This is a genomic window from Mesorhizobium sp. M0074, from assembly GCF_040322975.1.
Lineage (GTDB): Bacteria > Pseudomonadota > Alphaproteobacteria > Rhizobiales > Rhizobiaceae > Mesorhizobium.
This window is the reverse complement of the sequence record NZ_JAMYUM010000033.1, coordinates 1-51,210: the sequence shown is the minus strand read 5'-3', so window position 1 is coordinate 51,210 and position 51,210 is coordinate 1. Positions and strand designations below refer to the sequence as shown.

Genomic DNA, 51,210 nt, shown 5'->3' with positions numbered 1-51,210 from the left:
CTCATCCCCAGCCTCCGTTCGCTGAAGATCAAACCGGACAACTCGTCTGCTACCTAACCCGGACAACTCATCTGCTTACGACAGCCAGGTGTCGGACCCCTTTCCCATTCGAGGCGCAAGTGGGATCGTTGTGCAGATCTGCGATTTAGTTGATCTCCTTCACGACCACCAGAATGAGAACAGTCACGATTGTTCCATGGTGGCGCAATGGCAACGACCCGACTCTGATCTCTCTGCCCAAGTGAAATACTTTCCAAAGAAGTCTCGCACCGAATTCTGCAAGTCTTTCTATCTCACAGTACGTCCTGCCGCTTTTGACAACTCCTTCCGCTTGCATATCTCGACACTCGGTCTTTCTTCGTTGTTCGGGTCATCAGATCGGAGACACGACAAGTGCCGGCAACCAAGATTTTGTGGGGACAGGTCCTCACCACCCTTGGGTTCGTCCTCGTGACAACATGGGCAGCGACACAATGGACGGCATGGCGGCTCGGCTTTCAGAGCCAACTCGGTCCGTCCTGGTTCGAACTGGCGGGACAGCCCATTTATCCCCCGCCGGCATTTTTCTGGTGGTGGTTTTTCTATGACGCCTACGCGCCGAAGGTCTTTGTTGAGGGCGCGGCGATTGCGGCAAGCGGCAGCCTGATGGCGATCGCCACCGCGATCGGGATGTCGGTATGGCGCGCGCGCGAGGCAAAGGACTCCGCGACCTATGGCTCGGCACGCTGGGCGACGCGAGCCGAAATCAGAGCCGCAGGCATAGTCGGTCCTGATGGCGTGGTGCTCGGCAAGCTCGACCACGACTATCTACGCCATGACGGTCCCGAACACGTGCTGTGTTTTGCGCCGACCCGAAGCGGCAAGGGTGTTGGCTTGGTCGTGCCGTCGCTGCTGACTTGGCCGGGTTCGGCAATTGTCCACGACATCAAAGGCGAAAACTGGGAACTGACGGCCGGATGGCGCGCACATTTCGGCCGGGTGCTTCTGTTCGATCCGACCAATGCCGCATCCGCGGCCTATAACCCTCTGCTGGAAGTGCGACGAGGCGAGCGGGAAGTTCGAGATGTGCAGAACGTGGCGGATGTCCTGGTCGACCCGGAAGGCACATTGGAACGCCGCAACCACTGGGAGAAGACCAGCCATGCGCTGCTGGTCGGCGCCATACTGCATGTGCTCTATGCGGAGAAAGACAAGACCCTTGCCGGTGTGGCGAACTTCCTCTCCGATCCACAGAGGCCAATCGAGACGACGTTGCGCGCCATGATGCTGACCCGGCATTTGGGCGATGCCGTCCCGCACCCGGTCGTCGCGTCGGCTGCCCGAGAACTGCTCAACAAATCCGAAAACGAGCGCTCCGGCGTGCTCTCGACGGCCATGAGTTTTCTGGGCCTCTACCGCGATCCGGTTGTGGCCAAGGTGACGTCATGTTGCCACTGGCGGATCGCCGACCTTGTCGAGGAGAAACGGCCGACGACCCTCTATTTGGTCGTGCCGCCATCGGATATCAGCCGCACAAAGCCGCTAATCCGCCTCGTGCTTAACCAGATCGGCCGCCGACTGACGGAAGATCTCCATGCGAAGGATCATCGACAGCGTCTGTTGATGATGCTCGACGAGTTCCCGGCGCTCGGCCGGCTTGATTTCTTCGAAAGCGCGCTGGCCTTCATGGCCGGCTATGGCATCAAGTCGTTCCTGATCGCACAATCACTCAATCAGATCGAGAAGGCCTACGGACCGAACAATTCCATCCTTGACAATTGTCACGTACGGGTAAGCTTCGCCACCAATGACGAGCGGACAGCCAAGCGCGTCTCAGACTCTTTGGGGACCGCGACCGAGTTGCGCGCCATGAAAAACTATGCCGGCCACAGATTGTCGCCCTGGCTCGGGCATCTGATGGTGTCGCGGCAGGAAACGGCGCGCGCTCTGATGACGCCGGGCGAGATCATGCAGCTGCCGCCCACCGACGCAATCGTCATGATCTCGGGCCAGTTCCCAATCCGAGCGAAGAAGGCACGCTACTTCGCCGATCAGCGGCTTGCCGAGCGTGTCCTGCCGCCACCGAAAGCCGGAGAGAGCTTGAAAGCCGAACGCTCTGACGACTGGACCGGAACGACGGTTCTCATGAAGCAGGAGGGCAATTCTCAAGAAGCGAGGTCCGTCACGGATCAGCAGGACGACGATCCGGCCAATGGCGGCATCCGCCGCCAGCCCGAGCTTCCCGAACACGAGGACATCGCACCGGAGCGAACAACACAGCGCGACGATGAGTTCGATCTTGACCGGGACGAGCCCGACAATGACGCCATGCGCCGTCGTGGTGTCGATCAGGCTATGAGGCGCGCAGCACGTCAGGCCGCTCTTGACCCCAGTGATGGCATTGAGCTTTGAGCCCATGAAGAACGCGAAGAAAAAACGTCTGTCTGCCTATCTTGATCCTGACGTGATGAACGGACTGGCCGATTACGCTGGGCGGCGCGAGGTCTCGCTGTCACTGGTCGCCGAGGCTGCGCTCGCATCGTTTCTGTCGCCGGATGCCGAAGAGCGGAAGCAAGCGGCGATAACTCGCCGCCTCGACCAGATCGATCGACGCGTGCAGCGTGTCGAGCGTGACGTCGGAATTGCTATTGAGACGCTAGCATTGTTCGTCCGGTTTTGGCTCAACTCGACCCCAGCCTTGCCGGAATCCGCTCAGGCCGAAGCCCGCGCGAAGGGTTTGCAGCGTTATGACAATTTCGTCGATGCGCTCGGTCGCCGGCTCAGCAAAGGACCAAGGCTGAGGCAAGAAATAGCCGACGATGTCCCGCCAGCGCCGCCAGCGACTGGATGAGCTGCCGGCAAGACAGGCGCTTCAACAGCCCAACCCCAGTGCCCGATTTCGGAGCTATTTTGCGCAGTTGATGCCCATCAGATCACCGTTCATCGGAGCGGCGGGCCTCGGCAAGGGTTATTGCCACCGAAACCGGACATCGGGCCACGATCGATGCCCAGGGCTTCTTCTTAGGCGCAGTAACTTTGAAACAAATCCTGCCGGCAGGCGTTCCAGCATGGCGGGCGGCGTTGCCGGAGGACCCAATGCCCGACGAATACAATGACATCGTCATCCCCCAAGACCACGATGCATCGCCGCTTCGGGAGGAGGAGTATTTCGTCGTCTGCCCGGCGTGCGGCCAGGCGTTGGACATCAGGTGTATGGCAGAGGCGCTTCATTCACAACGAGCTGGGCCACGAGCCCTACGACCTTCACTCGTAGTCGGCAGTTACCGACGACCCTCGACGAACGTCCAGCCTGGTCGAGACCAACACCGAGGGTAAGTTCTCGCTCATCTGCCCCGGCGTTGCCGTGTGATCGGCTTACAACGATTCTCCGTCGCAAGGGCGGAGCTTCGCCAGCACGCTATGTCGTGACAGACACCTTGCGGCCTTTCAGCGACGACTTGATTGCCGTTGCGGTTGTTGTCGATGCGGTCGCGGCCGTCACCGACCGGGTTGTTAACCCAGGGGAGGGCGCTTACTCCACCGCAACCATGTCGCCCAGTTCCGTCGCGACGCTCCGAAGCAGACCTATTGCCGGCATCGGGGCCCGGGACGAACATGTGATCTCCATAATGGGTACGAGCCGGAGCCCATCGCGATTGAAACTGCTGACCGGCGATCAGGCGCTCGTTGCACAGAAAGGTTACGATCAATCGCGATGCCCGCGCTGCCTTCACCCGAAATGTGCTGGGCATCTCCTTCCACAGCGCACACGTGAGACACGTCCTGGACGGGCGCGCCGCCTGTTGCCGAGAGCGACGATCGCGAATCCGAACGCTGGACGGCAGGTGAGGCGCGGTTGCGACTTGCTTCACCAGTAATCTCGAAGACGCCAGGGACGCACTACGCTGGACGCGTGCCCTAGCCGTCGAGCTCCCATTTATCCGTTCGTCCGCTCCATATCCGGCTGGACCGCGCCGCACCCTTGGGCTGTCCAAAGGCGTTGGCATCTTCCCTACGCCGACACCGGCCGTTGTATCGCCGGAGCGTCAACCCGCTGAAGTCCGGCGGTGCTTTCTCAGCCGAGTGATCGCCGACTTGTCGACCGTGATCACCCCGCCGCAGTCAATCCGCACAGAGAGTTTGTTCGCCCGGCAATCGATGCGGGTGACATCCCCAACAAGAACCACTCGGTCGCCGGCCCGGACTTTGGGTGGCGGATCAATCGTATAAGGATGGTCATACGAAGGAATGCTCACCCTGGCGCGCCCGCTGGGGAGAATCGTGATGACGGTACCTGCCAGCGCAACCTCATCGCCGACCTCAAATTCGCGAGGCATGTTAACGTGCAGCATGGTCTTCCTCCCGATGCTTTCCAAATTGATGCTTTGCTAATGCCCGGCCAACCAGGTTGGTTGCTTGCAATCGGCTTCGTACGGTTCCGCACAATGCCAAGCTGGGGTATGCACTCCCAGTTGGCCTCGGATCGGCATTGTGTGCGTCGAATTCTGCAGAAATGGCTTTACATTCAGCGATGACCTTGGCGCGCCCAGGCCCGTGTTAGCGGAACGGCGAACTTCCTCTCGGTCGGCGATGGCCATAAACGCGGAGCGTGGAGCGAAAATGGATCCTTCGCCTTCGGGTACTTCGTCCGGTAAATTCGAAGAACGCCGACGCTGGCTTCAGCTGCCACGCGGGTTATTGGAGCCAGATCATTGATGCGGGTGTCGCGCGCCTACGGCAGGTCAAGTTCGGTTTCATTCGTCCCGATCTTCAAGGCAGCGACGCCATCATCCGGCAATGTTCAGCCAGCTCATATGTTGTTCGCAATTGCTGCACATGGAAGGTTCCGATCGGTTGACATTTCAACACTAGAGCAACCGGACAGACGTTGGAAGCGGCCCAAGCCTTGCCCTTCTTCGGGCCACGCTTCGAGCTTTTTGGCGAGCTATCCTGAGTTCGGGCAGCGTTGGTTGCCACCAGCCTCGTTGCCGTTCCGCTAACTCGGCAGCACGCCGAGCGGGCCATGTTCTAATCAATTCAGCCAACGTCGCCGGACGCCATCTGCCCCAGACATGGTCGACGTTCGCCTCGATCAAATGCGGATAGAACGCTGCTAACTCCGAGGCGTTGACGAGTTCACCCGAAATCTCGGTGAAGACCACGATGCCGTATTGCTCCGTCGCCACGGCACGGCCAAGCCGGGGTAAATCGTCAGGGGGCAGTGGATAGCGACGTCGCCTGCGTTCGGCATACCGCAATCTAGCGGCTTTATATTCCTCGGAGTCTTTGGATGCTTCCCGTCGCCGTTTCCTCTCCTCCGGTTCTGCGCGGCGTGCGGCCCTTTCGATACTTGGCCAATGGCGCCTCAACTCCTCGTAGGAGCGGAAAGGCACCCTCCAGGCCCGCAGTTCGTCGTCCCAGCTCGCCCATGGAACGGCTCGCAGTTCTTCGAGAACCGTCCGCGAATATGGCGTGCGGATGCGCAGGTCGTCCGCGACTTCCAGATACCGGCTCGACAGGGGATCGAAGGCGAAGGCATCCCGTCCCTTGCTGTCATCATGTGCTACTCGTAGATCCGCCTCTTGCGCCTGCCAGCGCTGGATGCGCCGCGCGGCAGTCTTTCCCGGCACGAACCAGCTTTTGCGCTCGTAACTCCACCTGGCGCGCGGAAATGCCTGTCGAAACCGCTCAACCGCCGCGCGATCGTACGGAAAGCGCGCTTCGGCTCCAGGAGCTGGCTGCGGTGCAGCAGGGGCGTCGGATTTTTCCATCAGATTGCGAAGCACAGCACTGCTCGCAAACAACGTGGTGCAGTTCATTTGGGTCCAAGAGCACCAGAACGTATGGTCAGAGCCGCTAGGGGCAGCCAATGAGGCGATCGGTGAAACTGCTGAATGCTAGCGTGGGAAAGCTTCGCCGCGCCGGACCGTTTATTCTGCTCCAGGAGAGGTCCATTCATGCCCAGACTAGATGCAAAACCCCATTGCCAAACGGCCAACGAGCCCTCGTTCGCGTCCCCTGAAAGCGAGGAGACGGAAGTGAACCACATCGTCGAAACGCAAGTGTATCGCCAGCCCAGGCGCGGGAGCTTGTGCGGCGCCACGGAAACGACTGGCGTAAGATCGATAATGCCGCCAAGTCTTACAAGGACGACAGCTAAGCACTTCCAAGCCGGGGGAAAGGGAGCTTTGTCACGACATCCGCGGAGTTGCAAATCGAGCGGATCGGCTTGAGGTGACGAATGACCACCATCGCCATGTTGGTAGCTTTCTCAGACCGTTCGCACCGGCCCGGTCTGGGGATCGAATAAAACCAGCGAAGGCCGCGTTCGAGCGGCGCTTTTGCTTCGACTGCGCTGCCGTAGAAAAGCCGCTCCGTCGTAATATTGTTAATTAATACAGTTACTTCAACAGTCGCAGTGGAATCACGTGAGAGCTGTTGCAATCGGGCGCTCCGCCGCCTATTCTGTCTTGCAACAGCTCTGAGCTAAACGTATGGTAACTGTTGAATTGATTGATTTTGTTGAATTAAATAACGATCAACGTCGGGAAAAGGTCAATTCCGACCAACGTTTCATTGCGCTCCAAGAGGCCCAAAGGAAGGCGAAGAGCTTTCGGGGATCCCTCGTCTGGCACACCGTGAACGGCATCGACCATTTGATGCGAAGCTACTACGACGCCGCTGGCGTACGACACCAAAAGGCAGAGGGTCGGCGCTCGCCGGCGAGCGAAGCTGTCAAGGCGAATTGGGAAGCAGCTCGCGCGTTCGCCCAAGAAACGCTCTCTGCGCGACAGGAGCAGATGGAGCGCCAATCTGCTGTCAATCGCGCGCTCCGGCTTGGGCGTGTTCCCCTGATCGCCGCAAGAATTATCAGAGCAATCGATAACGCCGGTCTTCTCGGGGAAGGCATTCGTATTGCAGGCACGAATGCGATCTACGCCTATGAGGCGGCGGCCGGAGTGTTCGTGGATCCCGGAATCACATCGACGCAAGATATCGATCTCCTCATGGACTCGCGCCAGTCCCTCAGGATCATGTCTGGCGCCAACGTCGAAGATGGAGCGCTCATCAACCTTTTGCGCAAGGTTGATCGGTCTTTCGAGCGTTCATCCGCCACATTCCGCGCGGTGAACCGCGACGGATATCTCGTCGATCTGATCAAACCGCTCGCAAACCCGGCGTGGAAGCCGAGCCGGGAAACTATCGGGAAGGCTGACGACGAATTGGTGGCCGCCGAGATCGCCGGCCTGGCATGGTTGGAAAATGCCCCTGCTTTCGAAGCAATCGCCATCGATGAAAAAGGCGGACCGTTACGGCTCGTGGCACCCGATCCGCGTATTTTTGCCGCTCACAAATTCTGGGTCTCAAAACGAGCTGATCGCGAGCCAATCAAGCGCCGTCGCGACCTGGCCCAAGCGCAAGTGGTTGCCCGGCTGACGACGCAGTATCTCGAGCATCTCCCCTACGAAGCAAGCGAGCTTCGGGTCCTCCCAAGGGCCGTTTTCGACGAGGCCCATCATTTGTTCGCACAACCAGCGTCGCGGCCGTGAATGTCTGAGCAACATGTTTGCCGGCTGGATTGGCCCTCAACTTCCAACCGATCGAAGACGCGGCCCAGCAGCGCCAGATCGGAGGGACGAAAGACGCCAGCTTGCCCTGCTTTGGGACCAATTGGCACGACACCCCTTGATGCAGGCCCAGCCGACAGGATCGAAACTAATTGGCGCTATTACAGGGTTCAAGCTGGAGACAGCCGGTGATCCTAGAGTCTCGTGCTCATGCCGGTTCGATATTCGTTTGGAAGAAGTCTTTGCCGATGAAAAGCAGCGGTTCGTCTGCACGCTTTGCCAAAGCATAGGACAGGAAATCGGCAAAATTCAGCGCCGCCGGGTGGTGGCCTTTGCCGTAGGTCAGCCAACCCTGGGTCGCCAGATCAACCAATTCGGAGTCGACAGGAATGATGTCGGCCTCGATTTTGCGCAGCCAAAGATCGATCTCGGCCAATCTCGTGTTCGCCGCGCCTGCTGACCAGCACCATGCGTGCCTCGGGCACCCCGGTTGCCGGGACCCGTCGGATTGGGTCGGGAGACCAGCGCTCGTTCCAGCCTTGCTGCCTCAGGCTCGCTCCGAAGGATCGCTACAACAGCTGAGGTATCGATCACCATCAGTTAGGGATTCCATGCTCGTCATACCCGATGATCTCCTCGTCGCTGCGAGTATCCAGTTCAGGCAATCGTGCCACTCTTTCTCGGATGGCGCGCAATTCTGCCAGCAGACGCTCCTGAGCGGTCTCTCCAAAGCCCAAGCGATGCAAGCGCTTGATGGATGGCTGCTGTCTTACTGATACCCTGGCGGCGTGCGAGTTCATCGGCGAGAGCAACGGTGGCCGGATTTTTGATATTCAGGGACACGAGAAACTTCAAAAATCAACCTTTCTGGCAATTTCCACCATAGTTCTCTAGGCTCTTCAACATACCTGCTAGCCTCGCCTACACCCGCGCCGGATTGATCATGACAATCGCCAGGCCGTTGCCTGCCAAGGCGGCGACCGCCAGTCTCTCGAAGCTGCCTGTCGACTCCAATCCGACAACGGCCGGCGAAAGGGCTGCCAATCGCCGAACCAGAGCCTCCACCCCGGCATGGTCATACCCACCGAGAACGCCTCGCCGGACGGCAAAACATGCACGTCGAGCCGATCCTTGGAACGTCGATGCCAATAATGACTTCCCAATCGGGCTTCGCTTGCGGCCCTAGATATAGCCGGCTGTTCTGCTGGAGCGGAGATAGCCAGTCGGGCACCGGTTGCTGAGCTATCGCGGTCGCCGCACCGCATTTCGCAAGTCTCTGCACGTCATGCCACGATCGCCGGTTTTGCTTGTTGCAAGGCCAGCGCTCCTGCCTTTTCTAATGATCCCCGACCGCGCCACGAATCAGTTCGTGGCGAGAAACGGGGACCCCGCATGGCGACCAACCATCATGCCAGCAAGGGAGCGGTGTCGCGCGGCACGCGCATGCTGCGCACCGCCCTCGGCCCGGCCATCGCAGGCTTCCTTGACGATCCAGCCATTGTCGAGGTGATGCTCAATCCCGACGGTCGCCTGTGGGTTGATCGTCTCAGCGAAGGACTCGTTGCAAGCAATGAAATACTGATCGCGGCCGACGGCGAACGGATCGTCAGGCTGGTCGCGCACCATGTCGGTGCGGAGGTGCATTCGGGCTCGCCGCGCGTTTCGGCCGAACTGCCCGGGACCGGCGAACGGTTCGAGGGTCTGTTGCCGCCTGTTGTCACGGCGCCAACCTTCGCCATCCGCAAGCCGGCAGTCGCGGTGTTCACGCTTCAAGACTATGTCGCCGCCGGCATCATGACCGAAGCCCAGGCTGGCGTCCTGCAGCTTGCCGTGAAGACACGGAAGAACGTGCTGGTGGCCGGCGGCACGTCGACGGGCAAGACCACGCTCGTGAACGCGTTGCTGGCGGAGGTCGCTAAAACCGCCGACCGCGTCGTGCTGATCGAGGATACGCGAGAGCTGCAGTGTGCTGCGCCCAATCTTGTGGCGCTGCGCACCAAGGACGGTGTCGCCTCGCTTTCCGATCTGGTGAAGTCGTCGTTACGCCTTCGGCCCGATCGCATTCCGATCGGCGAGGTACGCGGTGCGGAAGCGCTCGATCTGTTGAAGGCCTGGGGCACTGGCCATCCCGGCGGCATCGGCACCATCCACGCCAATTCTGCCATTGGCGCACTGCGGCGACTGGAGCAGCTCGTGCAGGAGGTGGTCATTACGGTTCCGCGCGCACTGATTGGCGAAACCATAGATCTCATCGCAGTTCTCGCTGGCCGCGGCTCAGCGCGCCGGCTCGTCCAGATCGCCCTGGTCGACGGGCTCGATCCGGCCACCGGCGACTACCGCACCCTGGAAGCAAATTTCGAGACCACAACGACCATGAATCGCCACTCTCCCTATGGAGCTTCAGAATGACCCAGATCCGCTTCAATTCATCGGCTATCCGCAAACTTGCCGTGGAGCTGTCGTATGCGGCGACCGCCGCGATCATAACGACTGCGCCCGCCCATGCTGCCGGTTCCTCCATGCCCTGGGAGGAGCCGCTTCAGCAAATCCTTGAGTCAATCGAGGGGCCAGTCGCCAAGATCGTGGCGGTGATCATCATCATCATCACCGGTTTGTCGCTCGCCTTCGGCGACACGTCAGGCGGATTTCGCCGGCTGATCCAGATCGTCTTCGGGCTGTCGATCGCTTTCGCGGCAAGTTCGTTCTTCCTGTCCTTTTTCTCCTTCGGCGGCGGAGCGCTGATCTGATGGAGGAGGAAGTCCGCGGGTTTTTCGCGCCGGTGCATCGTGCGCTCACCGAACCGATCCTGCTCGGCGGCGCGCCGCGTGCGGTCGCCATCGCCAACGGCACGCTGGCCTGCGCGATCGGATTGGGGCTTCGCTTGTGGATCGCGGGGCTCATCATCTGGGCGGTCGGGCATTTCGCGGCCGTCTGGGCGGCAAGGCGCGATGCGCAGTTCGTCGACGTGGTTCGCCGGCACCTTCGCTATCCCTCGCACTTCGGCTGTTGAGGTCCTCATCATGATGAACCTCGCGGAATACCGAAAGAACGGCGCCAGCCTCATCGACTATCTGCCGTGGGCTGCCCTGGCGGCGCCGGGCGTGGTGCTCAACAGGATGGCAGTTTTCAAAGGACGGCGCGTTTTCGCGGGCCGGATCTGGACTCCGCGACGCCGGCGGAGCTGGTTGGCACGACCGCGCGGCTCAACGGCGCGCTGCGCCGGCTCGGCTCCGGCTGGGCAATTTTTGTCGAAGCGCAGCGCAATCCTGCCAGCGGCTACCCAGACAGCCGGTTCCCGGATTGCGCATCCGCACTTCTCGACATCGAGCGTCGCGAACAGTTCGAAGACTCCGGTGTGCTGTTTGAAAGCAGCTACTTCCTCACCTTCGTGTGGCTGCCTCCGGCCGAGGAAGCGTCGCGCATGGAGAGTTGGCTCTACGAAGGCCGGGAAAGGACCGGCGTCGATCCTTGGGAGCTCCTGAAGATTTTTGTCGACCGCACCGACCGCGTGCTCAACCTCGTCGAGGGCTTCGTTCCCGAAGCTGACTGGCTCGATGACGGAGAGACACTGAGTTACTTACACTCAACCATTTCGACCAAGCGGCATCGCGTTCGCGTACCGGAAACGCCGATGCATCTCGATGCTCTGCTTGTCGATCAGCCGTTGGCCGGCGGATTAGAGCCGAGGCTTGGCGATGCGCATCTGCGCACACTCACCATCACCGGGTTTCCGACGATGACCTTCCCGGGGATTCTCGACGATCTTAATCGCCTTGCCTTCCCCTACCGCTGGTCCACGCGGGCGATCATGCTCGACAAGACCGACGCGACCAAGTTGGTGACGAAGATACGCCGTCAGTGGTTCGCGAAGCGGAAATCCGTCGCCGCGATCCTCAAAGAGGTGATGACCAACGAGGCATCCGTTCTCGTCGACACGGACGCCGCCAACAAGGCGGCCGATGCGGACGCGGCGCTCCAGGACCTGGGCTCTGACCAGATCGGCGAAGCCTATGTCACTGCCACCGTGACGGTCTGGGATGCCGATCCGTCGATTGCCGACGAAAAGCTGCGTCTGGTCGAAAAGGTCATTCAAAGCCGGGACTTCACCTGCATCGCCGAGGGCGTCAACGCTGTCGAAGCCTGGCTGGGCGGCATCCCTGGCCATGTCTATGCCAATGTTCGCCAGCCGCCGCTTTCGACGCTCAACCTCGCCCATATGATTCCGCTCTCCGCGGTCTGGGCAGGTCCGATCGAGAACGAGCATCTTGGAGCGCCGCCGCTGTTCTTCGCCAGAACGGAGGGCGCCACACCGTTCCGGTTCGGCCTGCATGTTGGAGACGTCGGCCACACCCTCGTCATCGGCCCGACGGGCGCTGGCAAGTCGGTCCTGTTGGCGATGATCACGCTGCAGTTCCGGCGTTACCAGAACAGCCAGGTCTTTGCCTTTGATTTCGGCGGCTCAATCCGCGCGGCCATACTCGCCATGAATGGTGACTGGCACAATCTCGGAAGCGATACCGCAAGCGGGCAGGGGTCTGACGATCCGTTGCCCTTGCTCACTTTGACCGATCTGTCGGACGACGTTGACACCGTGTCGCTGCAGCCGCTTGCCCGCATCCATCATACGCCGGAGCGGGCCTGGGCGGCCGACTGGCTTTTCGACATTCTACTGCGCGAAGGCGTGTCCATCACGCCGCAGGTGAAGGAACATCTGTGGTCGGCGCTGACGTCGCTGGCCTCTGCGCCAGTCCAGGAGAGGACACTGACTGGCCTGTCCGTGCTGCTGCAGTCCTCGCCGCTGAAACAGGCGCTTGGTCCCTACTGTATCGGCGGCGCTTTTGGCCGGCTGCTTGATGCCGAGTATGAGCGTCTCGGCGAAGCCTCCGTCCAGGCGTTCGAAACCGAGGGCCTGATCGGCACGGGTGCTGCTCCCGCGGTGCTTGCCTATCTTTTCCACCGCATCGAGCAGAGGATGGACGGCCGGCCGACACTGCTGCTCATCGACGAGGGCTGGCTGGCGCTCGACGATGGCGGTTTCGCCGACCAGCTGCGCGAATGGCTGAAGACGCTGAGAAAGAAGAACGCCAGCGTGGTCTTCGCCACGCAGTCGCTTTCCGACATCGCCGGATCGCCAATCGCGCCGGCAATCGTCGAAAGCTGCCAGACGCGGCTGTTCTTGCCGAACGAGCGCGCTATCGAGCCGCAGATCGCCGAGATCTATCGACGCTTTGGTCTCAACGATCGTCAGATCGAGATCATCGCCCGAGCGACACCGAAGCGCGACTATTACTGTCAAAGCCGCCGCGGCAACCGCCTATTCGAGCTGGGGCTTGGTCCAATCGCGCTGGCACTCTGCGCCGCATCCTCCAAATCGGACCAGGCCGCGATCGACCGGATAATCGCCGAGGCCGGCCGAGAGCATTTCCTCGAGGCCTGGCTAGCGGAGCGCGGTCTCTCCTGGGCGGCCGACCTCATCCCAGGTCTCACCAACGTGATCGACCAGTTCACAGAGGAGATTTCGTCATGAATTCCAATCTTGCAGGCAGCCGAATCCGTCGCATGGCGGCAGCCGGCACCATCGCCGTCGCCATGGCGCTGTCATCGGCACCAGCATCGGCGCTGATCGTGTTCGATCCGAGGAACTATGCCGAAAACCTGCTTTCGGCATCGCGTGCCCTGGAGCAGATCCACAACCAGATCACCTCGCTGCAAAACGAAGCGCAGATGCTGATCAACCAGGCGAAGAATCTCACGTCGCTGCCGACCTCGCTGCTTGGCCAGATCGAGGGCAATTTCTCCGAGATGAAGAGCCTGCTCGGCGAGGCCGGCAAGCTGGCCTATAGCGTCGAGGAGATCGAGAGCCAGTTTACCTCCGCTTACGAGAATTTCGGTTCGGATCTGTCGAGCCAGCAGCTTGTCGACGGCGCGCGTCAACGCTGGCAGACCTCGGTGTCGGCCTTCGAGCACTCGCTGAAAACCGGCGCCGTTGCGGTCGACAACATCGCCGGGACACAAGAGCAGACGAGTGAGCTGGTCGGTGCCAGCCAGTCGGCTGTCGGGGTGCTTCAGGCAACGCAGGCCGGCAACCAGCTCCTCGCCGTGCAAGCCAAGCAAGTTGCCGATCTCACTGCGATGCTGGCCGCACAAGGACGAGCCGAAGCCCTTGAGCAGGCGAGGCGGGCGGCCGCGCAGGAGCAGGCACGCGAACAGTTCAGCCGTTTCATGACGGGCAGCAGCTACAGCCCGTCATCGGTAAAAATGTTCCACGACTGAGGCCACAGTCGCATGGATCTCAAGATCGCCGCCCGGATAACAGCCGTTCTTGCCCTTGGCGCCGCCATGACCGCCGCCACCATGGCGCTGCGCGGCGACGGCTCGCAGGACGCGTCCTCCCCGCGCTCCGCATATCCGGGCGGCGAGCCGGCTAAGGTCGAGCTTGCCCGATGCCGGGCCATCGGCATGGCGGCCGTTAACGACGAAGCCTGCAGAAGAGCCTGGGCGGAAAGCCGCCGACGCTTCCTGCAACCATCCCGCCCCATCGCGCCAAACGCGGCTCCGTGGATCGAAAAGGACCAGAGCCGAATGCTGCCGCTCCAACCGCCAACTCCGCCTCGCGCCGAAGACCGGTTCCATCCCGAAACGGTGGCGCCATGAACGACACCGGCGTGATCGATCGCTTCCTGGAGACCTTTACCCGCTATATCGATTCCGGCTTCGGGCTGCTCGGCGGCGAGGTCGCATTCCTCACCTCCACTTTGATCGTCATCGACGTCACGATTGCCGGCCTGTTCTGGGCTTGGGGTGCTGATGAGGACGTGCTGCACCGACTGATGAAAAAGACGCTCTATATCGGCTTCTTTGCCTTCATCATCGGCAACTTCAATCGTCTGGCCGGGATCGTCTTCGAGAGCTTTTCCGGGCTCGGCCTGAAGGCGGGAGGCTCGGCACTTTCGGGCGCCGCACTGCTGCAGCCGGGCCGCGTCGCGCAGGTCGGCGTCGATGCCGGCAATCCAATCCTCGAAGCCGCCAGCCAGTTGATGGGCTACGTCTCGTTCTTCGAGAATTTTGTTCAGATCGTGGTCCTGATGATTGCTTGGGCGATCGTGCTGATTGCGTTCTTTGTTCTCGCCGTACAGATCTTCGTCACGCTGGTCGAATTCAAGCTGACGACGCTTGCCGGCTTCGTGCTGATCCCTTTTGCGCTGTTCAACCGGACCGCCTTCCTCGCTGAAAAAGTGCTCGGCAACATCGTTGCCTCCGGCGTGAAAATCCTGGTGCTCGCCGTCATCGTCGGCATCGGCTCGGGCCTGTTCGGCGAGTTCACTCAAGGCTTTGGTGCCGAACAACCGACGATCACCGATGCGCTGTCGCTTGTTCTCGGCGCATTGTCGCTGATGGGCCTGTCGATCTTCGGTCCCGGCATCGCGACGGGGCTGGTTTCGGGTGCTCCGCAACTGGGCGCAGGTGCCGCTGTTGGCACGAGCCTCGCCGTTGGTGGCCTTGGCGTAGCCGGCGCTATGGGCGCCCGCGCCGGATTGAGCGGCGCAGCAGGCGGGCTCAGTGCAGGCGGGCGCATGTCGGCAGCCGCCGCACGTGGTGGCGCGCATCTGGCCGGCAGCACTTCGGCCGCCTGGGAACTTGCCGCAGCCACGTCTGGAAGAGGTGGTGCAGACTCAATCGCCGCCGGCATGGCGGGTGTCGCAAAGGCTGGCGCCAGCGCTGCCGTTCAACCCGTCAAGCAGGCAATGTCGCGCGCCGCGTCAGCCCTGTCCGATAGCTACGAGGCCGGCCGCTTGGCAGCTTGGGCTACGACGAGTGGAGAGCGATCGTCGCGAACGGCTTCCTCCGGTGACTGGTCGACCACCGAAACCAGTGCCGACGCCCCGCCCGCATGGGCAAAACGCATGAAGCGCGGCCAGGCCATGAGCCATGGCGCCAGCATCGCCGCGCATTCAGTTCATTCGAGCGATGATGGCGGCGGCTCAATGAATGTTTCCCTCGATCAGGACGACCGCCGATGACCCCCTTTAGACGCCCTTTTGTTCGTTACGGAAAAACGCCTCACCCCGAGACGCCATATCAGCGTGCAGCCCAGATTTGGGACGAGCGCATCGGCTCGGCTCGCGTCCAGGCGAAAAACTGGCGGCTGATGGCCTTCGGCTCGCTCGTCTTGGCCGGCGGTTTTGCATCCGCATTGGTCTGGCAGTCGACGCGCGGCTCAGTGGTTCCCTGGGTGGTGGAGGTCGACAAGTTCGGCGAAGCGCAAGTTGTCGCTCCGGCCATTGCCGACTATCGGCCGACCGATCCGCAGATCGCCTGGCATCTGGCCCGCTTCATCGAACAGGTCAGAAGCATTCCGGCCGACCCGGTCATCGTCCGCCAAAACTGGCTGCGCGCCTACGATTACACCACAGACCGCGGCGCCATTTCCCTCAATGATTATGCTCGCTTGAACGACCCTTTTGCCAAAGTGGGCAAACTCCAGATGGCCATCGAGGTTTCCAGCGTCATCCGTGCTTCGCCGGATTCCTTCCGCGTCGCCTGGATCGAGCGCCGCTACGAGAACGGCACCTTGGCCGGCACCGAGCGCTGGACCGCAATCCTCACAGTCGTGATCCAGCCAACCCGCGACGCCGACCGGCTGAAAGCCAATCCGCTCGGCGTCTACGTCAATGCCATCAACTGGTCGAAGGAGCTTTCATGATGTCTGCGGCACGAACATTGGCGAGACCGGCCATGCGCAATGGGCCCAGGGCGCGCATCCTTGCCCTGGCACTAACGTCAGCAACGGCGCTCGCCGGCTGTGCTTCGAAAAAATACATTCCACCCGAGATCCAGTATGACGATGCCAGGCCTGCCGTGCAGAAAGTCGACCCACCTGCTCCAGTGAAGGTGGTGGAAGTGCCAAAGCCGCTTCCGCTGCCTGGTCAGTTGAAACCGGTCGAGGCCACGAACACGAAGGTGAAGCCGGAGCCAGCCGATCCGAAGCAGCGGATCAGCCAGGCCAATGAGGCCGCACGCATGCAGCCGGTTCGCGACGGTTTCGTCAATGCCATCCAGCTCTATCCCTGGAGTGAGGGCGCGCTCTACCAGATCTACGCCGCACCCGGCCAGGTCACCGACATCGCCTTGCAGCCCGGGGAGCAGCTTGTCGGCTCCGGGCCAGTCGCCGCAGGTGACACAGTGCGCTGGATCATCGGCGACACGCAAAGTGGGACAGGGGAGCGCCAGCAGGTCCACATTCTTGTGAAGCCGACACGGCCGGACCTCCAGACCAACCTCATCATAAACAGCGACCGCCGCACCTATCATCTCGAGCTCCGGTCGACCGAAAAGACCTATATGGCCTCCGTCTCCTGGCAGTATCCGCAGGACCAGCTGATTGCGCTGCGGCGCCAGAATGCGCAGGCTTCCGCCACAAAGCCGGTTGCGACCGGCGTCGACCTCCAGAAACTGAATTTCCGCTACCGCATCGAGGGCGATGCCGCACCCTGGCGGCCGCTTCGCGCCTTCGACGACGGTGCAAAGGTCTACATCGAGTTCCCGTCGGGCATAGGGCAGGGGGAAATGCCGCCGCTGTTCGTCATCGGCCCTTCGGGTGGTTCAGAACTGGTCAACTACCGCGCTCGCCAGAATTACTACGTCGTTGATAGGCTGTTTGCGGCCGCTGAATTGAGGCTCGGCGACAAGACGAGCGAAAAGCGCGTCCGCATCGTGCGGACGGACGCGAAACGACGCCAGCCTGGCGCGGGGCTGTTCCGATGAGCGACCCTGCAAATGCACTCAACCATGACATTCGAGCCGAACTGCGCCTTCGGCCCGAACCGGCCAGGGTCACGCGATTGTCGCGCAAGGTGCTGATAGGGGTTGGTGGGGTTGCCAGCGCTGCGATCCTCGGCACGTTGATTTGGGCGCTCGACACTGGACGGCGCGGCACCGAACAACCGCCCGAGCTCTTCACCACTGAAAACCGCACCACCGCCGACGGGCTGCAGAGCCTGCCGAAGGATTATGCCGGGATTCCGCAACTCGGCCCCGCGCTGCCCGGCGATCTTGGCCGGCCGATCTTGCGTGCGCAGGAGCGCGGCCAGCCGACCGGGGCGCCGAACATCAGTGGACCGCGCGCCGATCCGGAAGAACAGCGCCGCCTGGCCGAGATCGAGGCCGCCCGCGTGGCAAAACTGTTCACCGACACCAGCGCGCGGGTGCATCGGGTAAGACAGGATGCAAACACGGTCGCGAACACTTTGTCCGGCCCGACACCGCCGATCGAGGAGCCACCGATCGATCCTGGCGCCGCGCAAAACGTGCAGGATCGCAAGCTGGCCTTCGTCAATGCCGAGCCAGACCGTCGCACAGTCAGCCCCAATCGGCTCGCCGAGAAGGCCTCGCCCTATGTGGTGCAAGCCGGCAGCGTCATTCCAGCTGCCCTTATCACCGGCATCCGCTCCGACCTGCCCGGCGAGATCACCGCTCAGGTCACGGAAAATGTCTACGACAGCCCGACAGGATCCCATCTCCTGATCCCGCAGGGTGCGAGGCTGATCGGCCAGTACGACAGCCACGTCGCCTTCGGCCAGTCGCGCGTGCTGCTGGTCTGGAACCGGCTGATCATGCCTGACGGCACCTCGATCGTGCTGGAGCGCCAGCAGGGCGCAGACGCTGAAGGATTTTCCGGGCTGGAGGACGAGGTCGACCGTCATTGGGGCCAGATGTTCCGGGCCGCAGCACTCTCGACATTGCTGGGCATTGGGACATCGCTTGGGTCCAGCGACGACGAAAGCGAAATCGCCAAGGCCATCCGCGAAAGCGCTCAGGATTCGGCCTCCGATATTGGCCAGCAGCTCGTGCGCAATCAGCTCAATGTCCAGCCTACGCTCACCGTGCGGCCCGGTTTCCCGGTTCGCGTGATTGTCAATCGCGACCTTCTTCTTGTTACGGCACGCCAAAGGATCCATCATGACCAAGCTGAAACTTTCCGCCATTCGCGATGACCGTCCGGTCAAGATCACCGTCGAACTGCCTGCCGCCGTTCATCGCGACCTCGTTGCCTATGTCGATTATCTGAACAGTCAACATGTCTTTGTCTCACAAGCAGGAGGTGAACCATGCCGGATCTGAGGCTCGGTCGGCTGCCGAAGGTCGGCGTCGTCCGCATGACCATCTCCCTGTCGGAACCGCTCAAGGAGGAACTCGACCAGTATGCAGCCGAACACAGCCGGCTCTACGAACCCGTGGACGCCGCAGCCCTGATTCCGCACATGCTGGAAGCCTTCGTCCGTTCGGATCGCGGCTGGCGCGGCCGTAAGGCGAAGGCCGGCCGTGCCCGTCAACGAGGGGCGTCTCCAGCCAGCAGTACGACACGAAGCGGTGCTGAAGGTGATGGCTCCGCCTGAAGCTGTCCTGGTGGCTTTACCCTAAGCGGAAGTTCGCTCGCCCTCGGTTGAACTCACACTCATGACCCGACCCGGACCTTCGCATCCTGATCGTGCAAGGTCCGCCCTGAGTCCAAAATCGCCCGTTCCAATCTGGCGGCTGGGGTTAACTTCAGCAACCATCCTCCCAGCATTGCCAAGCGCTCGAGAAATGACCGAAGGAATCGCAGTATCCTGGAGTTTTTGTGCTCGCTCTGCAGCATATTGAGGTAGACTGAAACAACTTGCCGTGACGAATTCCGATGGGGGGAGACCCATGGATGTTGGCAGCTGGCTGCGCAGCTTGGGACTTGCTCAATACGCTGCAGCCTTTGAAGACAACGCGGTCGACGCTGAAACCTTGCGCGAATTGACTGCCGAAGATCTAAAGGAGCTCGGCGTCAGCCTCGTCGGCCATCGTCGCAAGCTGCTTGCGGCGATGGCCACGCTCGCGGACAGACCTGTCTCGAGCGGCAACTACACCCAGTCGGAGAATCCCGACCGGGGTAATGGCGACGTGGCTGAGCGTCGCCAATTGACAGTCATGTTTTGCGATCTGGTCGGATCAACAACGCTTTCGGCGGAGCTCGATCCGGAGGATCTCCGCCAGGTGATTGGCGACTACCAGGCCGCCGTGACTAAGGAAGTCAACAAACTCGGCGGTTTCATCGCCAAGTACATGGGGGACGGCGTTCTTGTATATTTCGGCTATCCGCACGCGCACGAGGAAGATGCCGAACGGGCACTGCGGGCCGGTCTCGCCCTCGTGGAGCGGATCGGCCGTCTTGAATGGCGAGAGACTAGGCTCTCAGCGCGAGTCGGTATAGCAACCGGTATAGTAGTCGTAGGCGATCTGATCGGCCACGGCAGCGCACAGGAGCGAGGGGTGGTGGGTGAGACGCCCAACCTGTCCGCCCGCCTCCAGGCAATGGCCAGGCCCGGAAGCGTCCTGAGCGACGATACGACGCGAAGGCTCGTTGGCGAGCTTTTCGAGTGTCGTGATCTCGGTGCTGTTGAGGTCAAGGGCCTTCCGACCCCTGTACGGGCGTGGGAAGTGGCTGGGCTGAGCACGATCGACAGTCGCTTCGAGGCACTGCATGCGACGCGGCTCACTCCAATGATAGGGCGCGACGAGGAACTTGGCCTATTGCGGCGCCGCTGGGAGCGTGCCAAGGCCGGCGAAGGACAGGTCGTGCTTGTCTCCGGCGAAGCGGGTATTGGCAAGTCCCGCCTCATCGCTGCAATACAGGATAACGTCGGCGACGATCCGCTTACGACCTTGCGCTACTTCTGTTCACCGCATCACCGCGATAGCATGCTGTATCCCTTCATCGCCCAGTTGGAGCGTTGGGCAGACTTTGCGCGGGATGACCGTCCGGCGGCCAGGCTCGATAAGCTGAAGAATTCGGTCGGCGCCCTTCCCGCGGCACCGCCTGACACGCTCTCCCTCCTGGCCGACCTCCTCGGCATAGCCGATGAGAGCATCGCGCCGGTCACGGCCGATCCGCCGCGCAAGCGCGAGATGATGCTCTCGCTATGGCCTCGGCTGTTCGAGGCGCTGACAAGAGATCGACCGCTGCTCGTCCTCTTCGAGGATGCGCATTGGACGGATGCGACATCGCTTGAGGTGCTCGATCGCGCGGTGTCGCAAATCGCTCGCCTTCCTGCCCTGCTCGTCGTGACATTTCGGCCTGAGTTTCAGCCCTCGTGGATTGGCCAGCCTGCCGTTTCAGCGATCTCCCTCTCGAGGCTGCTGCCCCACCACACGAGCGCGCTCATCGCAGGGGTCACACGCGGCAAGCCATTGCCTCCTGAGATTCTGGGGCACATCGTTCACCGTACCGACGGAGTACCGCTGTTCGCTGAGGAACTGACCTTCATGCTTGTCGAGAGCGGGATGCTTCGAGAGAAGGAGGAACAGTTCGTTCTCGATCAGCCGCTCCCGGCGTTGGCGATTCCCGCCAGCCTGCAGGCTTCACTCATGGCCCGGCTCGACCGCCTCGCTCCGGTGAAGGAGATCGCGCAGATTGGCGCCGCGATCGGCCGCGAGTTTTCCTATGAACTGCTTGCCGCCGTTGCGCGCCGTACAGATGCTCAACTGACCGGTGCACTCGACCAGCTCACCGAGGCAGGCCTCGTATTTCGTCGCGGGACGCCTCCGAACGCCAGCTACATCTTCAAGCATGCCCTTGTGCAGGACGCCGCCTACAACACGCTCCTGCGCGCCCGGCGGCGGGATCTGCACGCCAGAATCGGCCATATGCTCGAGGCGGGCTTCCCTGAAATCGTAACTTCACAGCCCGAACTTCTTGCCCACCACTTCGCAGAGGCAGGCCTTGACGACGCTGCGATAGATTACTGGCGCAAGGGTGGCGAGCGTGCCCTTGAGCGCTCTGCAAATGCAGAAGCGGCCGCGCATCTCGAGCGAGCGATCCGCCAGCTCGTTACCTTGCCGGAAAGTAAAGAGCGCAACCGTCGCGAATTGCCACTACAAATGGCGCTCGGCTCGACGACGAGGGCTTTGAAAGGACACGCGGCTGACGAGACTTTGAAGGTCTACAACCGCGCACGTGCGCTCCTCGACGAGACCGTCCCCGTAACGCAACAAATGGCAGTGCTGTATGGCGCTTGGACCGTGCCCGCGGTCCGTGGCGACTGGGTGTCCGCGCTGGAGATTGCCAGGCAATCGCTCGCGCTGGCGCAAAGCGATGACGACCCCGAAGCTGCTGCCTTCGCAAGCCGCATGAACGGAATCGCGCTTTGGTTGACAGGATCCTTGGAGGAGGCCGTGCCGCATCTCGAGCGAGCAGTCAGGCTCTATGCGCCAGGATCAGGCAACGTCACGGACCTTCGCTACTCACAGGACCATGCCGTCTGGGCCCTCTCGGTCCTGGCTTTGGTGCTGTGGTCGCTTGGCCATCCCGACCGGGCAACTGAAGCAGCGGTCCGCTCGCTGGAATGGGCGAGAGCGATCAACCATGGAATGACAACCGGGTTCTCCCTCAGCTTTGGCTCTGTGCTTTGGGGCTTCTTCCAGGAGGGGCCGCGGCCGGGCGGCGCCGACGCCGATGAGGCCCTCGAGTTCTGCATGGAGCACGACCTTAGATCATACATCTCATGGGGACAGTTCTACTGCGGCCTGGCGCAAGTGCGCCATGGAGAACACCACAACGGACTCGACCTGATGCGAGCCGGGATGTCCGGCATGGACAAGATTAACTTTCGGATCCTTTGGACGGCTCATCTCGGCCACCTCGCCTGGGCGCTTGCGTCGGCGGGTAAAGTCGGGGAGGCGATGGACGTACTCTCGAAGGCACTTCGGGCCGTCGACCAGTACGGCGAGAAAGCGTACGAGGTGGAGCTTCACCGCCTCCGCGGCGACTTGCTCTGGCAAAGGGGCGCAGTCAAGGAAGCAGAGATCGAGTTCTGCAGAGCGGTTGAGATCGCGCGGGCTCAAAAGGCGAAGTCGTGGGAGCTCCGCGCCGCCACAAGCCTTGCACGGCTACACGCCGAGCGAGGACATAGGGCTCAGGCCCTCGAAGTCCTCTCGCCGGTCCAATCTTGGTTTATTGACGACTTCGACACAGCCGATCTACGGGCCGCCAGAACACTTCTCCACACTTTGGAGCTGGACGCTGAGGTTGGGTGAGCCAATTGCCGTGCGGTCGCAGCGCCAACTTTGGTCGCTCGCCTGTGCGAATTTGATCCGACATTACGGCTTTCGAATTTCGCTGACGTGCTGCCGCCATTTCGCCGATTGGACGATCGCCTTAGGTATATCGAAGGTCTTCGAAGAGCGGGACTGCCAGAATAATGCCCTATAGCGCCGAGCGAGGCTTGCAGAATCTCGGCGTTCGGGTCGGATCGCGTGCCTGGTGTGCTTAATGCTAATGTCAGGAACTGGCGCTCCCTTCCTGTTCGAAAGCCGGAAGAATTGACCGATGCTGACTTTTGCTGCACGGGGGCAATCACCGTTACTAGAGCATGTTTCACCTAGGTTGAAGCGAACCTCGGCCATCGCTATTGAACAGAAGCCGCCGATACTAGGACGAAGCCGCGGGTCTTGTTCTCGTTGTCGGAGTCCTGGGTGTTCATCGCATCGAAAAGCTCAGATGCCTTCACCCACACAGGGGGGTATTTGTACCGTGCGACATCCAGGATGAGAAAGCGGTCTGCTTTCCCGTCATAGGCTGCCAGCGGCGAGATATGGCCGCCTTTCTCCTGTCCGATTGCCTTGCGGAGGTAGTTGACGATTACGAAATGGTTCGGCTGGCCGAGATAAGAACTCGCCAGCTTGCGGAACTCGTCGACTGAGCTGTCGGCGGCATGGTGGACTTCTGCCTTGACCGGCCGCGTCGCAAGAATTCCCCCGATCTGATCGAGGGTCATACCTTTCTTCGCCAAAACATCTCGGGCGAGAATGGCGTCCGTTCGTTCATCGAGGACATTGTCCTGCGTGAAAGTGCGATATGGCTCGTACTCCGGAACCGAAGGCGCCGGTACATTGAGCGCGTTCAGCACCATGACGATGCTGGCGACACCGCAATAGGACTGTGTCTTCTGCGTCAGAAAGTTGCTTGCGAGAGGGAAATAGGCCTCCCGTGCATCGCTTTCGACGAAGTAGTTTTCGCCAATATCAGAACTAAAGCCGGCCAGATTGTCAGGAAGCTTGAGGGTTTCGGCGCTTGCGCTGGTGACGAACAGCCCCAATGCGACCACTGCCCCATGAACGAAGTGCTTAGACATGGCAACGTCTCCGCTGGGTGATGGTGCCACTATACCAGAAGGACGGGCGTGTATCACCATCCCCGTTCAGGGTCGAAGGTCGGGTCGAAAAGAGATGCTTCCCGGCGGGATCATGTCCATCGCTCAAGCGTAAGATGCCAAGACTGAGGGTATAAGGCTCGCTGGCGAGTTGACTGAGGTCGAAACCGGCAAATGAGCCACACGCTATACCGACTGCCGCAGCTAGCCGCAGCGCTCGCGGGGAGAAGTATCCGGCGCTGGTGGCCAAGCTCGATCGGCTCGCGCCCTTTCATTGCCGGCCTGATGGTTCAACGCGTTCCCCTCATCGTCGCCGAGTTGGGTGCCGATGCCGACCCGTTCATGCTGCTGCTGCACGGAGCGCCGCGCGAGAAAGAACGTCGGCAAAATCTCCGAGCGCACCATGGCCCGCCATATCCTTCCGCAAAGCAATCGGCCAAGCTCGGTCAAAGGGGATGCACCTGTTGGCCGACGACGATATCACCCCGCTCGACCTGCCCCCGTGCTCCCAGGGTGTCCGCTAAGGGGCAGTGCGAATGTTCGCGTTCCGCCCGACAGGGCGCGGAGCGCTGATCGCGTGGAAGTCGAAGGCGGCATCCGCATCCGTGTCGGTTCCGGCATCTCTGTCACGAATCCGCCGACAGCCGGCCGGATGGACGAACCGGGTAATCGAGCGAAGCAGATGGTCTGATGGCACGTGACGTTCGATGCTGAACTCGTAGAACAGCGCTTTCTGCATCACGGTCCGCTCGCCCATCATCGACTCAATCTCCTTTTCCCAAGGAGACTGAATCAGTGCTTCAGAACGACTCCAAGCCAGACTTTTTTCAACACTATCCGCCTGAAGCAGACGAGCAGCCGCCGGACATTGGACCAAATTGACACGTCCAATCAGCTACTCAGTAACGTTCGGAAGGTAAGGATCGAGATCGGCAGGGATCTTGATGATGAGCAAATTGGGGAAATCCTACTCACGGCATGGATTGTCGCGCTATGCGTGGCAGGGTGTTGCTTGGCGGCATGCCTGGCTACCACAACGCAGGATACACCGGTGCGGTGGCCCGTATGCATCGTCGCGGAGTATGCCGTCACGGCCCTTTACACGCGATGCTCTGCCAGAGTGCGCCAGCGTGACAGCGCAGCTTCGTCGCGCCACAGCGAGAAGGAGAGAAACTTTCCGGGCTCACTGCACCTTTCGAACCGCTCCGCCGAGATGAAACCGTCGATAGCCTCAAGCAGCGGGCGAAGCTCCTTGGCAAATGTGTCGTAGTCGCTGCACCGATCTGGGTGAGGCCACACTTCCGAGATGACTGCGATCACAGGACAGCCCCGCTCGTTAATACAGGAATGGACCCGACTTCTCGAAACAGCTTGTTTAGTATGGCCCACTGGAATTCGGCGAGACCGTCGGCTGGAATAACGAACGAGCCTGGCCCCCCAATCACATGCCGCTCATAATATTCCGCGGTCGTCTCACCATTTTCTACTTCAGCGCCGATTGGCAGACCGTTGATGACGATATCTTTGTGAATTGCTCTCTGGCGACTGTCCTCAAGTGAAGATCCGTCATTGTTTGCCCCGTCGCCAGAGATATCGATGACCAAGCGCGACGCTGGGACAGGCAGATTTTGCAAGGCCTTAACCGATGCATCGATCGCGTATGAGATGGATGTTTTCGCGCCATGCGGACCAGGGCCTTGCCTGTCCGACTTTTTCCGGATTGTTGCCGCGATGATGCCCGCATCATTTGCGTCAGAGAGAATGGCCCAGTCCAGCCGAGTTTCTAAGGAGCCGAAGCTCGACCATTCGACGAAGGTGACAACTATCTTGCCATGTCTACCGCTTTTGATCATCTTGAGCACGGCGGTCGATTCCAAAGCAGCTGCGTAGCTCTCACGTTGCAAATTTGCCTCGCTTTGACTGATTGAGCCGGACACATCGGCTGCAAGGACAATTGCAACGTCGACTACCATCGACTCGTCAAGAAAGCGCTTCTCGTTGACTCCGAAAGAGCCGTCATGAATAGGCTGGTCAGCGATCACCAGTATTCCAAACAGCCACGCAGTCAAAACAGAAGACGAGAGGGTTTCCATCTCCAATCACCCTTGCAACGCTTGCCTCAGTGTGGGCACATAAGGTTAAGCTAATTTAGCAAGTATGCAATCAGAAGTGAGCTTGACACCTGATGACGGACGGGGCTGTCAACGCGCTTTAAACCACACCCGCGGCAGTGGTTAATAGACCTGGGACAAGGAGGCTGAGGCATCGTGGCTATTGAAGGCTGGATCGAAAACGCCTTGCGGTCTCTCCCATGGGAGCAACCAGGCGCCTGAGAAAATCCCTCCCAGCACCTGCTATCAGCACAAATGCGCGGATTGTGGTGGTCCGCAGATCGAATCTTCGGGCCGCTGATGCTCGGCCGGCCCGCTGCTTCTCGAGATAGCGCGCGAGCGCAATATCATGGCGCAGAGGCGCAACCTCGCAGCCCAGCCGCCGGTTCTGCCCGGGATCATCATGCCAGAAAGGCCACTCGTTCGGGTGTAGCATAGCGTCCTCCTAAGGCAAGGCTGCCTCGTCGCGATAATCTCCTCCACCGACCGTGAAAAATGCGCTGGAACAAGCGTGATGAATTCGTGAAAAGCGCGAGCGCGAGCGCCTGAGGGCGATGGCTGTCGCGGCGCTGGACAGGCTCCTCGCGCACTACTGCGCAACGAGCGATGCTGCCTCATGCGTCCGCGTGGCAACGCGCCTGCTCGCCATGGAGCCACTACGGGAGGACATCCATCGCACCTTGATGCGGGCCTATGTAGCCCAGGGCCGCGTCAACCTAGCTCTGAAACAATATGAGAGCTGCCGCGATGCCTTGCGGCGGCAGCTCGACTTGCGACCCGAGTCTGAAACCCGGAAGCTGTATGAAGACCTTCGGGCGCGCCGCACATCGGACGCGGCTTTTCCAACAGCCAGAGCACAGACGGGATCCCAAGCCGGGAACGTCCGGATTTCTCAGGTCAGCCCATCAGGCCGCCGACGCGCTACGTCAAATCGGCCGGAATCAACATCGCTTATCAGGTGACCGGCGACGGGCCGATCGACCTGATGTATGTGCCTGGATGGTCTCCAACGTCGACCCACGGCCACCCGACAGACTAGTTCCAATATTTGAAAACTCTCCCGAGACGGTTTGGCATCATGAATAGTTGCTCCGCGTTGGCAAATCCAGCTTGATAGCCCATCGCCGTCCAAGCGTCGGCCGGCTCAGGGAAATCAGCTAGGCGCATGTGGCTCTCCATCGCGGCGAATTCGTCATCTGTCACAGCTGCAAACGCAACCCGACACGCTGAAAATCGATCGAGCCATTCAGCTCGGTTTTCTCCCTCAAGCAGTGTAGGCTCCCAGATCAGGAATATGCCACTTCGGTTCAGTGCATCGTGCACATCTCTCATCAGCCGAGCCTTCCCTTCAGGCTGTAGATGATGGAGCGACATTCCAATCCATACGACGTCGACGGGCACGGTCCATTCGGACATTGCTTCAACGAAATCGCAACATCGTAGCTCGATAGGACACGCCAAAACCTTCAGTGCTTCGCTGGCGAGTTCCAACGATTGTGCAGAAAGGTCGATGCCGTAGTAGTGCTCGACAGAGGTTCCTTTGAGCGCCGCCGCTGACGCAGCTGCGTCCCCACAAGCGATGTCGAGAAACCTGAAGGGTTTCAGCATTTGTTGGGAGAGCACATTGCGAAGGAGGCCATAAACCTCCCGATGAAACATGAGGTTTTCGCCGACGATCTTCCGGTAAGCTGCCAACTGCTTATTAAACAATGCTTGGGTGTCGTCGGTATCGAGCGAAGGCGCACTTCCACCTACATTTTGATCCGTTTTCATTTCTTCCCCTCCAAAGCGTCAAGCCGAGGTTGCCGTGATAGTTCGGACCCTTCGGCGTACAAATGCAGCGCGCGATACACGGCCGTATGTGCCGGTGTCGGCACGCCAAGCTCATTGCCGAGCGTCCGTAGGCGCCCCGAAAGCCATGCGAGTTCGGTCGGCTTGCCTCGGGAGAAATCGATGGCCATCGAGGCTTGGGTCTCGGGCGGGAAGGTTCGCCATAGCGACATTGCGTGCTCAGCGTATCCGTCTGCCATAGGGTGATCTGCTGCCGACGCTACCGCCATTCCTTCGTCCCGCAACTGCTCTATGAAGATACGCGATTCATGATCGGCCAAGATCGGACCAATACCGGCGCGCATCAGGCTGGTCGCGCCCGAAAAGGCGCAAAGCGTGACGAACTTGGTCCAGAGCACCTGATCGACGTCATCAATCGTCTGCAGTTCGACGCCGACGGCGCGACGACATGCGCCTCTTAGCACCTCCATCATAGCATCACCGCGTCCGCCGACTGTAAACAGGGGGACGCCGCCGCGATGGACGACAAGACCCGGCCCTTGGAGATAAGCTGAAACGTAGGTAGCACCCCCGACAACTTGCGAACGAGGCACAAATCGAGCAAGCGCATCGATGCTGTCTATGCCGTTCTGAAGCGTCAGAACCCTCGTCTCTGGCCCAACCAACGGGACAATCGCAGCCGCCGCTTTCTCGGCGTCGTAAAGTTTGACGGCGAATACGACGATATCGACAAAGCCAACGTCCGCGGGTGTTTCGGTCGCCATCACTTTGCGTAGCGTGACATTGCCGAGCGGGCTCTCCAACCGCAAACCCTGCCGACGCATTGCTTCGAGGTGGGCACCACGTGCGATGAACGCGACGTTTTCACCGGCATGGGCAAGTCGTGCACCGAGATACCCGCCGACTCCCCCTGATCCCATCATCACGATTTGCATGGTCGTCCCCTCGACCCAAATATTAGCTTCTGTTAAGATAGCATCTGTGCCGCCTTACGGCACGACCAAATTTCGGGCCACCCCGAAAGCGCCTGCCGCCAAAGAAGTCGGATCGCACGAAGGTCCGCTTGTGGCGCATTCAAGCCGTGCGTCGGTTCGTATCTTGCAACGCCGATAGCATCTGCCAAGGATACGCGATCCTGATCCGATGGAGCACGGGATGCCAAGCCAAATGAGAAAGCTGACCTTGACTGCGGACCATGTCGCGCGGGTCCACAAGGTCGTTCAAGACCAGGGTTTGACGGCAGGTGCCGAGCTACACACCGATGCTGACTACGACCGCTGGGTCGAGCAAATGATCCGAGCTCATCCGGCCCCGACGGCACCGACCCGCCTATTCGCTTACGGCTCGTTGATCTGGAAGCCGGAGATCGAGCACATCGGTGAGCAACTAGGCGCTGCTCGGGGTTGGCATCGTGCTTTTTGCTTCCGCATGACCCGTTTTCGGGGCACGCCAGAGCAGCCCGGCCTTATGATGGCCCTCGATCGTGGAGGGCAATGCCGAGGCGTCCTGTACGACCTACCAGAGGACAACCTCGAACGCCAATTCGGCAAATTGTTTCGACGCGAGTTCACCTACAAGCCGGCCAATAGCATGCCCCGCTGGATCACGGTCGAGACCGCCTCGGGAGCCACGCCGGCGTTGACCTTTGTTATGAACCGCGCCTCGCCTCTTTATGCCAGTCGTCAGTCACTTGAAGCAGTTGCCGATGTCCTGGCCCGGGCCTGCGGTCATTGGGGCACCGGGGCCGAGTACTTGCTCAACACGGTTTCTCACCTCGAAGCCAAGGGGATACGCGACCGCAACCTCTGGCGGCTTCAACGCCTTGTGGCGGAGTTGATAGAGCGAAACCCGGCGGAGCGGAACGTTCTTTGAGCCAACGGAGCGGTCATTGCGCACTTCGCTTCAAGCGTCCGCAGTTGGCGCTTCCCGTTGGTTAATACACCTGAGCCGCAGAACGCCCGTCATCAGGGTCGAAGGATTGGCTGGGGTGGAATTTTTGCCGCACGATGCCGGCAACTGAACAAGTAGTTGGCGCCAGATTCCGGACATTCCGGGGCCGCTTTAGAGTCGACATTCACGCTACAGGCGGGTCGACATCTATAATGCTTTGATCGGGTTGGGATGCAGTCATGACCGAAAGCCCAAAGATAAATATTCGCTCTTCTGAAATCGACGACCTCCCAGCTCTAAGTCGCCTGATTTTCAGGACCATCGAGACCAGCTACAGCGGCGTCTACCCTCCACGCGCGATCGCATTCTTGAAGCAATTCCACTCTGAGGAAAAGGTCTTGCAGCGCATTGAGACAGGAGTGACACTCGTTGCGGAACAGGGTAGCCAACTGATCGCGACTGCAAGTCTTGACGGCCAGGAAATCACGGCTGTCTTTGTCGATCCTGATAGACAACGATTTGGATTCGGGCAGCTGTTGATGCAAGACTTGGAGGAGCGGGCTCGAAAAAATGGTCTCAGAGAGACGATTCTAAGCGTCTCACTTCCGTCCAAGAAATTCTACGAGCGTCTTGGCTATCAAATTGTCGAAGAGCGCATCAAGGATTTAGGCGATAGCCAATCGCTCAAATTCTGGAAGGCCAAGAAGAGACTCATTTCTCCAACAGAATGACGGCTTTCGATCTGTCGTGCCGCGGCAAGGACGTCCGACTTAGGGTCAAGGCTTGCCGTAGAATTTCTCCCCACGAAGGATAGAGAAGGGTGGTCGCATCAGGTCGTAGCGCGAACGGCAGCTTTGGAGAAACGCCATGAAGGTCAGCAACTGGCGCGACCACGACTTCCAGCATGGCTCCCGTATTGCAAGAGGTAACTCGTTGTTCTGGCGCATTGGTGGGTGCAGTCTTCTGTCCGGCCTGTTCATGCAGCCGTTTCGCCTCCGCGCACCCGCCGCGTGAGGCACAGCGCCAGGCCTAGGCCAACGTAGCCGCAGTGGACCTAAATGGCTCTTCCTCGACATGTTCTTTGAGCCTGTGGCATTGTTTGCTGCAGGGATGATGCCAGAGCGGTTAGATTACTCCCCGCTCATACTTATTGTGATTTCCGGGGCGAAGAAACAAACCCAGTTCTTCCATTGGTCCCCGTCGTGAGGCGCCCCGCCCATATCTGATTCTGTTATGCAAATATGGTACTTCTCGTCCTCGGAAACCTGCACCCGATTGCGCGGGATCGTCCAATGTTCAGGAAGATATTCGTAATCGCCCTTCCCAAGGCTCAAGACTGAGGCCGAGTCTATTGCCCGACACTCTTTTCCCCCGCAGCACCCTCCGTGGGTCACCGGATCTTTTTTGTCTGTGTACCATTCATGAGAAGATGTAGGCGATGAGAGAAGTGCAAGAAAAATGAGTAAACGTCGCATTTGTCGCCTCACTTAATATGTGATGAATCCACAGTGGAGGCCAGCAGTCGCTGCTCCTTCAGCTTCGATCCCACTCCATCGGCCGAGCGACGCTCAGTAACAAAGCCGGCTGACTGCGTGCGCTGACCGATCGCGGTTTACGGGTGAGTCTTCCCCACGATGGTTCTCGCCGGCTTAGGATGGCCGACGTGTGTCGCGCCGAATGACTGGCACGAACAAGTACTTCGCGACGCGTTCCTTCATCAGCAAGAGCGCCTTCGTCGAGCCCATGTCGGGGGTCGCGGCCGGTCCAGTGCAGAGATAGAAATCGTCGTTCGTGGTCAGGAAGATGCGAGGATCGCCTTCATAGACCTGCTCCTTAAGGCTAGCGACGTAATAGCCGCGGGGGTTGGGACGGACGTCGTCGCTTGAGGCAACCTCGTTGACATGGTCGGGGCCACAGAGCCTCGCGATGTCGGGATCCGCCGCTGCAGCCGCTTGCGCTGTCACAAGAAGGGCAAGAGAGATGATGAGCCTGGTGCGTTTCATGTCGTCCTCCTTTCCAATCCGGTGCTGCTGGAATCGCTTGGAAGCGACGGCCGAATTGGCTAGACTGACGAAGCGCGTCAAGGGCGTGAAATGTCCCGAAAGACTCCTGAAATTGACCCGAAATCTGCTGAAACGATCACCTTCAGCGGTTTTGTCTTCTTGACGAAAAGCAGAGAACTCCGGACCGTTGAAGGCAAAGCGGTCGATCTTCGCAGCCAGTCTACCGAAGTGCTCTCCGTTCTCGCGGCGCAAGCAGGCGAGATCGTGTCCAAGGATGCGCTGATGCGGGCGGTCTGGCCCAATACCTTCGTTACCGAGGACAGCCTTACACAATGCATCGCCGACATTCGCCGCGCGTTGGGCGACGATGCGCACGTGATCGTGGAAACCGTCCCCAAGAGGGGCTACCGGCTGAATGCCGCCCGATCGGACACGGCAGACCCAAACGCCGCCGCCCGCACGGGACGAGCCACGTCACGATTCCCGCGAGCCGGCTTCATTCTTGCCGCGTTCGTTCTCGTCGCAGCGATCGGCGCGTACTACGGCGCCGAAATATGGCGAGACGCTTCGGTTCGTTCGAATGACATGCCGCGGATTGCGGTACTTCCTTTCGAGGACTTCAGTACCGGTGCGGACAGGGGATATCTCAGCGATGCCGTTGCCGAGGGGATCATCACCGAGCTGGCGCGGAGCAAGACTTATGCCGTCATCGCCCGAAACTCGAGCTTCAGGTACCGCGACAAGCCGGCCGACGCCAGGCAGATTGGCGATGAACTCGGCGTCGACTACCTGCTCGAGGGCAGCCAGCAGAAGATGGGAGACCGGCTGAAAGTGACGACCCAACTGCTGAATGCGCATGACGGATCGCATCTCTGGGCCAACACCTACAACCGCGAGATCGGCGATCTTTTCGTCGTTCAGGAGGAAATCATCCGCACCATTGCCGAACGGGTCTGGCACAGGATCGAGCGACCCTGGCCACACAGCGATGCCGCCCGCGTCAGCGCGCTCCACTATTATCTGATGGGGTTTGCCGAGATCGACAAGGATTTCTCTGCCGCGGGGACCGCGTTACTGCGGCAGTACAGCCTCAAGGCGATCGAAGCGAATCCGAACTCGCAGTTTGGCTATATCGGGTTGGCCCACTCCTATCGCATCGACGCGGATTACGGGTGGCACGAGCAGGACCGTGACGAGGGGTTGAGGCGTGCCGCCGAATACGCCGACAAGGCCATCCTGCTCGCTCCGGACGATCCCGAGTCGCAATGGGCCCGCGCCCGCGTGCATGCTGACGCCGGCGAGGTCCAGCAGGCCCTTGCGCGGTTCGATCAGGCGATCGCCCTGAATCCCAGCAACTCGATGATCCTCGTGAGCAGTACGGATTCGTTGGTCTGGGTTGGCCGCACAGACGAAGCGATCGATCGGATCAAGCAGGCTATGGGCATCGATCCTTTCTACCCGGAATGGTTCAACTGGCAGATGGGCTGGGCGCTCTACGCAAAGAACGATTGCGGGGCTGCGCTGGCGTGGATACGGAAAATGTCCAGAATCCCGAACGGAGCATACCGAACGCTTGCGGAGATCCACGCTTGTCTGGGAAACGAGCGGGAGGCAAAGGGAGCGCTTGCGGTTTCCCTCAAAGACTCGCCGGGTGAATCCATCCACAAACTGCGCAAGCAATGGGAGAAGGTATACACCGCCCCCGGAGGCCTCGAACGCTGGCTCAAACACATGCGGATCGCGGGCATGCCGGAGGAGTGACGGCTGTCGGTGTGGCCCGGTCGGGCGGCACCTGGAAGGCTTTGAACGCGACCGTCGCTGCGCCCAACGCAAATGTCAGGAGTTGGCGCGAACACGATCTCCAGCATTGTCACCCGCGATGTCCTCCGGGCGGAGGCTGAAGAGACTGCCACCGCACTTTTCAACCTCGCCAAGGAACACCTTGAACAGCTCAAGGCGAGGCCATCGACTTAAGCCTAGCTGTGCGTGTTTTGACATTTCGACGTCGCGGTGTCGGATTATTTGCATGCAAACCAGTTTTACGACGCTATCCTCCCATCCTCAACGGAAGATTCTGGGAGGAATGCATGGCTGCGCATGAGCAACATGCCGTTGAAATCATTAGGGACAAAGAGTGGTCGGTTCGCGTGACGGTCACGGCACCACCACCACGGTCCCTTTTACATCTGAGAGCTACGCGCGTTCGTTCGCAGACGGTCAGGCGTTCCGACTGGGCGTTCAGGTCGCGGAGATCAAGAAGGCGGCCTAGCTGCGCGCTTGGCCAAGGCCCACAGCGATTGAACCTCGAGTGACCAAAGCCGGTTGAAATTAGCCGTTGCGCGGCATAAGAGCTTGTGCCTATAGTTAGTACGTGGCTCGCACGAACAAACAGACTGACTGTGACGACCTGTAGATGGCGCCCAAGCTGGGCTGCTGCGCGGTCTGGAGGTGAGCCGGAACACTCGGTCAACAGGGGATACGCACAGTGAACCGCTTTCAGAAACTCTCGACCGCAGCGCTCGTCGCAGCATCCTTCACGTCGACCGCCCTCGCCACGAATGACAAGCTGACGATCGGCATCGTCACCTTCTCGACATCCGACGTCGACACAAACCAGATGGTCGACACGATGAGCCAGGAAGCCAAGTCTAAGGGCTGGTCGGTGGAAACGCTCAATGCCAATGGCGATCCTTCGCAAGCGATCACCAGCATCAAGCAGCTGGCAACCAAGAAGGTGGACGCCATCATCGTCACGGTCTTCGATTCGACGGGCCTGGCGGCCGGGCTCCAGGCGGCGGCGGACGCAAAGATCCCCGTGCTTTCGGCCGGCGGCGGCATGGCAGACGGGATCGCGCTATCTGCAAGTACCGGTGCTGCGCAACCGCTGATCGACTTGATGCTGAAGGACATCGGCAAGTCCGGAACTGTACTCGACCTCACCTACCATCCCGGCATTCCGTGCCGCGAACGAGCCGACGCCTTCGATACGGCGGTCAAGGCAAATCCGGGGCTCAAGGCGACCTCGCACGAGATCAGCATCCCGGGTGCTGCCGAATCGTCGCAGGCCGCGACCAGCGCCTGGCTTGCAGCCAATGCCAACGCCAAGGGGCCGTTCGCCATCTTCAACTGCTATGACGACAACGCTATGGGCGCGATCGCGGCGCTGAAGCAGAACGGCCGCAGCGACGTGAAGGTCTATTCGTTCAACGCCACGGCGCCCGCTGTCCAGGCTGTCAAGGACGGGACGATGACCGCCACGCTCGGTGTCGATCTGACTTCGGCAGGCAAAATGCTAGTCGATCAGATTCCCGACATCCTGGCAGCCGGCGACCAGTGGAAGCCCAAATCCTTCGTGCCAGGCTATACGCTCGTCACCAAAGAGAACGTCGACAAGTTCATCAAGGACAATCCGCAGTAAGCTCTCCTGATTGTGGGTCTGGGCCGGACTTGCCTGGCCGGGCCGGAGTGCTGTCATGAGAGCCGCCATGTCCGCTGATCATTCCCTGCCCGAAACCCACGCTCCGGCAGAGGCGCCCCGCGTCCTGCCGTCAACGCAGACCGGCTATGCCTCGCCCAATGCCCGACAGCGGCGCGCGTTGCTCATGCGCCTGCTTGGAACCTACGGCACCATCATCGTGCTGGCGTCGATGCTGGGGATCTTCTCGGTGCTGGAGCCGGGGACCTTCGCAACCATCGGCAATTTTCGCAACGTCGTAAACGACATGGCGATCGGCACCATTGTCGCGGCCGGCCTCACCGTGCCCCTCGTCGCCGGTGATTTCGACCTCAGTATCGGCTATGTCGCGAGTTTCTGCGGGCTTCTCGTGGTCGGGCTGTTGAGCAGCAGTGGCTTGCCGATCCTACCCGCCATCTTCCTTGTCGTCGGCCTCGGAACGGTCATCGGCATTGTCAACGGCATTGTCGTTTCGAAGATCGGGGTGAACGCCTTCATTGCCACGCTTGGCACGGGCACCATCGTCGTCGGGCTGAACTACGCCTATTCGGGCGGAATTCCGCTGCAACTCACCCAGTCGCGCGAATTCACAAATATCGCGATCGGCCGGATTGCCGGAGTGCCGCACCTCGTCATCATCATGGCCGTCGTGCTTGCGCTGCTGTGGGTGATCCTCAACCGAACAGTGCAGGGCCAACACATCAAGGCCATCGGCGTCAGCCCGGAATCAGCGCGCCGCGCCGGCGTCGCCGTCGATCGCAGCCGCATCGTTGCCTTCGCCATCGCCAGCACCTGTGCTGCTATAGGTGGCGTGCTGATGGCCTCCAATCTCGGCTCCGGCCAGGTGACGGCGGGTGACAGCTTCATGCTGACGTCGTTTTCGGCCGCCTTCCTAGGTTCGGCGGCGCTGCGAGAGGGTCAGTTCCATATCCTCGGCACCTTGATCGGCGTGCTGACGGTCGCCGTCGGCAACAATGGGCTGGCCATGATCGGCGCGCCGATCTTCACGCAGTTCCTGTTCACCGGCTGCCTTCTCGTCGTCGCCGTAGCGCTCGGCGGTATTGGCCGCCGCTATGCGAGGGGATAGGCCATGGCGCAGAAGATGCTGCTCAGCCTGCGCCGGATCTGCCGCAGCTTCGGCGGCATCCAGGCACTCGATGACGTTTCGCTGGACATCGCCAGGGGCGACATACTCGGCCTCGTTGGCGACAATGGTGCCGGCAAGTCGACGCTGATCAAAATCCTGGCCGGCGCGCATGACCCAACTTCCGGCGACGTGATCCTCGAAGGGCGGCCGCAAAAGTTGTCGCCGCCGTCCGAAGCGCAACGCCTCGGCATCGAGACGGTCTATCAGGACCTGTCGCTGATCGGCACGTTCACTGCCGCCGAAAACTTCTTTCTCGGCCGCGAGATTGCGCTTGGCCGCGGCCCGGCGCTGCTGCGCTGGATCCGCCGCAAATCGATGGGCGACATTGCGATGCGCGGCCTCGAGGAACTGCACATCGAGATCCCCGGGGTGCGCAGCAAACCGGTGGATCGCATGTCCGGCGGCCAGCGCCAATTGGTGGCGATCGCGCGCGGTGCCTTTTGGGGCCACAAGCTGCTGCTGCTCGACGAGCCCACTGCGGCGCTCGGCGTACGCGAATCCCGTGAGGTGCTCGACCTCATCAAACGACTCGGCGCCCAGGGGCTGACGATCGTCATGGTCACCCACAATCTCGATCATCTCTGGCAGGTGTGCAACCGCGTGGTGGTGATGCGCAGGGGCCGCAAGGTCGCCGATCTCGCAAGTTCCGGCACCAACATGGAGGACGTCGTCGCTTATATCACCGGCGCCAGGCAGCCGGCGACCGCGCAGGCGGAAGCATGAGCGCGGCTGAAACGATGACGCTGCGCCGGCTGCTGGGCAATGCGCCGAGCCGCTGGGGGCATTGGGGTGCCGACGACGAGATCGGAGCGCTCAACTATCTGACCGCCGACGAGGTCAAGCGCGGCCTGGCGTCGGTGCGGGACGGCCGCACCTTCACCCTCGGCGTGCCGGTCGGGACTTCTGAGGGCGATGCCGTCTTTCCCGGCCGCTGGCCGGCGAAGCATTTCATGGTCGCCGACAAGGCCGGCTTCGAGAACGGTCACTGGCAACCGCTTGCCGGCGGCCTCGAATTCGCAGACGACTATATCACCAGCTTCGCACAGGCCGGCACGCATTGCGACGCGCTCGGCCACATGTGGTTCGACGACACGCTTTGGAACGGCTTCGCGGCAAGCAGTACCAATGGCGGCATGACCAAGGCCAGCATCATGCCGATCGCGGAGCGCGGGATCGTCGGACGCGGCGTGCTGCTCGACATCGCCCGGTTCCGCGGCAAACCGGCCCTTGAGCGCGCTGAAACATTCACGCATCGCGACCTCATGGAATGCGCCCGGGCCCAAGCGGTCGATATACTGCCGCGCAGCATCCTTCTCGTTCGCACCGGCTGGGTCGGCGCACTGGCGGCGGGAAGCCAGCGCGTCGGCGATGGATATTGGGAACCCGGACTGACCTTCAGCCTCGACCTCGTGCGCTGGTTCGACGAGATGCAGATCCCCTGTCTGGTTACCGACACACTGGCCAACGAGACAACCTACGAGCCCGAGACCGGTTTGATGCTGGTGCTGCACGCCGCGCTGATGCGCAATCTGGGCGTGGCGTTCACCGAAATGGCATCGCTCGACCTGCTGGCCGCCGACTGTGCCTCGGACCGCCGCTACGAAGGCTTCTACTGCGCCAGTCCGGTCAAAGTGAGCAAGGGCACCGGCGGCGCGGCAAATCCAGTGTTCATCAAATAGCACCCAACAAGGTGGAACGGCTTATGTCTTCTGCAGACGACCAGATCTGTTTCCTGCCGGCCACGGAACTGGCCCAGCGCATCCGGCGCCGCGACCTGTCGCCGGTTGAAGTAACCGAGGCTTATCTGCGCCGCATCGAGGCGCGCAACCCGGTGGTCAACGCCTATACGCTGGTTCTCAGCGACCAGGCGATGGAAGCTGCGCGGGCCGCCGAAAAGGCCGTGATGGCAGGCGGTCCGCTTGGACCGCTGCATGGCGTCCCAGTCGGCATCAAGGACCTCGACGATATGGCCGGCGTGCCGACCTCGATGGGGTCGTGGGCGGTGCACGACCGGGTGCCCAAAACAAGTGCTGTGGCGGTCGAGCGCCTGCTCGACGCAGGCGCCATCGTGCTCGGCAAGACCAACACGCCGGAGTTCGGCCATAAAGGTATCACCGACAATCTGCGCTTCGGGCCGACCAGCACGCCCTTCGCGATCGGCTACAATTCCGGCGGCTCGTCCGGCGGCAGTGCGGCAGCGGTCGCCGACGGCATGGCGGCCCTGGCGCAAGGCACGGACGGCGGCGGTTCGGTCCGCATCCCCGCCTCGTTCAGCGGCACCGTCGGCTTCAAGCCCTCTTTCGGCCGCATTCCTTCGGTGACTCGCCCCGACGCCTTCTTGTGGGGACATCCTCTGGTCCATATCGGACCGCTGACCCGCACCGTTGCGGACGCCGCGCTGATGACCAAGATCATGGCCGGGCCTCACAACCGCGACCCGTTCTGCCTGCCGGATCACGGCGTTGACTATGTCGGCGCCGTTGCCGGGCGGACGCCGAAACTGCGCGTGGCCTACAGCCCGCGACTGGGCAATTTTCCGGTCGAAGCCGGGGTCGCCACCGTCGTTGCCCGGGCCGTCGATGTCATACGAGCACATGGCATTGAGGTTGATGAGGTCGAGCTCGATTTCAGGGCCGATCACAAGGAACTGGCGGCGCTTTGGGTGCGCACGATCTCGATCCACTATGCTGCTATCGCCGTGTACTGGAAACAGGAGGGCATCGATCTAATGGGCAAGCATGCCAAGGTGCTCACCCCGCAGTTCCTCGCCATGCTGGAGGGCGCCTACAAGGTGTCCGCCGTCGACCATGCGCTCGACGATCTTTTGCGCACCGGCGTCTTTGACGGCCTCGAGGATGTATTCGAAGCCCATGACCTGATCGTCTCGCCGACGCTGGCCGTTCCGCCCGTCAAGAATGCCCCCGACGGCAACACGATCGGGCCGACATCGATCAATGGCGAGGCAGTCGATCCGCTGATCGGCTGGTGCATGACCTATCCGATCAACTATACCGGCCATCCGGCGATTTCGGTTCCGGCCGGCCTGACGGCGCAGGGTCTGCCGGTCGGCCTGCAGATCATCGGGCGGCGGCACGCCGACGAAACCGTTCTGGCGATGGCGGCTCAGTTCGAACGTATGCAGCCCTGGTTCCAAGGCTATCCGGGGCTCGCTGGATAGTTGGGTGTCGGAATACCTAGATCGGAAGCTGCAGCAGCTCGGAAATCACCAGACCGGCTGCGCCTAGGAGGGCGGCCCGGTCACCTGCATCGCCGGCAATGAATTCGATCGCGCCGCCGGGTCGTGACGGAACCATGGCGCGGACATGCTCCGCGATTGCGCCGAGCAGGCAATCGCCGCCGAGCACGACATCGCCATGCATGATGAAAATGTTGGGCGCCACCGTCTGCTGCAGATTGGCGATGCCGACGGCGACGTTGCGGGCATAGCGGTCGAGCAGCTCCGCCGCTCCCGGCAGCCGCCGCGCCGCCATGTCGACAAGGCGGGCCGAGTCGATCAGGTCTGGCTCGGGCAGAGCCGCGCGGGCGGCCTCGCGCCGGAGCCAGCTCAAGGTGGCAATGGTGTCCCAGCAGCCGCGCCTGCCACAGCGGCAGGGCTCGCCGTCGAGCTGCACGAAAGTGTGTCCGAGTTCGCCGCCTGCGCCTGCCGTGCCACGATAGAGGTGCCCGTCGAAATAGAGTGCGCCGCCCAGCACCTCGCCCGTGTAGACGACCGCGAATTGCCTGACGCCGCGCCCGGCGCCGAACCAGCGGTCGCCGACCAGCAAGGCGCGCGGATGATGGTCGAGCTTGACCGGCAGGCCGAAGCGTCGCCCGAGATCGTCGGCGAGCGGGTAGCGGTCGAGCGCCGGCGCGAGATTGACAGCGACGATCGACCCGCGATCGGTGTCAACCATGCCGCCGACGCCAACACCGATCCCGAGAGGCGTGCGCCGCGCCCTGGAGAGAGTGTCGCCGACGCATTCGGCGATCGCCTCGATGATTGGCCGGACCGGCCCCCTGCCGTCCGGCAGGGCCATCTTGCGTTCCGATTCGATCTTGCCGTCGAGCGTCGCCACGCAGGCATGCACGGCATCCGGCATCAGCAGCACACCGCAGATCGGACGGGCATTGGGCGAGAACCACAGCGGCCGGGCCGGCTTGCCGCCGCCCGGACTGGGAGGAACCGGGTCGCTCTCGACCAGCACCTGATCGTCGATCAGCGGCTGCACGATTCCGGAAATGGTGGTGCGGTTGACCCCGGCCAGGCGGGCCAGTTCAGCCCTGCTCGTCGGCCCAAGATCGAACAGGGCCTGCAGCACACGGCCGCGATTGGTCGAGCCGACCATCGAGGACGACAGCAGCGCCTTGCGCCGGCGCGAAACCCGCTCCGCGCCGGACGCATCGCCGGGCGGCGTGAACAGAGCGCTGCGTCCGCCATTCGGGCGCCCATCGTCGGTATCGTCCATCGTCGGGTTTTTCATAAGGGGCATCCTGCCAGCTCTTCTAACCCAGGACCTTACCGGTTTCGAGCACTTTGTGCGAGCAGGCAACAAACTCGTGCATTACCAGGACAAGATGCGTCGCAAATGTTCAAAGACACGCCAGCTCGGCGTCTCCTGACTAATTGGTGTCACAATAAGTTCCTGACCCACTTCGGCTTTGACACGTTGCGCGACCTGCCGGATTTCGAGGCACTCGAGGACGCTGGCCTGCTGTCCAAGGACAAGCTGCTCGCGGGCGATATTCCGGTTGGCCAGACGAGCGGGGAGCGTGACGATGAGGTGGACATCGTCGCTGAAGGCGAGATGCCATGAGCAGACAGGTCTCTTCGACTCTCGGCAATCTCACGTCCAGGATGACCGATCGCGTGGCAATCGGTGATCGGGATCATGGACTTCAACCACATCGCCTTCGACAAGATTGGCTGGAAAGATCACCAGATTCGTCCCGCCGGCATGACGCAGCGACGGAAACAAAATACCGCGAAGCCCCTTGATGATCACCTGGTCTGCGAGCTTCCGGTGGCCTTGACGTCGACCCGCACCAAATCGCGCGCCACCAAGCCAAGCAGGTCGCGATGCTCATCCAGCCATTGCGACATCGCCTTCAACTCGCGACCGATCTCGTGCGTGGCGAAAAGATCGAATATGCTGGCTTGGACGGTGCGTTCTTGGCGCATTGTCGGCTCCGGCGGTGGCAGGGCTTTGGAATCAGTCGCATGATCCAAGATACCTGAAACCGCCGGCCTTGCTCGCGCAAAGCCGCGATTCATTCAACAGAATCAACCGTTTGCCGTTGATGGACGGGAACTAGCTTAGCTAGCACTTTTTCACGATGATTTCGCCCGGCGTCGCTGACCAGACTGGCAAGCCACGGACGCTGGGATCGTCGAACGTCGGCATGCAAAAGGAAAAAGACAGGACGTTGGTGGTTTCAGGTTTTGCGATGGTTTCGAGGTGCGAGAAGTCGGCTCGAGCATTGGCGCGCAGAGCGGCTACCTCGCTGCCCCTTGCGTCCGGGCGTCTATAAGTAATCTCTAGTAAACGAGCTGAATGATTAGGATTGCGACCGCAAGAGCAGAACTGCAAATGCCCTCTCACGCTCCACCCATATAGATATCCATGATCTGCCGATCGTCGCGCACATCCTGAGGCTTTCCCTCGAAGCGCCTTTCGCCGGCCGCCAGGATGTAAAGCTTGTCTGCCATCGGCATCGCCTCACGGATATTCTGCTCCACCATCACGATGCCGATGCCGTGCGCGGTGAGGCTGCCAATGCGCTCGAGCGTCTCGATGACCATGGCCGGCGATAATCCGGCGGAAGGCTCGTCGAGCAGAATGAAGCGCGGTTCCGAGACCAGCGCTCGCCCCAGCCCAAGCATTGCCTGCTCGCCGCCAGAAAGCGAACCGGCCGCGGTTCGCCGTCGCCGCGCCAAAGAAGGATATTGCTCGATCACCGCCTCGATGCGCTGTTCGACTAGCCGGCTGTCCGCGATGGCGTAGCCCCCCATGCGCAAATTCTCCATCACTGTGAGGCGCGGAAACACACCGCCGCCCTGCGGCATCAGCACCAGCCCCTGGCGCACCACCTCATGGACGGCAAGGTTGGAGAGCGTTGCATCGCCCAGGCTGGCCGTGCCGCTCCACACCGGCAGCGCGCCGGCAATCGCCTTTAGCAGGGTCGACTTGCCACAGCCGTTCGGTCCGAAGATGCAGGTGATCTTACCAGCCTCCGCGCTTAGTGAAACGCCATGGACGATCTCCTGCTTGCCGTAGCCGGTGACGATGTTTTCGGCGGTGAGGGTGGTGCTCATTGCGGCCGCCCCAGATAGGTCTGCATAACTTCCGAATTGCGAACGATGTCGTTAAAAGAGCCGCTGGCCACGACGCGCCCTGCATCCATGACGATGATGCGATCGCACACGTTGCGTACCATCTCCATGTCGTGCTCGATGACCAGGAAGGTGATGCCGTGTTCGCGCAGCCGCGCGATGGCCTCTAGGATGATCTTGCGGATGTTGGGATGCACGCCCGCCGTCACTTCGTCGAGCAAAATGAGCGTGGCCTGGCGCATGATGACGCGCCCGAACTCCAGCAGCTTCTGCTGGCCGCCCGAAAGGTCCGAAGCGCGATTGTCGGCGACATGGTCCAGCGTGAGCAGCGCCAGCGTTTCGGCTGCCCGATCACGGGCGCCCTGCCAATGGCCCTCGGCCGCTGCCGCTAGCAGGTTTTCGGTGACGCTCATATTGTCGAACATGGCCGGAATCTGGAAGGTGCGCGCAAGCCCCAGCCGCGCGATCGCGTGAGCCTTTCGGCCGCCAATTTCGTGACCGTCGAAGCGGATCTGGCCACGATCCGGCGCCACCGTGCCCGACACCAGGCTGAACAGAGTCGACTTGCCGGACCCGTTGGGCCCAATCAGGCCGGCGATCTCGCGCCGACCGACCTCCAGAGACACACCGTTGACAGCCTTGATGCCGCCGAAATGGCGGTAGAGTTCGCGCACGACGAGGATAGGGTCGCCGGCCCCGGCCGTTTTGCCCTCGACCACGCTCAATTGGGCCCTCCTTGGCCATCGCCGACAACCTTGCCGACCGCCTTGTCCAGCACGGCGCCGGACTTGGCCCCGTGCCGCGAAAACAGACCGGCGATGCCGTTCGGCATGAACAGCACCACCAACACGATGGCCGCGCCCAATATGGCGATATAGAAGGCAGTGTCGCCCCAGTACATCCAGATCACGCGGTTGACGACGAACAGCCCTACACCGCCCAGTGCCGGCCCCCACAGGCTGCCTAACCCGCCCAGCAGCACCATTACCACCATCTGGTCGGTGATGTCGCCGCCGAAGACGCTTTTCGGATTGATGAAGGTGACCCAGTAGGCGAAGATCGCGCCGAACACCGAAGCGGTAACGGCGCTGAGTACGAAGGTTTGCAGCTTGACCAGCGACGTGTTGATACCGATTGCCTCGGCAGCCGGCTCGTGGTCGCGCAGCGCCTTGACCTTCAGCCCGAAACGCGACCGCTCGAACAGCGCCCAGGTGATAAGGTAGGTCAGCGCAGCCGCGCCGAACATGGCGAAGTAGAAGAAGCGCTCGTCGAGAAAGGGCGGCAGCCCAATTCCGCCAATGCCGCCGGTGAAGTCCATCACCGAGGTGAACTGGATGAGCACCTCGGCGAAGGCCCAGGTGGCTATAGCGAAATAGGCGCCGCGCAGGCGAAGTGTCGGCGCGCCGATCATGATGGCAAACAGCGCCGTCACCACGATACCGGCCGGGACGGTGGCAAAGAAGGGCCAGGCGAGTTTGTCGCCCATCAGCAGCGCCGTGACATAGGCGCCGAGCCCGAAGAAAGCCGAATGGCCGAAATTGATGTAGCCGGCATAGCCGCCGAGCATGTTCCAGGAGCAGGCCAGCCCCGCCCACATCAGCGCGCCGGTGGCGATGCGCAGCCAGTAGTTGTTGACCAGCATCGGCAGGAGCGCCAGCACAATAATCACCCCAATCAGCAGGAGGAGGCCGGTCCGGCGTTGCTTCATGTCCGGCCTCACAGGCCGTGTCGCAGGATCCCGCTCGGGGACAGGAGCAGGACGAGGAACAGCGTGGCGAAGATCGCCAGCAGCGAATAGCTCGACCCGACATAGGTCGCGACGAAGGCTTCGATGACGCCGAGCAGCAAGGCGGCGACAAGGGCACCGCCGACGGAGCCCAACCCGGCAAGCACAGCCACGAAGAACGCGAACAGCGTATAGCGCAGGCCGACCTCCGGATTGACTGAAAAAATTGCACCCATCAGCACGCCGGCCATGGCGGTGATGCCTGCGTAGAGCCCGTACACATTGGCGCTGAGGCGGCGAATGTTGACGCCCATCAGCGCAGCGTTCTGCCGGTTTTCGGCCGTCGCTCGGATGGCCAACCCATAGCGGGTGCGGTAGAGGAACAGGAACAGCCCGCCGGCGATGGCGATGGCGAACACCGCCGCCGCCACGCGGATCAGCGGCACCGTCACCGGCCCGACGGCAAGGCTCTCGCCGCTCAACGCCGTCGGAACGCTGTGGGTATTGAAGCCCCACGCGGTCAGCATGCCGCCGCGTAGCAGCGTGAACAGGCCGAAGGTCAGTGCCAGCGCCATCAATTCCGGCCGCGCCGTGCGGCTGTTGCGGACATTGTAGAGGATCGGCCCAATCAGATAGCCAATGGCGCCGAACAGCACGAATGCCACGGGGATCGCCAGGAATCCGTCTACGCCCAGTCCGGCGGCCATGTAGTACCCGAGATAGCCACCCAGTACGACCCAGCCGCCCACAGCGAAATCGATGACGTGCAGCACGCCGAAAGCGAGCTGGAATCCGATCGTAAAGGTGGCGATGACGCCGCCGATCAGAAGGCCGTTCAGCAAGGTCTGTAGGAAAAGATCCAAGGCGGGAACCATCCGTCAGTCAGCCAAACCAAAAAAACGCGGGGTGCCGCGGCAAGGCGGCCGCACTCTAGGCATGGTCCGTTATTTTCTGAGCACGCGCAACCGTCGTCGTTCCCCCAGACAGGGTGATGGCGATGAGGCTGCCCACCCCCTGTCCGAAGCCGCTTATTTCCAGGCCGGCAGCGGGTAGGTGAGGTTTGCCGACGCGGCCTCCGTCGGGCCCACCGCCACCGTCTTGCCGCCCTGAATCTGGATCAGCACCGGAACCGGTTGGACGTTGTCATGGTAGTGGTTGCCTTCCTTCTCGAACTTGATTGGCCCATAGAAGGTCTGGATGTCTGTCTCCGCGATCGCGTCCTTCAGCGCCACCCTGTCTTCGGGCGTTAGTGCCGGCTTCTTGCCGAGTCGCTTGACGGCATCGCCGAAAACGAGGCCGCTGGCCGCGCAGGCCGCTTCGGTGTAGTCGGGCTCGTGCCCGGACTTCTTTTGCGCCATCTCGGCAAACTCCCTTGCGGTGCCGAAGACGTCGTCCTTGTACGGAACCGATGGCAGCCACACCGAGACGCCGCAGGTGCCGTCGGCGTCCGCGGCCAGCGCCTCGGCGAAGGCCGGGTCGGTGACGCCGTAGTGCATTATCAGCGCCTTGGGCCGGAAGTTTAGCGACTTCGAGGTCTTGACGACATTGATCAGCGGCTCCTCATGGCCGCCGACGGCGACGATGTCGGGATTGAGCGCTGCGATCTTAGAGATAACTGGGGTTAGGTCGCCCGAGGCGGGCACCAATTCGTAGGCGACGACTTCCAGCCCGGCCTCCTTGGCTCCGTCGCGGAAACCTTCGCCGGTTTCCTTCGAGAAGGGCTCGTTGACCCCGATCACCGCAATCGTCTTGGCCGTGGGGTTGGACAGTTTCGCCAGCACGGCCAGCGACTTACCGGCAGTGGTGTCTACGGCCGGGATGATGCCGAAGTTGAATTCCGGCTTGGCCTTCCAGACGTTCGGCGATTCCGCGGAGCCGGAAATCATCGGCACCTGATACTTCTGGCAGATCGGCTGCACGGCGATGGTCGAGCCGCTGGTGTAGGGGCCGAACAACACGTCCACCTCGTTCTGCACGATTAGGCGCTCGGCGGCGTCGGCACCGGTCGCCGGGTTGCTCTGGTCGTCACCGTAGAACATGTCGACCTTGAAACGCTCGCCGGCGACCTCGACGCCCCCCTTGGCATTGATGGCCTCCGCCCACAGGTCGTAACCGCGCTTGGTCAGGTTGCCGCCGAGGATGTTCTCGCCCGACAGCGAGGTAATAACGCCGGCCTTGTAGGTCGCCACCTGCGCGTGTGCCGTTCGCACGAACGGCATTCCCAACGGACCGGCCGCGAAGGCGACAGCGCTGCCGCCGAGGACCCAGCGACGCGAAAAACCTTTGCTGTTCGTGGACATCATTCAACTCCCTTTGCCCGGCTATGAGATTTGGAAACCGACCATATTCTTGTTCCTACCACTATATGCCCTTTGTGCGGATAAGGAAGATTTCGCTGCCGTCCTCGGATCACGGCGGCGCAGGCGGCGATGAAAGCCATCTGGAATGACGATGGCTCCCGCTCGGTAGCCCTATGTTGATGACTATTGCAAACTCGCCAGCTGATTGCTCATCGGCTTGAAGCGCGGGCCGGCGCTTCCCCAATGCCGCGCCGCTCGCCGTCAACTGCAGAAAGGGGACAGTCGTCATCAGGACAGGTCAGATCGTCGCTGCTCGACTCCGCGATCGAGAGGAGAAACGCCGGAAGCGCGGCTTAGCTCAAGCCAGGATGGAGCGACCCGGCGCCCGCAGGTCAAATCCTGCTGTCGCAACGATTAGGAGGGCCCGAGGACGAATATGGCCAGCAGGGCAACAAAAGGGTGATCGCGATGCCCCACAGGAGAGTGCTTTGGCATTGTCCAGAACTGGCAGTTTGGCGCAGGTTCCAGACGGCCGACTGGACGCGTGAGCGAGCATCCAAGAATCTGCCAAAGGGGCCGACCACGCAGTGAATCCAGGCCGGGGATCATGGTCCATCCTCTCAGGGGCGAAGAAGACTTCCGCCATGCCTCACTGCAGGATTTCTGAGATGACGAGTATCCCGCCGTTTCGATCTGACGAGTTCAAGCAGCTCAGCCTCATCCGCGTCAGCCTCCTGCAAGGCGACCAAAATTTCCAGGGCTAGGTGCTCGGCGTCCAAGGATGAGCGGGGCGATATGCTGGTCGCTGCATATCTGGTCGAAAATCCGCTGGCAAAGATCGACGTCGGAAGGATATGGGCCGGCGCGTTTGAAAGGCATTTTGAAAGGGCCATTGGGCTGGCTAAGTCAACGGCGTGTAAGAAGCGGACATTCGCGATGATCGTCACGCCCCAACCGGCTACGGACACACGTCCCACTGGCGTTGGTAGACGCAAACTGGCACCGCGCGTATCGTTTCTCACGATCCGCGACACAGGGTACAGCCCGACCAGACCCGAAGCCCCCGTGCTTGGTGCAACGCTCGATCGAACCGTCGCGCTTCGGAGCGCGGCGGGTTTTATCTTGAGCACTCGTTCTAGTCGCGAGACTTTTGCTGCCATAGTGTCAGCCCTGGACCTTGCAATAGTGCCGCCGGGGATGTCGTCGACGAGATCAATCAGCTTGCCGTAGCATTCGGCCACGCCGCGGTCGCTGCAACCGACATGCACAACTATCTTGCAAATGGCGCCGACAGCCGAGGTTCTATTGCCTGTTCATCGCAGCACGCTCTTCACGGTCGGAATCTGTACCCGTTCATGCAACCTCGGGCCCTGCCTTCGCGTTGGAGCCGCCCAACGCGGAGAGCGACAACAATGCCGGCGTCTACCTTGATCGCAACGCCACGGTAGTCAAGACGATAGCTGACGCCGCGAAAGCGCTGGAACAACCATGGCCATACATGGGCAGGCAAGGGACGTTGTGGAGGCGTTTCATCAGGAAGTGGGTGGCGCCCATGCGGGCCTTGATCGTGCCGAAGGGATGCTCGACCGTCTCGCGCCTTGTCCGCATGGCGTCGGGATTGGCGTCGAGCCGGCGCTGGACCTCCTCCACGACATGCTCGCGCTCCCATCGGGTGATCCGGCGCTCCTTGGACGGCGTGCATTGCCGCTTGATCGGGCAGGCCGCGCAAGCTGCGGTCGACCAGTAGCGACGCAGCGTCATGCCATTCTCGACGTTGCTGTAGTGGTAGGTCAGCAACGCTCCGGACGGGCAGCGATAGACATCCTGATCAGGTAGATAGGCGAAGTCCTGCTTGCCGAACCGTCCGTCGGCCTTCGCGCCGGCTGTTCACAGCTGCTCTACGCGCTCAGTTCTCGGACAAGCCGGCCAGAGAACTATCCTTCCAGAAGCGACACGGGATCAAGGGACGTCGCCTGGCCGGACGTGACGCGCAGGAGAGGGCATCTTTGCAAACGCGACGATCACTCCGGCACGCCGGAGATGCCCAGCGCCTCGACATAACGCTCGGCGAACACCTTGTCCCGCCACGGGTTGATCTGTCTCTGCAGGGTGAGCGTGTAGGTCGGGAACGCCTCCATCAGCCGCCGCGCCGCCGCCTGCGCTTCGTCCAGCCGGTTGAGTTTGACCAGCGCCATGATCACCACCCGGTGCGAGGAGCCGTAATTCGGCATCTCGCGCAGCGCTCGTTCTCCCCAAACCAGCGCTTCCTCGTAGCGTTCGAGCATCAGGTAGCTCATCCCGATGCCGGAGAGCGCGATGCCCTTCTCGGGGTCGACCGGACTCAGCCGCATTGCCCTGTGGAAGTGCTCGATCGCGACGAGGGGGTGGCCGGAATGGGCGTTCACCCAGCCGCTGCCCGTATGGCCCTGCGCCGAATTGGGGTTAAGGAGCAGGGACCGTTCGATCGTGTCCAGCGCCGTCTCGTAATCCTTGGCGCTGTAGGCGATCACCTGCGCGGCGAAACGCAAGCTTGTCGGGTCGTCTCGCGCGTCCGCCAGCACCTCGCGAACCATGCGCACGGCGACGCGGATATCGTCGGGCTCGTGCCAGCACTGACTCACCGACAGGCTGCGGATATAGGCACCGAGTGCCTTCGCTAGGGTGAAGCCTGGGTCGATGCTGAGCGCCTCGTTGGTGAGCCGGCGCACGTCGGCGAAGCCTTCGCGCGTCATGCTGTAGAAGCGCGGCAGCGCACGAAGGTAGAGGTCGTAGGCACCGATGTAGTCGGTCGGCTTCATGCGCGCCTGCTTGATCTCCTGCAGCCGGATGCTCGGTTCGACAGCGCCGACGACGCTCTCGGTCACCTTGTCTTGCAGGTCGAAGATATCGCTCACGTCGCCCTCGAAGCGGTCGGCCCAGACATGGTGTCCGCTGATCGCGTCCACCAACTGCCCACTGATGCGCACCCGCGATCCTGCTCTGCGGATGCTGCCTTCGAGCACGTAGCGGACGCCCAGCTCGCGCCCGACCTGGCGAAGGTCTACCGCCCGGCCCTTGTAGGTGAAGGACGAGTTGCGGGCGATCACGAAGAAGGAGTTCACCCGGCTCAATCCCGTGATGATGTCCTCCACCAGCCCGTCGGCGAAGTATTCCTGGTCGGGATCGCCGCTCATGTTGGTAAAAGGCAGAACCGCGATCGAGGGTTTCGCGGGCAGCGGAGGCGATGCAGCCACCGAGGCACCGGCGTCGGTCTCGACGCGGTAGGCGCGCACAGGCCGCTCGATGTTCTTGAGGCGCAGGTCGCCGAGCGGCGTGAAGCCGCAGTCGAGCTTGCCCTGAAGGTGGTCGTAGGCGGTGCCTGAGACGACCACGGTGCCGGGGTCGGCGATGCTGTCGAGGCGGGCGGCGATGTTGACCCCGTCGCCGTAGAGGTCGCCGTCCTCCTCGCAGACCACGTCGCCGAGATTGATGCCGATGCGGAAGCGAATCCGCTCTTCCTCGGGCATCTCCGCCTCGTGTTCTGCCAGGGCCTGCTGGATCGCCATCGCGGAGGCCACCGCGTTGACGACGCTCGCGAACTCACACAGCATGCCGTCGCCGGTGAGCTTGACGATCCGACCCCGGTGCTCAGAGACCAGCGGTTCGAGGAGGTCCTTGCGGTAGATCTTCAGCCGCTCGAGCGTGCCGCGCTCGTCGCGCTCCGTCAGGCGCGAATAGCCGACCACGTCGCAAACCATGATCGCTGCGAGGTGACGCTGCGTGGTCATTGCACCGCTCAGCCAAGCGCCTGCACGCGGGCCGCCCCGCGTCCATGTCCTGCCAACTTCCAGACGCCCCATGTGCATGGTATCCGTCTCTCCCAGTCGCCGCCCGTCGCCGATACAGAACGGAAAACGCAGCTCGACCTTGCCTTCACGAGATTTCGCTATCCCGCTTGCGAGGCGTGGAGCGTTCCAGTCGCCGCGCTAACAGCCAACCGGCGACACGCCCACGCAGCCTCTGGGGACGCTGACACGCCACTCCCAGAAGGCCGGAGATATTTGCTGCCCTTGGTAACCGGTTGACGCCACCGTCGCGGTGCTTTTGTCACCGCGATGTAACAGCGAGATGGCCCTACGAACGCGCGCATCGGGCATCACACCAGACGTTCGCGCTTAGAGGTGCTGAGGTCGGAAAGTGGCGCGTTCTTCCGCTTGGCGAGCGCGTAACAATGACCCTCGTTGCTGCCGTTCAGTCGCAAAATCCCAAAGCCCGGATCGGGTGACGCGCATCTACTGTTCCGAGACACCGGCCGCGCGGTGCGAGGCCATGTCTGCGGCCATCCGCTCGACATCACTACGGAACTGCGTTCTAGACCAGGACGTGATGGTGAAGGTTGGTCGCGCCGCGACAAGCTGCGCCGCCCCGTCCGACGAGCTTCTTCGATGCGCCCCGCCTGCTCCTGGATCATTATGATGTATTGGCACTGGCGCGACCCCAACTACGGCAATGTCGCATATTGCTATTCAGGAATCACTCGATTGCAAGGCCGTCGAGCGGATGGAGAAAGTCAGCGACGAACAATACCGCCGCTGAATCTTACCGCGGCCGCAGCGTCTCGCACTTGGCGAAGTCTTGCGCTGCCGAGTTCTGCAATAGTGACAGGCAGGCTGCCAACTCACCCCAGCCAATACCTCGGCCCCGGCCCCTTGCGTCCTGCCATATCGGCAGGGTTCGCAAGGCTACACCGGTC

General features: G+C 61.4%; 44 protein-coding genes and 6 pseudogenes. 28 read left to right on the top strand and 22 right to left on the bottom strand.

The annotated features are described in order from the left end of the window. The first annotated feature begins 393 nt into the window (after positions 1 to 393). Both NKJ73_RS31245 and NKJ73_RS31240 read left to right on the top strand, forming a co-directional pair. Entirely contained in the window at positions 394 to 2,391 is a 1,998-nt protein-coding gene (locus NKJ73_RS31245; protein ID WP_352572207.1) for a conjugal transfer protein TraG, read from the top strand. After that, on the top strand, positions 2,375 to 2,830 hold the full coding sequence (locus tag NKJ73_RS31240; RefSeq protein WP_502905413.1) for a CopG family transcriptional regulator: 456 nt from the start codon (positions 2,375 to 2,377) through the stop codon (positions 2,828 to 2,830). Before NKJ73_RS31245 ends, NKJ73_RS31240 begins: the two co-directional genes overlap by 17 nt. Positions 2,831 to 4,025: 1,195 nt before the next feature. On the opposite strand, the gene NKJ73_RS31235 is transcribed toward NKJ73_RS31240, so the two are convergent. Together NKJ73_RS31235 and NKJ73_RS31230 are read right to left on the bottom strand one after the other, a co-directional pair. Further along, complete coding sequence (locus NKJ73_RS31235) at positions 4,026 to 4,331, bottom strand: hypothetical protein (RefSeq protein WP_352572206.1); 306 nt, start codon at positions 4,329 to 4,331, stop codon at positions 4,026 to 4,028. 516 nt (positions 4,332 to 4,847) lie between these two features. Next, positions 4,848 to 5,750, bottom strand: a complete 903-nt coding sequence (locus tag NKJ73_RS31230; RefSeq protein WP_352572210.1) for a hypothetical protein — start codon at positions 5,748 to 5,750, stop codon at positions 4,848 to 4,850. A gap of 723 nt (positions 5,751 to 6,473) precedes the next feature. On the opposite strand from NKJ73_RS31230, the gene NKJ73_RS31225 reads away from it, so the two are divergent. Beyond that, the gene (locus NKJ73_RS31225) at positions 6,474 to 7,529 is read left to right on the top strand and encodes a GSU2403 family nucleotidyltransferase fold protein (RefSeq protein WP_352572205.1); all 1,056 of its coding nucleotides are present in this window, start codon (positions 6,474 to 6,476) and stop codon (positions 7,527 to 7,529) included. A 226-nt stretch (positions 7,530 to 7,755) separates the two neighbouring features. Here the strand turns inward: NKJ73_RS31225 and NKJ73_RS31220 are convergent. Further along, positions 7,756 to 8,144, bottom strand: a pseudogene (locus NKJ73_RS31220) (type II toxin-antitoxin system VapC family toxin). After that, a pseudogene (locus NKJ73_RS31215) lies at positions 8,144 to 8,390 on the bottom strand (type II toxin-antitoxin system VapB family antitoxin). Before NKJ73_RS31215 ends, NKJ73_RS31220 begins: the two co-directional pseudogenes overlap by 1 nt. Positions 8,391 to 8,939: 549 nt before the next feature. Here NKJ73_RS31215 and trbB point away from each other — a divergent pair. The 13 genes from trbB to NKJ73_RS31150 all read left to right on the top strand — a co-directional run bounded on the left by trbB (position 8,940) and on the right by NKJ73_RS31150 (position 22,610). Next, entirely contained in the window at positions 8,940 to 9,956 is a 1,017-nt protein-coding gene (gene trbB / locus NKJ73_RS31210; RefSeq protein ID WP_352572204.1) for a P-type conjugative transfer ATPase TrbB, read from the top strand. Beyond that, entirely contained in the window at positions 9,953 to 10,294 is a 342-nt protein-coding gene (locus NKJ73_RS31205) for a TrbC/VirB2 family type IV secretion system protein (RefSeq protein ID WP_352572203.1), read from the top strand. Before trbB ends, NKJ73_RS31205 begins: the two co-directional genes overlap by 4 nt. Next, positions 10,294 to 10,557 carry a VirB3 family type IV secretion system protein gene (locus NKJ73_RS31200; RefSeq protein ID WP_352572202.1) on the top strand — a complete coding sequence of 88 codons (264 nt, stop codon included), beginning with the start codon at positions 10,294 to 10,296 and terminating at the stop codon, positions 10,555 to 10,557. Before NKJ73_RS31205 ends, NKJ73_RS31200 begins: the two co-directional genes overlap by 1 nt. A 66-nt stretch (positions 10,558 to 10,623) precedes the next feature. Then, positions 10,624 to 13,074, top strand: a complete 2,451-nt coding sequence (gene trbE, locus NKJ73_RS31195; RefSeq protein WP_502905412.1) for a conjugal transfer protein TrbE — start codon at positions 10,624 to 10,626, stop codon at positions 13,072 to 13,074. Next, positions 13,071 to 13,820, top strand: coding sequence for a P-type conjugative transfer protein TrbJ (gene trbJ / locus NKJ73_RS31190; RefSeq protein WP_502905411.1), 750 nt, complete (start codon positions 13,071 to 13,073; stop codon positions 13,818 to 13,820). Before trbE ends, trbJ begins: the two co-directional genes overlap by 4 nt. 12 nt (positions 13,821 to 13,832) lie before the next feature. Beyond that, entirely contained in the window at positions 13,833 to 14,201 is a 369-nt protein-coding gene (gene trbK-alt, locus NKJ73_RS31185; RefSeq protein WP_352572201.1) for a putative entry exclusion protein TrbK-alt, read from the top strand. Next, a complete protein-coding gene (gene trbL, locus NKJ73_RS31180; protein ID WP_352572200.1) occupies positions 14,198 to 15,568 on the top strand; it encodes a P-type conjugative transfer protein TrbL in 1,371 nt (456 codons plus the stop codon). The genes trbK-alt and trbL overlap by 4 nt, the downstream gene beginning before the upstream one ends. After that, entirely contained in the window at positions 15,565 to 16,251 is a 687-nt protein-coding gene (gene trbF / locus NKJ73_RS31175; protein WP_352572199.1) for a conjugal transfer protein TrbF, read from the top strand. Before trbL ends, trbF begins: the two co-directional genes overlap by 4 nt. 32 nt (positions 16,252 to 16,283) lie before the next feature. Next, entirely contained in the window at positions 16,284 to 17,312 is a 1,029-nt protein-coding gene (trbG, locus tag NKJ73_RS31170) for a P-type conjugative transfer protein TrbG (protein WP_352572198.1), read from the top strand. Then, positions 17,309 to 18,541: a TraB/TrbI/VirB10 family type IV secretion system protein gene (locus NKJ73_RS31165; RefSeq protein ID WP_352572197.1), complete on the top strand. Its 1,233-nt coding sequence runs from the start codon at positions 17,309 to 17,311 to the stop codon at positions 18,539 to 18,541. Before trbG ends, NKJ73_RS31165 begins: the two co-directional genes overlap by 4 nt. Next, a complete protein-coding gene (locus NKJ73_RS31160) occupies positions 18,507 to 18,668 on the top strand; it encodes a DUF2274 domain-containing protein (RefSeq protein ID WP_502905410.1) in 162 nt (53 codons plus the stop codon). The genes NKJ73_RS31165 and NKJ73_RS31160 overlap by 35 nt, the downstream gene beginning before the upstream one ends. Further along, positions 18,656 to 18,943, top strand: a complete 288-nt coding sequence (locus NKJ73_RS31155; RefSeq protein ID WP_352572196.1) for a DUF2274 domain-containing protein — start codon at positions 18,656 to 18,658, stop codon at positions 18,941 to 18,943. Before NKJ73_RS31160 ends, NKJ73_RS31155 begins: the two co-directional genes overlap by 13 nt. Before the next feature lie 295 nt (positions 18,944 to 19,238). Beyond that, a complete protein-coding gene (locus NKJ73_RS31150) occupies positions 19,239 to 22,610 on the top strand; it encodes an ATP-binding protein (protein ID WP_352572195.1) in 3,372 nt (1,123 codons plus the stop codon). A gap of 371 nt (positions 22,611 to 22,981) precedes the next feature. Here NKJ73_RS31150 and NKJ73_RS31145 read toward each other — a convergent pair whose 3' ends face one another. From NKJ73_RS31145 to NKJ73_RS31125, 5 genes are all read right to left on the bottom strand, one after another. Further along, on the bottom strand, positions 22,982 to 23,707 hold the full coding sequence (locus NKJ73_RS31145) for a phytochelatin synthase family protein (RefSeq protein ID WP_352572194.1): 726 nt from the start codon (positions 23,705 to 23,707) through the stop codon (positions 22,982 to 22,984). A 222-nt stretch (positions 23,708 to 23,929) separates the two neighbouring features. Next, complete coding sequence (locus tag NKJ73_RS31140) at positions 23,930 to 24,130, bottom strand: hypothetical protein (RefSeq protein WP_352572193.1); 201 nt, start codon at positions 24,128 to 24,130, stop codon at positions 23,930 to 23,932. 115 nt (positions 24,131 to 24,245) lie between these two features. Next, entirely contained in the window at positions 24,246 to 24,485 is a 240-nt protein-coding gene (locus NKJ73_RS31135) for a hypothetical protein (protein ID WP_352572213.1), read from the bottom strand. Positions 24,486 to 24,823: 338 nt separating this feature from the next. Beyond that, complete coding sequence (locus NKJ73_RS31130) at positions 24,824 to 25,045, bottom strand: antibiotic biosynthesis monooxygenase family protein (RefSeq protein ID WP_352572192.1); 222 nt, start codon at positions 25,043 to 25,045, stop codon at positions 24,824 to 24,826. Next, positions 25,042 to 25,818: a DUF1194 domain-containing protein gene (locus tag NKJ73_RS31125; protein WP_352572191.1), complete on the bottom strand. Its 777-nt coding sequence runs from the start codon at positions 25,816 to 25,818 to the stop codon at positions 25,042 to 25,044. The genes NKJ73_RS31130 and NKJ73_RS31125 overlap by 4 nt, the downstream gene beginning before the upstream one ends. Positions 25,819 to 26,390: 572 nt before the next feature. Here NKJ73_RS31125 and NKJ73_RS31120 point away from each other — a divergent pair. Continuing rightward, a complete protein-coding gene (locus NKJ73_RS31120; RefSeq protein ID WP_352572190.1) occupies positions 26,391 to 26,798 on the top strand; it encodes an AfsR/SARP family transcriptional regulator in 408 nt (135 codons plus the stop codon). Between the two features lie 73 nt (positions 26,799 to 26,871). Here NKJ73_RS31120 and NKJ73_RS31115 read toward each other — a convergent pair whose 3' ends face one another. Continuing rightward, positions 26,872 to 27,609, bottom strand: coding sequence for a class I SAM-dependent methyltransferase (locus NKJ73_RS31115; protein WP_352572189.1), 738 nt, complete (start codon positions 27,607 to 27,609; stop codon positions 26,872 to 26,874). Then, on the bottom strand, positions 27,606 to 28,562 hold the full coding sequence (locus NKJ73_RS31110) for a ketopantoate reductase family protein (protein ID WP_352572188.1): 957 nt from the start codon (positions 28,560 to 28,562) through the stop codon (positions 27,606 to 27,608). The genes NKJ73_RS31115 and NKJ73_RS31110 overlap by 4 nt, the downstream gene beginning before the upstream one ends. A 232-nt stretch (positions 28,563 to 28,794) precedes the next feature. Here NKJ73_RS31110 and NKJ73_RS31105 point away from each other — a divergent pair, with 232 nt between their 5' ends. From NKJ73_RS31105 to NKJ73_RS31095, 3 genes are all read left to right on the top strand, one after another. Continuing rightward, the gene (locus tag NKJ73_RS31105) at positions 28,795 to 29,499 is read left to right on the top strand and encodes a gamma-glutamylcyclotransferase (RefSeq protein ID WP_352572187.1); all 705 of its coding nucleotides are present in this window, start codon (positions 28,795 to 28,797) and stop codon (positions 29,497 to 29,499) included. 257 nt (positions 29,500 to 29,756) lie between these two features. Further along, entirely contained in the window at positions 29,757 to 30,248 is a 492-nt protein-coding gene (locus tag NKJ73_RS31100) for a GNAT family N-acetyltransferase (protein ID WP_352572186.1), read from the top strand. Positions 30,249 to 30,384: 136 nt separating this feature from the next. After that, positions 30,385 to 30,531 carry a hypothetical protein gene (locus tag NKJ73_RS31095; RefSeq protein ID WP_352572185.1) on the top strand — a complete coding sequence of 49 codons (147 nt, stop codon included), beginning with the start codon at positions 30,385 to 30,387 and terminating at the stop codon, positions 30,529 to 30,531. A 635-nt stretch (positions 30,532 to 31,166) separates the two neighbouring features. Here NKJ73_RS31095 and NKJ73_RS31090 read toward each other — a convergent pair. Continuing rightward, positions 31,167 to 31,772 (bottom strand): hypothetical protein, encoded by a 606-nt coding sequence (locus tag NKJ73_RS31090; protein ID WP_352572212.1) that lies wholly within the window; start codon positions 31,770 to 31,772, stop codon positions 31,167 to 31,169. Here NKJ73_RS31090 and NKJ73_RS31085 point away from each other — a divergent pair. The 6 genes from NKJ73_RS31085 (at position 31,749) to NKJ73_RS31060 (ending at position 39,299) form a co-directional block, all read left to right on the top strand. After that, positions 31,749 to 33,281: a winged helix-turn-helix domain-containing tetratricopeptide repeat protein gene (locus NKJ73_RS31085; protein WP_352572208.1), complete on the top strand. Its 1,533-nt coding sequence runs from the start codon at positions 31,749 to 31,751 to the stop codon at positions 33,279 to 33,281. The two genes, NKJ73_RS31090 and NKJ73_RS31085, sit on opposite strands and share 24 nt — an antisense overlap. A 724-nt stretch (positions 33,282 to 34,005) precedes the next feature. Continuing rightward, the gene (locus tag NKJ73_RS31080; RefSeq protein WP_352457237.1) at positions 34,006 to 34,938 is read left to right on the top strand and encodes a sugar ABC transporter substrate-binding protein; all 933 of its coding nucleotides are present in this window, start codon (positions 34,006 to 34,008) and stop codon (positions 34,936 to 34,938) included. Between the two features lie 67 nt (positions 34,939 to 35,005). After that, on the top strand, positions 35,006 to 36,061 hold the full coding sequence (locus NKJ73_RS31075; RefSeq protein WP_352572184.1) for an ABC transporter permease: 1,056 nt from the start codon (positions 35,006 to 35,008) through the stop codon (positions 36,059 to 36,061). Positions 36,062 to 36,064: 3 nt separating this feature from the next. Further along, on the top strand, positions 36,065 to 36,844 hold the full coding sequence (locus tag NKJ73_RS31070; protein WP_352457238.1) for an ATP-binding cassette domain-containing protein: 780 nt from the start codon (positions 36,065 to 36,067) through the stop codon (positions 36,842 to 36,844). Further along, positions 36,841 to 37,800, top strand: a complete 960-nt coding sequence (locus NKJ73_RS31065) for a cyclase family protein (RefSeq protein WP_352457239.1) — start codon at positions 36,841 to 36,843, stop codon at positions 37,798 to 37,800. The genes NKJ73_RS31070 and NKJ73_RS31065 overlap by 4 nt, the downstream gene beginning before the upstream one ends. Before the next feature lie 23 nt (positions 37,801 to 37,823). Continuing rightward, a complete protein-coding gene (locus NKJ73_RS31060; protein ID WP_352572183.1) occupies positions 37,824 to 39,299 on the top strand; it encodes an amidase in 1,476 nt (491 codons plus the stop codon). Positions 39,300 to 39,315: 16 nt separating this feature from the next. Here the strand turns inward: NKJ73_RS31060 and NKJ73_RS31055 are convergent, their stop codons facing one another. Continuing rightward, positions 39,316 to 40,602, bottom strand: coding sequence for an ROK family protein (locus NKJ73_RS31055; protein ID WP_352572182.1), 1,287 nt, complete (start codon positions 40,600 to 40,602; stop codon positions 39,316 to 39,318). Positions 40,603 to 40,758: 156 nt separating this feature from the next. Here NKJ73_RS31055 and NKJ73_RS31050 point away from each other — a divergent pair. Further along, positions 40,759 to 40,935: pseudogene (locus tag NKJ73_RS31050) on the top strand (SMC-Scp complex subunit ScpB); the annotation flags it as partial. Between the two features lie 30 nt (positions 40,936 to 40,965). On the opposite strand, the gene NKJ73_RS31045 reads toward NKJ73_RS31050, so the two are convergent. The 9 genes and pseudogenes from NKJ73_RS31045 to NKJ73_RS31005 form a co-directional block, all read right to left on the bottom strand. After that, the gene (locus tag NKJ73_RS31045; protein WP_023679132.1) at positions 40,966 to 41,124 is read right to left on the bottom strand and encodes an RES domain-containing protein; all 159 of its coding nucleotides are present in this window, start codon (positions 41,122 to 41,124) and stop codon (positions 40,966 to 40,968) included. A gap of 14 nt (positions 41,125 to 41,138) precedes the next feature. Beyond that, positions 41,139 to 41,300 (bottom strand): annotated as a pseudogene (locus tag NKJ73_RS31040) (ISNCY family transposase); the annotation flags it as partial. A 417-nt stretch (positions 41,301 to 41,717) separates the two neighbouring features. Further along, positions 41,718 to 42,434, bottom strand: a complete 717-nt coding sequence (locus tag NKJ73_RS31035; protein ID WP_023679129.1) for an ABC transporter ATP-binding protein — start codon at positions 42,432 to 42,434, stop codon at positions 41,718 to 41,720. Next, positions 42,431 to 43,171 carry an ABC transporter ATP-binding protein gene (locus NKJ73_RS31030; RefSeq protein ID WP_156937422.1) on the bottom strand — a complete coding sequence of 247 codons (741 nt, stop codon included), beginning with the start codon at positions 43,169 to 43,171 and terminating at the stop codon, positions 42,431 to 42,433. Before NKJ73_RS31030 ends, NKJ73_RS31035 begins: the two co-directional genes overlap by 4 nt. 2 nt (positions 43,172 to 43,173) lie before the next feature. Beyond that, entirely contained in the window at positions 43,174 to 44,160 is a 987-nt protein-coding gene (locus NKJ73_RS31025; RefSeq protein WP_352572181.1) for a branched-chain amino acid ABC transporter permease, read from the bottom strand. A gap of 8 nt (positions 44,161 to 44,168) precedes the next feature. Continuing rightward, on the bottom strand, positions 44,169 to 45,041 hold the full coding sequence (locus NKJ73_RS31020) for a branched-chain amino acid ABC transporter permease (RefSeq protein WP_023679126.1): 873 nt from the start codon (positions 45,039 to 45,041) through the stop codon (positions 44,169 to 44,171). A 165-nt stretch (positions 45,042 to 45,206) separates the two neighbouring features. Continuing rightward, positions 45,207 to 46,478, bottom strand: a complete 1,272-nt coding sequence (locus NKJ73_RS31015) for an amino acid ABC transporter substrate-binding protein (protein ID WP_352572180.1) — start codon at positions 46,476 to 46,478, stop codon at positions 45,207 to 45,209. Between the two features lie 1,512 nt (positions 46,479 to 47,990). Further along, positions 47,991 to 48,365 (bottom strand): annotated as a pseudogene (locus tag NKJ73_RS31010) (transposase); the annotation flags it as partial. A 134-nt stretch (positions 48,366 to 48,499) separates the two neighbouring features. Beyond that, positions 48,500 to 50,245, bottom strand: a complete 1,746-nt coding sequence (locus NKJ73_RS31005; protein ID WP_352572179.1) for an adenylate/guanylate cyclase domain-containing protein — start codon at positions 50,243 to 50,245, stop codon at positions 48,500 to 48,502. Positions 50,246 to 50,945: 700 nt separating this feature from the next. Between NKJ73_RS31005 and NKJ73_RS31000 the strand changes: the two are divergent. Next, positions 50,946 to 51,053 (top strand): annotated as a pseudogene (locus NKJ73_RS31000) ((R)-mandelonitrile lyase); the annotation flags it as partial. Between the last annotated feature and the right edge of the window lie 157 nt (positions 51,054 to 51,210).

Coding starts and splice junctions, on each gene's coding strand:
- NKJ73_RS31205 (WP_352572203.1), top strand. CDS start 9,953: ATGACCCAGATCCGCTTCAATTCATCGGCTATCCGCAAACTTGCCGTG.
- NKJ73_RS31150 (WP_352572195.1), top strand. CDS start 19,239: ATGGATGTTGGCAGCTGGCTGCGCAGCTTGGGACTTGCTCAATACGCT.
- trbF (WP_352572199.1), top strand. CDS start 15,565: ATGACCCCCTTTAGACGCCCTTTTGTTCGTTACGGAAAAACGCCTCAC.
- NKJ73_RS31060 (WP_352572183.1), top strand. CDS start 37,824: ATGTCTTCTGCAGACGACCAGATCTGTTTCCTGCCGGCCACGGAACTG.
- NKJ73_RS31005 (WP_352572179.1), bottom strand. CDS start 50,245: ATGACCACGCAGCGTCACCTCGCAGCGATCATGGTTTGCGACGTGGTC.
- NKJ73_RS31035 (WP_023679129.1), bottom strand. CDS start 42,434: ATGAGCACCACCCTCACCGCCGAAAACATCGTCACCGGCTACGGCAAG.
- NKJ73_RS31075 (WP_352572184.1), top strand. CDS start 35,006: ATGTCCGCTGATCATTCCCTGCCCGAAACCCACGCTCCGGCAGAGGCG.
- NKJ73_RS31100 (WP_352572186.1), top strand. CDS start 29,757: ATGACCGAAAGCCCAAAGATAAATATTCGCTCTTCTGAAATCGACGAC.
- NKJ73_RS31145 (WP_352572194.1), bottom strand. CDS start 23,707: ATGTCTAAGCACTTCGTTCATGGGGCAGTGGTCGCATTGGGGCTGTTC.
- NKJ73_RS31230 (WP_352572210.1), bottom strand. CDS start 5,750: ATGGAAAAATCCGACGCCCCTGCTGCACCGCAGCCAGCTCCTGGAGCC.
- NKJ73_RS31155 (WP_352572196.1), top strand. CDS start 18,656: ATGCCGGATCTGAGGCTCGGTCGGCTGCCGAAGGTCGGCGTCGTCCGC.
- NKJ73_RS31105 (WP_352572187.1), top strand. CDS start 28,795: ATGAGAAAGCTGACCTTGACTGCGGACCATGTCGCGCGGGTCCACAAG.
- NKJ73_RS31135 (WP_352572213.1), bottom strand. CDS start 24,485: ATGATGGGCGAGCGGACCGTGATGCAGAAAGCGCTGTTCTACGAGTTC.
- NKJ73_RS31200 (WP_352572202.1), top strand. CDS start 10,294: ATGGAGGAGGAAGTCCGCGGGTTTTTCGCGCCGGTGCATCGTGCGCTC.
- NKJ73_RS31055 (WP_352572182.1), bottom strand. CDS start 40,602: ATGAAAAACCCGACGATGGACGATACCGACGATGGGCGCCCGAATGGC.
- NKJ73_RS31165 (WP_352572197.1), top strand. CDS start 17,309: ATGAGCGACCCTGCAAATGCACTCAACCATGACATTCGAGCCGAACTG.
- NKJ73_RS31235 (WP_352572206.1), bottom strand. CDS start 4,331: ATGCTGCACGTTAACATGCCTCGCGAATTTGAGGTCGGCGATGAGGTT.
- NKJ73_RS31070 (WP_352457238.1), top strand. CDS start 36,065: ATGGCGCAGAAGATGCTGCTCAGCCTGCGCCGGATCTGCCGCAGCTTC.
- NKJ73_RS31160 (WP_502905410.1), top strand. CDS start 18,507: ATGACCAAGCTGAAACTTTCCGCCATTCGCGATGACCGTCCGGTCAAG.
- trbK-alt (WP_352572201.1), top strand. CDS start 13,833: ATGGATCTCAAGATCGCCGCCCGGATAACAGCCGTTCTTGCCCTTGGC.
- NKJ73_RS31095 (WP_352572185.1), top strand. CDS start 30,385: ATGAAGGTCAGCAACTGGCGCGACCACGACTTCCAGCATGGCTCCCGT.
- NKJ73_RS31065 (WP_352457239.1), top strand. CDS start 36,841: ATGAGCGCGGCTGAAACGATGACGCTGCGCCGGCTGCTGGGCAATGCG.
- NKJ73_RS31225 (WP_352572205.1), top strand. CDS start 6,474: ATGGTAACTGTTGAATTGATTGATTTTGTTGAATTAAATAACGATCAA.
- NKJ73_RS31025 (WP_352572181.1), bottom strand. CDS start 44,160: ATGAAGCAACGCCGGACCGGCCTCCTCCTGCTGATTGGGGTGATTATT.
- NKJ73_RS31240 (WP_502905413.1), top strand. CDS start 2,375: ATGGCATTGAGCTTTGAGCCCATGAAGAACGCGAAGAAAAAACGTCTG.
- NKJ73_RS31110 (WP_352572188.1), bottom strand. CDS start 28,562: ATGCAAATCGTGATGATGGGATCAGGGGGAGTCGGCGGGTATCTCGGT.
- NKJ73_RS31125 (WP_352572191.1), bottom strand. CDS start 25,818: ATGGAAACCCTCTCGTCTTCTGTTTTGACTGCGTGGCTGTTTGGAATA.
- trbB (WP_352572204.1), top strand. CDS start 8,940: ATGGCGACCAACCATCATGCCAGCAAGGGAGCGGTGTCGCGCGGCACG.
- NKJ73_RS31115 (WP_352572189.1), bottom strand. CDS start 27,609: ATGAAAACGGATCAAAATGTAGGTGGAAGTGCGCCTTCGCTCGATACC.
- trbG (WP_352572198.1), top strand. CDS start 16,284: ATGCGCAATGGGCCCAGGGCGCGCATCCTTGCCCTGGCACTAACGTCA.
- trbL (WP_352572200.1), top strand. CDS start 14,198: ATGAACGACACCGGCGTGATCGATCGCTTCCTGGAGACCTTTACCCGC.
- NKJ73_RS31120 (WP_352572190.1), top strand. CDS start 26,391: ATGGCTGTCGCGGCGCTGGACAGGCTCCTCGCGCACTACTGCGCAACG.
- trbJ (WP_502905411.1), top strand. CDS start 13,071: ATGAATTCCAATCTTGCAGGCAGCCGAATCCGTCGCATGGCGGCAGCC.
- NKJ73_RS31015 (WP_352572180.1), bottom strand. CDS start 46,478: ATGTCCACGAACAGCAAAGGTTTTTCGCGTCGCTGGGTCCTCGGCGGC.
- NKJ73_RS31140 (WP_352572193.1), bottom strand. CDS start 24,130: ATGGTGCGCTCGGAGATTTTGCCGACGTTCTTTCTCGCGCGGCGCTCC.